Source organism: Bacillus sp. AFS029533 (assembly GCF_002585125.1).
GTDB lineage: Bacteria > Bacillota > Bacilli > Bacillales > Bacillaceae_G > Gottfriedia > Gottfriedia luciferensis_B.
Genome location: NZ_NUQC01000005.1, coordinates 1 through 46,353, shown reverse-complemented (window position 1 = coordinate 46,353; position 46,353 = coordinate 1). Strand labels below are relative to the sequence as shown.

The 46,353-nt window shown below is 32.9% G+C and carries 48 protein-coding genes and 1 pseudogene; 39 read left to right on the top strand and 10 right to left on the bottom strand.

The window, feature by feature from the left end; genetic code table 11:
* Positions 1–542: 542 nt before the first annotated feature.
* Together COE53_RS03050 and COE53_RS03045 are read left to right on the top strand one after the other, a co-directional pair.
* Positions 543–3,035, top strand: coding sequence for a hypothetical protein (locus tag COE53_RS03050; protein ID WP_483295419.1), 2,493 nt, complete (start codon positions 543–545; stop codon positions 3,033–3,035).
* Between the two features lie 191 nt (positions 3,036–3,226).
* Positions 3,227–3,706: a hypothetical protein gene (locus COE53_RS03045; protein WP_069034373.1), complete on the top strand. Its 480-nt coding sequence runs from the start codon at positions 3,227–3,229 to the stop codon at positions 3,704–3,706.
* Between the two features lie 48 nt (positions 3,707–3,754).
* On the opposite strand, the gene COE53_RS03040 is transcribed toward COE53_RS03045, so the two are convergent.
* Positions 3,755–3,994, bottom strand: coding sequence for a DUF6429 family protein (locus COE53_RS03040; protein WP_069034372.1), 240 nt, complete (start codon positions 3,992–3,994; stop codon positions 3,755–3,757).
* Positions 3,995–4,131: 137 nt separating this feature from the next.
* Positions 4,132–4,377, bottom strand: a complete 246-nt coding sequence (locus COE53_RS03035) for a hypothetical protein (RefSeq protein WP_098947436.1) — start codon at positions 4,375–4,377, stop codon at positions 4,132–4,134.
* A gap of 214 nt (positions 4,378–4,591) precedes the next feature.
* Between COE53_RS03035 and COE53_RS03030 the strand changes: the two genes are divergently transcribed.
* The 5 genes from COE53_RS03030 (at position 4,592) to COE53_RS03015 (ending at position 7,989) form a co-directional block, all read left to right on the top strand.
* Entirely contained in the window at positions 4,592–5,017 is a 426-nt protein-coding gene (locus tag COE53_RS03030) for a DUF7878 domain-containing protein (protein ID WP_098947434.1), read from the top strand.
* A 611-nt stretch (positions 5,018–5,628) separates the two neighbouring features.
* The gene (locus COE53_RS23815) at positions 5,629–5,778 is read left to right on the top strand and encodes a hypothetical protein (RefSeq protein ID WP_175403505.1); all 150 of its coding nucleotides are present in this window, start codon (positions 5,629–5,631) and stop codon (positions 5,776–5,778) included.
* Positions 5,779–5,907: 129 nt separating this feature from the next.
* Positions 5,908–6,969, top strand: coding sequence for a DmpA family aminopeptidase (locus COE53_RS03025; RefSeq protein ID WP_098947432.1), 1,062 nt, complete (start codon positions 5,908–5,910; stop codon positions 6,967–6,969).
* 114 nt (positions 6,970–7,083) lie between these two features.
* Positions 7,084–7,347 carry a hypothetical protein gene (locus COE53_RS03020; RefSeq protein WP_069034368.1) on the top strand — a complete coding sequence of 88 codons (264 nt, stop codon included), beginning with the start codon at positions 7,084–7,086 and terminating at the stop codon, positions 7,345–7,347.
* Positions 7,348–7,503: 156 nt separating this feature from the next.
* Positions 7,504–7,989 carry a cysteine hydrolase family protein gene (locus COE53_RS03015; RefSeq protein WP_069034367.1) on the top strand — a complete coding sequence of 162 codons (486 nt, stop codon included), beginning with the start codon at positions 7,504–7,506 and terminating at the stop codon, positions 7,987–7,989.
* Positions 7,990–8,152: 163 nt separating this feature from the next.
* Here COE53_RS03015 and COE53_RS23810 read toward each other — a convergent pair whose 3' ends face one another.
* A complete protein-coding gene (locus COE53_RS23810) occupies positions 8,153–8,296 on the bottom strand; it encodes a hypothetical protein (protein ID WP_175403504.1) in 144 nt (47 codons plus the stop codon).
* A 285-nt stretch (positions 8,297–8,581) separates the two neighbouring features.
* On the opposite strand from COE53_RS23810, the gene COE53_RS03010 reads away from it, so the two are divergent.
* Together COE53_RS03010 and COE53_RS03005 are read left to right on the top strand one after the other, a co-directional pair.
* Positions 8,582–9,538, top strand: coding sequence for a S8 family peptidase (locus COE53_RS03010; protein ID WP_098947430.1), 957 nt, complete (start codon positions 8,582–8,584; stop codon positions 9,536–9,538).
* Between the two features lie 80 nt (positions 9,539–9,618).
* Entirely contained in the window at positions 9,619–10,713 is a 1,095-nt protein-coding gene (locus COE53_RS03005) for an NAD(P)H-dependent flavin oxidoreductase (RefSeq protein ID WP_098947429.1), read from the top strand.
* Positions 10,714–10,932: 219 nt separating this feature from the next.
* Here the strand turns inward: COE53_RS03005 and COE53_RS03000 are convergent, their stop codons facing one another.
* The gene (locus COE53_RS03000) at positions 10,933–11,550 is read right to left on the bottom strand and encodes an RraA family protein (RefSeq protein WP_286162534.1); all 618 of its coding nucleotides are present in this window, start codon (positions 11,548–11,550) and stop codon (positions 10,933–10,935) included.
* 518 nt (positions 11,551–12,068) lie between these two features.
* Here COE53_RS03000 and COE53_RS02995 point away from each other — a divergent pair.
* The gene (locus COE53_RS02995) at positions 12,069–12,680 is read left to right on the top strand and encodes a hypothetical protein (RefSeq protein WP_069034363.1); all 612 of its coding nucleotides are present in this window, start codon (positions 12,069–12,071) and stop codon (positions 12,678–12,680) included.
* 107 nt (positions 12,681–12,787) lie between these two features.
* Here COE53_RS02995 and COE53_RS02990 read toward each other — a convergent pair whose 3' ends face one another.
* Complete coding sequence (locus tag COE53_RS02990; RefSeq protein WP_069034362.1) at positions 12,788–12,976, bottom strand: hypothetical protein; 189 nt, start codon at positions 12,974–12,976, stop codon at positions 12,788–12,790.
* Positions 12,960–13,091 carry a hypothetical protein gene (locus tag COE53_RS24245; RefSeq protein WP_286143704.1) on the bottom strand — a complete coding sequence of 44 codons (132 nt, stop codon included), beginning with the start codon at positions 13,089–13,091 and terminating at the stop codon, positions 12,960–12,962. Before COE53_RS24245 ends, COE53_RS02990 begins: the two co-directional genes overlap by 17 nt.
* Before the next feature lie 168 nt (positions 13,092–13,259).
* On the opposite strand from COE53_RS24245, the gene COE53_RS02985 reads away from it, so the two are divergent.
* The 15 genes from COE53_RS02985 (at position 13,260) to COE53_RS02915 (ending at position 29,686) form a co-directional block, all read left to right on the top strand.
* The gene (locus tag COE53_RS02985) at positions 13,260–14,438 is read left to right on the top strand and encodes a MalY/PatB family protein (protein ID WP_098947427.1); all 1,179 of its coding nucleotides are present in this window, start codon (positions 13,260–13,262) and stop codon (positions 14,436–14,438) included.
* Positions 14,439–14,452: 14 nt separating this feature from the next.
* Complete coding sequence (locus COE53_RS02980; RefSeq protein WP_069034360.1) at positions 14,453–14,902, top strand: VOC family protein; 450 nt, start codon at positions 14,453–14,455, stop codon at positions 14,900–14,902.
* A gap of 43 nt (positions 14,903–14,945) precedes the next feature.
* On the top strand, positions 14,946–15,824 hold the full coding sequence (locus COE53_RS02975) for an aminoglycoside phosphotransferase family protein (RefSeq protein ID WP_069034359.1): 879 nt from the start codon (positions 14,946–14,948) through the stop codon (positions 15,822–15,824).
* Between the two features lie 191 nt (positions 15,825–16,015).
* Complete coding sequence (locus COE53_RS02970) at positions 16,016–16,993, top strand: VanW family protein (protein WP_069034358.1); 978 nt, start codon at positions 16,016–16,018, stop codon at positions 16,991–16,993.
* Between the two features lie 178 nt (positions 16,994–17,171).
* The gene (locus COE53_RS02965; RefSeq protein ID WP_286162533.1) at positions 17,172–18,446 is read left to right on the top strand and encodes an ATP-binding protein; all 1,275 of its coding nucleotides are present in this window, start codon (positions 17,172–17,174) and stop codon (positions 18,444–18,446) included.
* A gap of 471 nt (positions 18,447–18,917) precedes the next feature.
* The gene (gene gerXB / locus COE53_RS02960; RefSeq protein ID WP_069034356.1) at positions 18,918–20,015 is read left to right on the top strand and encodes a spore germination protein GerXB; all 1,098 of its coding nucleotides are present in this window, start codon (positions 18,918–18,920) and stop codon (positions 20,013–20,015) included.
* Entirely contained in the window at positions 20,002–21,501 is a 1,500-nt protein-coding gene (gene gerXA, locus COE53_RS02955; RefSeq protein ID WP_069034355.1) for a spore germination protein GerXA, read from the top strand. Before gerXB ends, gerXA begins: the two co-directional genes overlap by 14 nt.
* Entirely contained in the window at positions 21,498–22,673 is a 1,176-nt protein-coding gene (gene gerXC / locus COE53_RS02950) for a spore germination protein GerXC (protein ID WP_069034354.1), read from the top strand. Before gerXA ends, gerXC begins: the two co-directional genes overlap by 4 nt.
* Positions 22,674–22,946: 273 nt before the next feature.
* Complete coding sequence (locus COE53_RS02945) at positions 22,947–23,459, top strand: DUF2199 domain-containing protein (protein ID WP_069034353.1); 513 nt, start codon at positions 22,947–22,949, stop codon at positions 23,457–23,459.
* Between the two features lie 434 nt (positions 23,460–23,893).
* Positions 23,894–25,072, top strand: coding sequence for a GTP-binding protein (locus tag COE53_RS02940; RefSeq protein ID WP_069034352.1), 1,179 nt, complete (start codon positions 23,894–23,896; stop codon positions 25,070–25,072).
* 138 nt (positions 25,073–25,210) lie between these two features.
* Complete coding sequence (locus COE53_RS02935) at positions 25,211–26,215, top strand: permease (protein WP_069034351.1); 1,005 nt, start codon at positions 25,211–25,213, stop codon at positions 26,213–26,215.
* A 9-nt stretch (positions 26,216–26,224) separates the two neighbouring features.
* Positions 26,225–26,974: a TIGR03943 family putative permease subunit gene (locus COE53_RS02930; RefSeq protein ID WP_069034350.1), complete on the top strand. Its 750-nt coding sequence runs from the start codon at positions 26,225–26,227 to the stop codon at positions 26,972–26,974.
* A gap of 212 nt (positions 26,975–27,186) precedes the next feature.
* On the top strand, positions 27,187–28,143 hold the full coding sequence (locus tag COE53_RS02925) for a metal ABC transporter substrate-binding protein (protein ID WP_069034349.1): 957 nt from the start codon (positions 27,187–27,189) through the stop codon (positions 28,141–28,143).
* A gap of 68 nt (positions 28,144–28,211) precedes the next feature.
* Positions 28,212–28,919 (top strand): metal ABC transporter ATP-binding protein, encoded by a 708-nt coding sequence (locus COE53_RS02920; protein WP_069034348.1) that lies wholly within the window; start codon positions 28,212–28,214, stop codon positions 28,917–28,919.
* Entirely contained in the window at positions 28,865–29,686 is an 822-nt protein-coding gene (locus tag COE53_RS02915; protein ID WP_069034347.1) for a metal ABC transporter permease, read from the top strand. Before COE53_RS02920 ends, COE53_RS02915 begins: the two co-directional genes overlap by 55 nt.
* Positions 29,687–30,109: 423 nt before the next feature.
* On the opposite strand, the gene COE53_RS02910 is transcribed toward COE53_RS02915, so the two are convergent.
* On the bottom strand, positions 30,110–30,310 hold the full coding sequence (locus tag COE53_RS02910; protein ID WP_069034346.1) for a cold-shock protein: 201 nt from the start codon (positions 30,308–30,310) through the stop codon (positions 30,110–30,112).
* 678 nt (positions 30,311–30,988) lie between these two features.
* Here COE53_RS02910 and COE53_RS02905 point away from each other — a divergent pair.
* From COE53_RS02905 to COE53_RS02875, 7 genes and pseudogenes are all read left to right on the top strand, one after another.
* Positions 30,989–31,564, top strand: a complete 576-nt coding sequence (locus COE53_RS02905; protein ID WP_069034345.1) for a VanZ family protein — start codon at positions 30,989–30,991, stop codon at positions 31,562–31,564.
* 266 nt (positions 31,565–31,830) lie between these two features.
* Positions 31,831–32,217, top strand: a complete 387-nt coding sequence (locus COE53_RS02900; protein WP_069034344.1) for a hypothetical protein — start codon at positions 31,831–31,833, stop codon at positions 32,215–32,217.
* Positions 32,218–32,607: 390 nt separating this feature from the next.
* Complete coding sequence (locus COE53_RS02895; RefSeq protein WP_091022255.1) at positions 32,608–33,498, top strand: Vgb family protein; 891 nt, start codon at positions 32,608–32,610, stop codon at positions 33,496–33,498.
* Positions 33,499–34,264: 766 nt separating this feature from the next.
* Positions 34,265–35,989, top strand: a complete 1,725-nt coding sequence (locus COE53_RS02890) for a GMC family oxidoreductase (RefSeq protein WP_098947425.1) — start codon at positions 34,265–34,267, stop codon at positions 35,987–35,989.
* A gap of 839 nt (positions 35,990–36,828) precedes the next feature.
* Positions 36,829–37,308: pseudogene (locus COE53_RS02885) on the top strand (group II intron reverse transcriptase/maturase); the annotation flags it as partial.
* Between the two features lie 425 nt (positions 37,309–37,733).
* Positions 37,734–37,928 carry a hypothetical protein gene (locus tag COE53_RS02880; protein WP_091022262.1) on the top strand — a complete coding sequence of 65 codons (195 nt, stop codon included), beginning with the start codon at positions 37,734–37,736 and terminating at the stop codon, positions 37,926–37,928.
* 62 nt (positions 37,929–37,990) lie between these two features.
* Positions 37,991–38,293 carry a hypothetical protein gene (locus COE53_RS02875; protein ID WP_091022264.1) on the top strand — a complete coding sequence of 101 codons (303 nt, stop codon included), beginning with the start codon at positions 37,991–37,993 and terminating at the stop codon, positions 38,291–38,293.
* Between the two features lie 168 nt (positions 38,294–38,461).
* On the opposite strand, the gene COE53_RS02870 is transcribed toward COE53_RS02875, so the two are convergent.
* Complete coding sequence (locus COE53_RS02870; protein ID WP_069034338.1) at positions 38,462–38,875, bottom strand: hypothetical protein; 414 nt, start codon at positions 38,873–38,875, stop codon at positions 38,462–38,464.
* 352 nt (positions 38,876–39,227) lie between these two features.
* On the opposite strand from COE53_RS02870, the gene COE53_RS02865 reads away from it, so the two are divergent.
* From COE53_RS02865 to COE53_RS02845, 5 genes are all read left to right on the top strand, one after another.
* On the top strand, positions 39,228–39,593 hold the full coding sequence (locus COE53_RS02865) for a DUF2750 domain-containing protein (protein WP_069034337.1): 366 nt from the start codon (positions 39,228–39,230) through the stop codon (positions 39,591–39,593).
* Positions 39,594–39,832: 239 nt separating this feature from the next.
* The gene (locus COE53_RS02860) at positions 39,833–40,171 is read left to right on the top strand and encodes a hypothetical protein (protein ID WP_069034336.1); all 339 of its coding nucleotides are present in this window, start codon (positions 39,833–39,835) and stop codon (positions 40,169–40,171) included.
* A gap of 172 nt (positions 40,172–40,343) precedes the next feature.
* A complete protein-coding gene (locus tag COE53_RS02855; RefSeq protein ID WP_091022266.1) occupies positions 40,344–41,501 on the top strand; it encodes a tetratricopeptide repeat protein in 1,158 nt (385 codons plus the stop codon).
* Between the two features lie 156 nt (positions 41,502–41,657).
* Positions 41,658–41,882, top strand: coding sequence for a hypothetical protein (locus COE53_RS02850; RefSeq protein WP_091022268.1), 225 nt, complete (start codon positions 41,658–41,660; stop codon positions 41,880–41,882).
* 272 nt (positions 41,883–42,154) lie between these two features.
* Complete coding sequence (locus COE53_RS02845) at positions 42,155–42,355, top strand: cold-shock protein (protein WP_069034332.1); 201 nt, start codon at positions 42,155–42,157, stop codon at positions 42,353–42,355.
* Positions 42,356–42,901: 546 nt separating this feature from the next.
* Here COE53_RS02845 and COE53_RS02840 read toward each other — a convergent pair.
* Positions 42,902–43,114, bottom strand: a complete 213-nt coding sequence (locus tag COE53_RS02840) for a hypothetical protein (RefSeq protein ID WP_069034331.1) — start codon at positions 43,112–43,114, stop codon at positions 42,902–42,904.
* 166 nt (positions 43,115–43,280) lie between these two features.
* Between COE53_RS02840 and COE53_RS02835 the strand changes: the two genes are divergently transcribed.
* Positions 43,281–44,690, top strand: a complete 1,410-nt coding sequence (locus COE53_RS02835; protein ID WP_069034330.1) for a SpoVR family protein — start codon at positions 43,281–43,283, stop codon at positions 44,688–44,690.
* 749 nt (positions 44,691–45,439) lie between these two features.
* On the top strand, positions 45,440–45,691 hold the full coding sequence (locus COE53_RS02825; protein ID WP_069034329.1) for a hypothetical protein: 252 nt from the start codon (positions 45,440–45,442) through the stop codon (positions 45,689–45,691).
* Positions 45,692–45,975: 284 nt separating this feature from the next.
* On the opposite strand, the gene COE53_RS23805 is transcribed toward COE53_RS02825, so the two are convergent.
* Positions 45,976–46,152 (bottom strand): hypothetical protein, encoded by a 177-nt coding sequence (locus COE53_RS23805; RefSeq protein WP_180242382.1) that lies wholly within the window; start codon positions 46,150–46,152, stop codon positions 45,976–45,978.
* Positions 46,153–46,353 lie beyond the last annotated feature (201 nt).

Sequence of the window (46,353 nt, the reverse complement as noted above, 5' to 3'; positions counted from 1 at the left end):
GAGATACAGGAGCAACCGGAGCAACCGGAGTAACAGGAGTAACTGGAATAACAGGAACGACAGGAGCAACCGGAGTAACAGGAGTAACTGGAATAACAGGAACGACAGGAGCAACCGGGTCAACAGGAATAACCGGAACAACCGGGTCAACGGGAATAACTGGGATAACAGGAGCAACCGGAGTAACAGGAGTAACTGGAATAACAGGAACGACGGGAGATACAGGAGCAACCGGAGCAACCGGAGTGACAGGAACGACAGGAGCAACGGGAACAACCGGAGTAACAGGGACAACTGGAGCAACCGGAGCAACAGGAATAACAGGAACGACGGGAGATACAGGAGCAACCGGAATAACAGGAACAACAGGATCAACAGGGTCAACCGGAATAACCGGAATAACAGGATCAACGGGAGATACAGGAGCAACAGGAATAACAGGAACGACGGGAGCAACCGGGGCAACCGGAATAACAGGAACAACAGGATCAACAGGGTCAACAGGAATAACCGGAATAACAGGATCAACGGGAATAACTGGGATAACAGGAGCAACAGGAATAACAGGAGTAACCGGAATAACAGGAACGACGGGAAATACAGGAGCAACAGGAATAACAGGAACGACGGGAGATACAGGAGCAACAGGAATAACAGGAACGACGGGAGCAACCGGGGCAACTGGAATAACAGGAACGACTGGAACGGCAGGAGCAACCGGGGCAACTGGAACAACTGGAATAACAGGAACGACTGGAACGACAGGAGCAACCGGGTCAACAGGAATAACAGGATCAACAGGGTCAACGGGAATAACTGGGATAACAGGAGCAACCGGAGCAACCGGAGCAACCGGAATAACAGGAGCAACAGGAATAACAGGAACGACGGGAGATACAGGAGCAACTGGATCAACCGGGGCAACAGGAACAACCGGAGTAACAGGAGCAACCGGAATAACAGGAACGACGGGAGTAACAGGATCAACAGGATCAACAGGAGCAACTGGGGCAACAGGAACAACCGGAGTAACAGGAGCAACCGGAATAACAGGAGTAACCGGAATAACAGGAACGACGGGAGTAACAGGATCAACAGGATCAACCGGTGCAACAGGAATAACAGGATCAACAGGGTCAACGGGAAATACTGGGATAACAGGAGCAACCGGAATAACAGGAGTAACCGGAATAACAGGAACGACGGGAGATACAGGAGCAACAGGAGCAACAGGAGCAACAGGAGCAACCGGAGCAACAGGAACAACTGGGGCAACAGGAATAACAGGATCAACAGGGTCAACGGGAAATACTGGGATAACAGGAGCAACCGGAGCAACCGGAATAACAGGAGTAACCGGAATAACCGGACCGACGGGAGATACAGGATCAACAGGAGCAACCGGAGCAACCGGAATAACCGGGACAACCGGAGCAACCGGAACAACAGGAGTAACCGGAACAACCGGAGCAACCGGAATAACAGGAGTAAGCGGAACAACTGGTGTAACAGGGACAACAGGAGTAACAGGGACAACAGGAGTAACCGGAACAACCGGAGCAACCGGAACGACTGGGGCAACAGGGACAACAGGAGCAACAGGCCCAACTGGAATAACAGGAGCAACCGGATTAACAGGGACAACCGGAATAACCGGACCGACGGGAGCGACAGGAGCAACTGGATCGACAGGATCAACAGGATCGACAGGAGTAACCGGACCGACAGGAGTAACAGGCCCAACCGGAACAACAGGCCCAACCGGAATAACCGGACCGACAGGAGTAACCGGAACAACAGGAGTAACCGGAACAACAGGCCCAACCGGAATAACAGGAATAACAGGGACAACAGGAGTAACAGGGACAACAGGAGTAACAGGGACAACCGGAGCAACCGGACCAACCGGACCAACCGGGGCAACCGGAGCAACCGGAACAACAGGCCCAACCGGGGCAACCGGACCGACAGGAGCGACAGGAACAACAGGCCCAACAGGAGTAACAGGGGCAACAGGAATAACAGGACCGACAGGAGTAACAGGCCCAACCGGAATAACAGGGACAGCAGGAGTAACAGGGACAACCGGACCGACGGGAGCGACAGGATTCACAGGAGCAACAGGAGCAACCGGACCGACGGGAGCGACAGGATCCACAGGAGCAACAGGGGCAACCGGAGTAACAGGAGTAACAGGAGTAACAGGAGCGACAGGAGCAACCGGAATAACAGGGACAACAGGAATAACAGGGACAACCGGAGCAACCGGACCGACGGGAGCGACAGGATCCACAGGAGCAACCGGAGCAACCGGACCGACGGGAGCGACAGGATCCACAGGAGCAACTGGAGCAACCGGACCGACGGGAGCGACAGGATCCACAGGAGCAACAGGGGCAACCGGACCGACAGGAGCAACAGGGACAACAGGAGCGACAGGGGCAACCGGACCGACGGGAGCGACAGGTACAACTGGAGTAACAGGAGCGACAGGAACAACAGGGGCAACAGGAGTAACAGGAGCGACAGGAGCAACCGGAATAACAGGGACAACAGGAGTAACAGGCCCAACCGGAGTAACAGGGACAACCGGAGCAACAGGAGTAACCGGAGTAACGGGTCCAACAGGACAAAGACCAACTCTAACATTTGCAGAAAACGCAGGATCGATTGCTGTATTCCCACCACTTAATACAGAAGTAACAATTGTAAGTATCACTCAGGCTGTACTCGCAAACCAGCAGCTTAAAATTGACTATGCAACAGCAATCGAGTTAGTGGTTACTGCAAACTGGTCAGTTACATTTGAGTTGAGACTTTATAGGGATGCAACTTTAATAGATACTAGAGTATTTAATAGTAGCCAGCCGACAGCTGGTACCCACCGATATCAATTTTCAAGTACTCAAGTAAATGTAGCACCTGCAAATGCAACTTCAACCTATAGTCTTAGAGTAATATTTACAGCAATTTCGAATGTTACCTCAGCATCGGCAATTAATAGAGATATGAATATAATCACATTTACACCTTAAGTTAGAGTTAGATTAATAGATTAATATCCCCTTTTAATAGACAGTTAAAAATATTAACTCTGTTTATTAGAAAGGGGTTTTTTAATTTGAGATAAGGGCAAATGGGTGAATAGAAAGCCTAGTCTTCAACCAAAAACATTTTATTTTTTTCCACATACTTTAATAAAACGAAAAAAAAGGATGTGGGGAATTTGAATCGTTTTAATGGCCGTAAAGTAGATCAGTTACAATTCGATCTTGAATATAGAACCCAATTTACTTTTATAGTAAATGATGAAACTTTAAGTTGTGTTTTAAAAGATATTGCTAATAATTCAGTAAATATCGTCGGAATTTTACTGACAAAAAGTGGTGAAAATAATAATTTCGTTAGACTTGTACCTGGTACAACTGAATCGCAAAATATACATGATCTAAAAGTAGTTAGAGAAGTACTTGAATCATTTAATGTGAAATTTAAAGAAGAAACGATTTTCGCTCTATTAAATATTCCCCCTGGTATTCCAGGAGTATTTAGTAAAATTTATGGCAGTTTATGGTGTAAGGTTGGTGTGAAATCATTCTTTATAGGAGAAAAAGATAGTCTTTTTTTAACCGTATCAAATATAAAGAATGCAACGGATATTTTAAAGAATGATTACTTGATACAATGTGATAATCATTGTGAATAGCTTAGATCTAGATTTCTGCAGTTTTATTAGGTGATTAAAGCTTAATCATCATTTTTGAATAGTATATTTCTGCAATAATTTGTTGGCTAATTCTATTCCATCTTCTGTTAAGTAAACTGATTTAGCACGATTACTAAAAAATATGAGATTATTATTCAATAATTTATTTAATGTATCGAAAGGATATCCTTTCCAACTTCTGAGTGTAGTTTCATCTAATACTGTGTTTTCTTCAAATGCTGTTAAAAATAATAATAATAAAGTTAGATCATCGATTAATTCTTGCATTTCAAATAGCTCCTTTCTAATTTACATTTAAGAATTAAAAAAATAAGAGAAAGCCCTTTTAGTATAAGGGTTTTCTTATTTCTAATTAATAAACTATAAATTAGAACACATAGTGGTAAAAAAAGTGATTTAGTAATTTAATCAATTAAAATAGACATTCGATCTCTATGACCACAAACGGGACAAGTAACTAAACGTTCATTTACTTTACCTGTTTTAAATGCAATCGCAAAATTTAATTTAGATAATTTAAAGCGACTGCTACAATGAGGACAAACAAAATGAGTAGTTCTAGTACGAATATCTGAATAATTATAGACAAACACGAAAGCTAAAATTAATATAAGAATCGATTGGAAAAGACCTGCAATAAATTGATTCATATGTTATCCCACTTTCTTTTTGATTGATGGCTATTTATAGAATGATACCTTTGTAGTTTTTGACTTCAAATAGTTACCAAAAAATTTGCAAACTAAAATAAAAAGCTAAAAAAAGTAAAATAAAAATGAGGGAAATACCAAAAATAGGAAACAATAGAAACTAAGTACTAAAATACATAAATGAAGATTGAACTAAATACGAAAGGAGAATTTTATGAATATAAAATTTTTGTTTATATTAAATGATTATATACCTACAGAACCGGCTTATGTTGCCAATACTGGAAAATATATAGATGGCGCATTAAATATCTATTTAAATGAATCTTTATTTTTTCATGATCCGAATTTAAATCTTACTGAGTTTGCGAGTCAATTAAGTGAATGGGTTCAAAAGGTACAAAATGGAGCAAGAGATAACATGAATTATGAATCGATTAATCGAAATGAAGATCTTATGAATTTCCTATATAAAGGAGATGACAAGTGGGGAATATATTCGGTGTGGCAAATGTTTGAACCCACAGAATATATGAATACAGAGGTATTAGTTGAGTCTGTAAACAGATTTCTTACTGCGTTAAATGACGGACTTATTGAAATCAATTATGATTATACGCTTGATAAATTTAATCAGTAATTTTGATTATAAACCAAAATTATTTTACTAAAGAGAGTTGCAAGAGTAACTCTTTTTTTAGTGCATTTGATAGGGAAAATTTACTGAACTAATCTATTTATTGAATTAGGTACAACTTCTTTAATAGTTTTTACAGATAAAATTGATGAATTTTAACGGAAAAGAAGGTTAATGTTAATGTTTGTGAAATTGTTGAAATGCCAAATTGAAGACTGTTTAACTTTGCTGATGATGAACATTTATTTCATGGTTTATGTAAAAAAAGTAAAAGATTTATGTAATAAAATAAAGCACAAGGTAAAATTTTTATCTTGTGTTTTTTTATAAATTTTAGTTAAAAAATCACTTTTACCATGAAGATAAAAGTGATGAGTACCTGTTTGCCAATGCCACCATGAAAACAAGGTTAATACAGGGTATGTTAGGAAATGGGAATAGTTCGTTTTTCCCATATGGTAATGATTTCCTTATTTGTTAATCTTAGGTTGTTTAGATTGAGGAAGATCTTGGGGAGTAATTGAGATTTTTATTTTTATCAAGTAAGTATCTAATTTTCTAAGTTATCTGTTAAAATAATTCCTAAGATTAATCATAATAGGAGAAATCAACTTATGATGAAAGTATTTTCCAAAAAAATCGTACTACTATTCGCATCATTGATGGTTTTACTAATGATAAGTGGAGCTTTAGTTTCTTTAACTTATATTCCTCTAAAGGTAAAAGAAAATCAAGAGGAAATGAAATTAACAGAAAGTCACTGATCTATCTTAAAAGTGGTCAAATTATTTTTAACTAAAAGCTCTGAATAAGGGCTTTTTGTACTTTCGAAATTAAATCACTTAATTAAATGAGACTACACTTATTGAATACAAAGCTGGAGGGAATTTTTAATGAGTCAAAAAAGAATCAGAGATTATGGTGTTAATATTGGGTACCTAGAAACAGGGAAACTAAATTCTATTACAGATGTTGAAGGGGTTACGGTAGGTCATGTAACAATCAGTGATCAAGACATCCAAACTGGTGTTACGGCAATATTTCCTCATCAAGGAAATCTATTTAGAGACAAGTTAATCGCGTCATCGCATGTTATTAATGGGTTTGGTAAGTCGATGGGAACGATTCAGATTAATGAGTTAGGTACAATCGAAACGCCAATTATTTTAACTAATACGCTAAGCATTGGGACAGCTGCAGACGCTTTAATTGAATATATGCTAGAACATAATCCAGAAATAGGTCGTACGACAGGTACTGTTAACCCAGTAATTTGCGAATGTAATGACATGCTTTTAAATGATGTACGGGCTAGATTTGTCACAAAAGACCATTTTTTTCAAGCATTAAATAACGCTTCTCCAGATGTAAAAGAAGGAACTGTCGGAGCAGGAACTGGAATGCTTTGCTATTCATTAAAAGGTGGCATTGGAACTGCTTCGCGAGTTATGAAGATGGAACATGGTACATATACAATGGGCGTTTTAGTTTTATCTAACTTTGGGATTTTAAGCGATTTAAAAGTAAATGGAAAGCCTGTTGGATCAGAATTGCGAGATCATATCTTAAAAGAACGAGACGAACAAGATAAAGGTTCAATCATTATGATTGTTGCAACGGACCTTCCCGTTTCAGAAAGGCAGCTAAATCGGATCATTAAAAGAACAGTTACAGGTTTATCAAGAACAGGCTCAATTATTACAACGGGAAGTGGTGAAGTCGTCATTGGCTTTTCAACTGCAACAAAAATACCTCATGAAAAAACAGCGCATTGCATAACGGTTCAGACGATACATGAAGAAGATATTGATCTAGCATTTAGAGCAGTAGGAGAAGCCACAGAAGAAGCAGTTTTAAACTCTTTAGTAACAGCAACACATATTGTTGGAAGAGATGGAAATGAAAGACCAGCTTTTAAAGATTTAATAGAAAAGTACAATGTTAACTTAATATAGATTATGGAATTCAAAAATCTAACTAGAAAGTAGAATAAAGTTCTAATAACGCAATAAATTTCATAAAATACTCTTAATCTGAAAGATGGACAAGCATTAAGTTAGGAGGTTGCTATGAAAAAAATTGTGTTTTTTGTTACTACATTTGTAATTTGTTTAGGTGTTAGTTTTATGGCTTTTAATGATAATAGTTTAAAAAGGACTAATTCGACACTAAATGAACAGGTTCGGGTTAAAACTCAAAATGAAGTAATAGCCGACAAAAATATAAATATATTGAAGCTACCTTTGCCAAATAGAGATCAAAGAAAATATAGTGTGAAAAAATTACCAATCAATCGTAGCCAAATAGAAATTCAAAAATTAAATAATAAATAACTTCGAGAATTCATCATAAAAAAATTGACGGACCTAATCGTATTTATAGGGTCTGCCATTTTTTTTGTTAGGAATTATATAAAAAAAGGTAGGACTATAACAAAACAAATAGAATAATTAGTTAAAAGGAATATAAAGTGTCATGGAGGTTAAAAAATGAAAATTGCTTTTCTTATCATTGATATGCAAAAAATATTTTTAGATGGTAAAAAAGAATCATTAAATGTCGAAGGTGCTTGTGAATATATAAATTATGTTGCTGAGAGTATTCGATCTAAAAATCATCTAGTTATACATGTGCAAGATATCGAAGGAGCAGATGAAATAGATTCAGAATTAATTTCTTTCATCCCGGAAATTATAGTGGAAGAACAAGATATTTGTGTTACAAAAGAACATTCAAATGCATTTTGGAATACGGAATTAGAGCAGATTTTGAAAGGAAATGATGTTGAGTTAGTTATAATAGCTGGATTTGCAGCAGAACATTGTGTTCTATTTACTTATAATGGGGCTAGCGAAAGGGGATTTAAACCAGTCTTATTGCAAAATGGAATACTAAGCACAAAAAGTGATGTAATAACTCAAACGTATCGTGATCGAAACATTATTTCATACAAAGTTGTCCCATACATTATTTAGTTTAAAAATAGATTGATAACATAAAAAGTGCTCTTTTAAGTCATCGTACTTTGAGCACTATTTTGAATTGAAGAGAAGACAAAGAAACCACAAGGTAAAATTAATGATCCTTGTGGTTCAAATCTAATCTATTGGGAATTTAGACAATATTCCTCTTATTCTTCTAATGGATGCGGATTAATTCATAAATATCAGAGTCAAATCGAACTCTTGTATGCTTGGATTCAATTCGTTCTATTTCTTCTATTTCTTCTCGTAACTCTCCAAACCACCAAAATTTGATTTCAGTTAAAAAATTAGTAAGCATTTTATTCCCCCTAGTTTGAATAATGCCTTAACACTTTTAGATTATAAATCTATTTTTTTAAGGCAAGATTAATTTCACGTAAAAGTTAGCAAAGTTTTTAAGGAGTGAAAGAGGGAATAAAATTGCTTAATTAAAAAAGTGAATCTATTAAATCCAACTAGATTAGAATTAATTTTAAATAAAGTTGAATTTATTTAAAGGAAAATTATGGATGGATGTAGAATACTAATCTATACCTCAAAGATTTATCCTTTATGAATAAATCCCAAAAAGGAGTTGGTAGGCATGTCTAAATTTAGATTAATTCCTTACAAGCTGGAAGAAGTTAAAGGTAGTACAAATGAAGTACCACCTGGAGTTCGTTTAATTGAAGCTAAATCTATTTGGGACAAAGGGTGTCAAGGGGAAGACGTGGTTGTAGCTGTTATTGATACTGGCTGTCAGACTGACCACCCTGAATTACAAGAGCGAATTATTGGTGGATATAATTTTACAGAAGACTACGGTGGGGATCCTAACGTATTCTTAGATAATAATGGACACGGTACACATGTATGTGGAACGATTGCAGCTTCTGAAAATGGAGAAGGTGTTGTAGGGGTTGCTCCAAAAGCAAAACTTCTCGTTTTAAAAGTACTCTATGGAGCAGGGGAAGGTAGCATTGAATCAATTGTACAAGCGATTGATTATGCGACAAATTGGAAAGGCTCTAATGGAGAAACTGTTCGAGTGATTTCAATGTCATTAGGTGGTCCAGAGGATGATTCTTCGTTACATGAAGCGATTCAAAGAGCGGTTGAACAAAATATAGCCGTTGTATGCGCAGCTGGTAACGAAGGTGATGGAGATGGCTCAACCAATGAATATAGCTATCCAGGTGCTTACGATGAAGTTATAGAAGTAGGTTCCGTAAGTCTGCAAAAACGATTATCCAATTTTAGTAATACAAATAACGAAATTGATTTAGTTGCGCCGGGAGAAAAGATTCTTTCGACTTATCCGACAAATCAATATGCTGTTCTTTCAGGTACATCAATGGCAACACCACATGTATCAGGGGCAATTGCATTATTAATTCAACAGTTTGAGTCAGAGAATAATGAGAAAATCACTGAACCAGATTTGTTCGAACTGCTAATAAGTCATACAGTACCAATCGGATACAGTTCGTTTGAGGAAGGCCATGGACTTTTAAATCTAGGCGTAAATATACCCTCAAAGTCTCCGAATGTAATAAAATAATAGATAAAGTCCCGATAGTGTTGGTAGACTATCCGGGACTTTTTTGATGAATCGAAAAAAAGTCTATAGAGGTGATATGAATGTTTAAAAATCAAATAACTGAACTTTTAAAAATAGAATGTCCAATTATTCAAGCTCCGATGGCCGGTGGAATCACAACCTCAGATTTTGTAGCTGAAGTTTCAAATTGTGGAGCTTTAGGGACAATTGGAGCAGGCTATATGACTCCATCACAAATACGTGAACAAATTAGAGAAATAAAAACATTAACTAATAAAAGCTTCGGAATTAATTTATTTGTCCCAAATGATTTTAGAGTAAACGAAAATGAAATTTCAAAATCCAATGATTTATTACAACCTTTTAATGAAGATTTAAATATAAAACAAAATGATCGCATACAGGTTCAAAATTTTAATTCTTTAAATGATACATTTCACGAACAAATTAAAGTGATCATTGAAGAAGGTGTTCCGATTTGTTCATTCACATTCGGTATACCTTCAAAGGAAATGATAAAAGAGTTAAAGCTTCATAATATTATTTTGATTGGAACAGCCACTACTGTAAATGAAGCAATTGAAATTGAGAAGTCAGGAATGGATTTAATTGTCGTACAAGGTAGTGAAGCAGGTGGACATCGAGGTAATTTCTTAAACGAGAATGAGGAAAGTTTAATTGGATTAATGTCACTAATACCTCAAGTAGTTGATCAGGTTAGTATTCCAGTAATTGCAGCTGGAGGAATTATGGATGGAAGAGGCTTAATGGCGTCTCTTTGTTTAGGGGCGAAGGCTGTTCAAATGGGTACCGCTTTTCTAACCTGTATTGAAAGTGGAGCTCATGAAGTACATAAGAATGCTATTCTAAATTCTACAGAGGACCAGTTAGTTTTGACCCGTTCATTTTCTGGAAAATGGGCAAGAGGAATCGAAAATAAATTTATTACGGAAATGAAAAAACACGAGGCTGATTTACCAGAGTTTCCTGTACAAAATACGATTACACAAACGATTAGAAAAGCGTCATCCGTACAATATAATAAAGAGTTTATGTCACTATGGTCGGGACAAAGTCCTAGATTATCTAAAAATGAATCGGTAGAAAACTTAATAAATGGAATAATGGGTGAAGCTAAAAAATTCTTCGAGATTTTTATTGGTAAATTGAGCTAAATGCTAAGTAAATTGATCTGTACTACTATTTTTGATTAGGAGACTTTATGAATTATTGTGAAGGTATGAGAGAAAAGATTGGAAATGCTCCTTAGATATTGATCCTTTTATAAAAAATCAGTTAAAAAAATTAAAATATTAGCCAAGTAAAAAAAGGTTCTAATAGGTTTTTTCGTTACCTATAGAGAACCTTTTTTTATAGAAGTAAATAATCTTTTGTTACTTTAAAAGCATACGATCAATATACGATTTAATAGCTTCAATATTACCAGATACTTGTTCTTCTCTTTGTTCATCTTTTTTTATTTTATCTAATGATTTTTCTAATATCGTTTTTGCTTCAGATTGAGGAATAACAACTACTCCATCTGCATCACCAACAATGATATCACCTGGGTTAACTGATGTACCTCCACAGGAAATTGGAATATTAATATTACCTACTCCAATTTTTCCACTCGCACCTACAGTAGTACCTTTACAAAATACTGGGAAATTTAATTTTTTAATACCGCTTATATCCCGGATTACCCCATCAACAACTATAGCACTAACACCCATTGTTTGTGCCATTCCAACAACAAAGTCTCCTGCAATTGCCCGGTATCGATCACCTTTTGCATCGATTACGATGACATCGCCTGGATTTGCTTCACGAATTGCCCTTAATACAGCTAAGTTATCACCAACAGGGATTTTAACTGTCAGTGCTCTTCCTACAAATCTATATTCTTCTTTTAAAGGCTTTATTGACGGATCCATATTATTTAGCCCATCCATTACATCTGAAATACAAGTTGTTGGTATATTTTTAAATTGATTAATAATAGAAATCACTCCCTAATAAATCATTTATTAATGAAATTATATAAATTATTTGGTCTCGTGAGAATTTCGAAAAAATTATGAAGCTTGATAAAAAATAATTATTGAATTTAGAAAGGTTGCAATAGATTAATATCGAATAAAATAAGTTGGATAATAAAAAATAGTGTAATGTTTTAATATCTTGAATTTATACATCATGTAATTAGGATCTGATTGAAGTGAAAATATAGATACTATGGTACACATTTTATAAAGAAAATAGTTTAATCTTTAAATATCTTGAATTTAAGCATATGTAAAATAAGGATCTGATTGAAGTGGAAATTTAGATACTATCGTACACATTTTATAAAGAAAATACATTCCATTAAGTTTCACTACATTATTAATATTTTACAAGGGACTATTTTTAGACCAGTCCTATTTCGGGAAAGTGAAAATATTTAAGAATGTAACATGATTGACTTCATTATTTAATATATAGATTTATCCTTGTATAGTAACATTTAATTAAGGAGTTGAGGTGCTTGAGAAATAAAACTAAATACGTCTATTTAACACACAAAGTTCAAATAGAATCGACGGAAAAACTAGAAAAGCTATCCCAACTTACAGGGAAAACTAGTGCAGAATTAATCGAAAAAATGATAGAAGAAATGTATGATCTACATATAAATTCAAAGGAAAATGAAGGGAATCTTAGTGAAGTTCTTAGCGATGAAATTTTATTTGAAGAAATTACTGATCAAGAAATAAGAGATGCAGAGCTAAGATGGAGAAACTCAAAACAAGGTATTAAAGATTTTAGTCAAAGAATGGAAGATTGGAAGAAAGAAGAAAAAAGAAAAAATGCTGAGAAAGCAAAAGAATATAAAAAGAAAATAGTTGATTGGGCTAGAGTTTGGGAAGAGTATTTAAGAAATTACTCTACTTCAATTAAGAAAAATAAAAAACATAATTTCAAGTATTTCAATCCGAATGATAATGCTGAAGTTTGGAAGAAACAGATGAGAGAATATACAAAGCTTTGGCACCCTGATTATGCACCAGACCATGGAAATCCTCAAAAGTTTGGTGAAATGAAAGCTGAATATGATATTTTAAAGGGTAAAATACCAACAGAAGAATATAGTTTATAAATTCAACGGTAATACATATAAAGATTCAAATGGGTGATTTCGATTTGTAAAAATAGTGAAAAGTAGTGGAACTAATAATGTTCCACTACTCATTTAACCTACTAGATTTAATCTTCTTTTGCACTATCCTCAGCAATTACTCTTAGTTCTTGATAAAAAATGTCATGATTACATTCTGGATTTTCAGCTTGTTTATACTTGTCTACAATTTCAAGTAATTCACCTGTATCACCTTTTGCATTGATAATTTCTAATAGTTGATTCATATCATCAGTGTATTCATCTTCTTTTTTCATTATAGAAACCTCCATTTACATTTAGATGTTCATTATTATTTACTAGCTTTATGAAAAAAATAGATTGATTTTGAAATATATAGTCATCTAATGAAAGATTGAATTTAAAATTCATTCAATCCCCACCATTTTAGTAAATTGATATTAAAATTTAAATTTTCAACCGGAATAGTATAATTTGGATATAAATTATGATAACGAAAATACTATGATTAACTAAATACTGGATTAGAAGTAGTCAAATTGTAATCATAAAAGATTGAAAAATGGTGGGGGAATAAATATGAACTTTAACTTTAATGAAGAACATAATAGAAAAAATACAAATAGTACAAAGTGGGACTCAGTTGATCGAGTATTTGGATGTACGGATGTACTACCTTTATGGGTTGCCGATATGGATTTTGCTTGTGCACCTGGAATTATTGAAGCTATAACGAAACGAGCTCAACATCCTATTTATGGTTATGGACATATACCTGAGGAATTTTTTGAATCAGCAATGAATTGGGCAAGTAAACGGTATAATACATCGATTCAAAGAGAATGGTTAACAAATATACCTGGAGTGGTTCCAGCATTAAATTTAGCCATTGATGCTTTCACAAAACCTGGTGATGAAATCATTATTCAGCCACCAGTTTACTTTCCATTTTTCAGTACAATTAAAAATAATGGAAGAACCATCGTTGAAAATTCTTTAATTGAAGAAGATGGCTATTATTATATGGATTTAGAAGATCTAGAAAATAAAATTACGTCTAAAACTAAAATGATTATTCTATGTAGCCCTGCAAATCCTGTTGGAAGAGTCTGGACGAAAGAAGAATTATCAGGTTTATTTGAAATTTGTAAAAAGAATAAAATTGTTGTAATAGCTGATGAAATTCATGCTGATTTAGTCTACGAGAAAGGTAGTCACATACCTTTTTATTCATTAAGTGAAGATGCAGCAAATATGAGTATTACATTTATGTCGCCAAGCAAAACATTCAATATTGCAGGCTTATTTTCGTCACTTGCTGTTATTCCAAATCAAGATTTATTTACAGAGTTTTCTCATGCGATTGCTCGTTCAAGTTTAGAAAACTTAAATATTTTTGGAATTGAAGCAGTAATAGCAGCTTATAATGAAGGGGAAAAATGGCTTGATGAATTATTGATTTATTTAAAAGGAAATGCGGAGTTTATACATAATTATTTAAGAACTAATATTCCAGAAATAAAAATGAGAGTTACAGAAGCGACGTACTTAGGATGGCTTGATTTTAGAGGTTTAGGCTTAAGAGGTGACCAATTAAACGAATTTATGATTAATGATGCTAAATTAGGTTTAAATGAAGGTCGCGGTTTTGGGATAAATGGAGATGGTTTTATGAGATTGAATTACGCTTGTACACGTAAAACATTAGAAGAAGCCATGAAACGATTAGAGAAAGCTGTAAAAGCTAGAAAGAAATAGAAGGAGATGGGATGATGACGTTAAAAATAACACCATGTATTGTTATGAGCGGGAATGCTAAAGAAGCGGTACATTTTTATGAAAAAGAACTTGAAGCAGAGGTTCTAAATATACAAACATACGGTGATATGCCAATACCTTGTTCAGAAGCATTAAAAAATAGTGTTGCAAATGCAATTTTAAAAATCGGAGAAAGTGACCTTATGTTATTTGATGCTCCGATTCAATCGAATCCGATTATGAACAAAGACTTTCAACAAAATACACCTAATTATGAACAGAAAAAAGTAGAAGTTACGATAAATCTTTCGATCGATAATGTAGAAAAAACAAAGCGCATTTTTAATTCATTACAACAAGATGGACATGTTATTGCCCCGTTAGAAGCAGTACCATTTAGTCCCGCATTCGGAACAGTTACTGACAAGTTCGGCGTTACATTCATATTAATAACTCAAAAGTAAAATACACATAATTTTTGTTTGATAGCAAAAATGGGGAGATTAGATGGTTAACATAAATGTTGAATTAGTAAAACAATTAATTAATGAACAATTTCCAATTTGGTCTCAGTTAGAAATAAAACCAGTAGAATTAAGTGGCAACGATAACAGAACGTTTCATTTAGGGGATAAAATGAGCGTAAGATTACCAAGTGCAGAATGCTACGTTCCTCAGGTTGAAAAAGAGCATAAGTGGTTACCCATTTTAACAAATAAACTAAGTTTACCAGTATCTAAACCGTTAGCTAAAGGAAGTCCAAGTAAATCCTATCCTTGGCCCTGGACAATCAATGAATGGATCGATGGAGAATCTTTGAACAAAGAAAATATAAGTGATTTAAGTCAATTTGCTAAAGAGTTAGGGCAATTTTTAAAGGAGTTCCAGTCAATTGATGCTCATGGAGGGCCGATTGCAGGAAAGCATAATTTCTTTAGAGGTGGTAACTTAGCTGTTTACGACCAAGAAACTAAAGATTCAATAGACCAAACGAAAGCGATTTTTAACAAAGATTTACTAACAGAAATTTGGGAAACAGCTCTAAGTTCCAAATGGGAGTATGAACCAGTATGGGTGCATGGTGATATTGCTCCTGGAAACTTACTTGTTAAAAATGGAAAGCTATGTGCAGTCATTGATTTTGGAATCCTAGGAGTTGGTGATCCATCATGTGATGCAGTAATGGCATGGACATTTTTCGATACTGATAGTAGAAACGTCTTTAAAAACGTTTTAAACTTTGATGAAAATACATGGAATAGAGCGAGAGGCTGGGCTCTATGGAAGGCTTTAATTACATTTAATGCGAATAAAGAGAATACTTCATCAATAAGGGAAGAATCATTTAATACGATAAATGTGATCATGAACGATTTTAAATCTTAAATTAAATTTTACGAGTTGCTTTAATAGCGACTCGTTTTTTTGTTTCTTGGTACTTCAATGAGGGTGCAAAAAAAGCTAAAACTTAGATGAAATTTTGTAATTTTCAAATAAGCTAACAATCATGAATTTATAAGGAAAAAACATGAAATTCTTGAATCTTGTTCATACTATTGTTGGGAGGTATTCCAACTATGTTACAAAAATTACTAGCTAGTTTATTATTAATGACGCAATCAGTTGAACTTCCTGACAGCTTAACTGTTATTCAGCAGGGCCATCCGATTGCCGTAGTTAATCGTGAAGATTTTACAATGTCACTTCCAGGTACACCTATAATAAACGATAAAAAGTTTAATCAATTTATTGAAAAACTTGATCAACAAATTTACCGTAACCCTATAAATGCGACAATCAATGAACAAGGTAGAATTGTACCAGGACAGGTAGGATACAGACTTTATAAAAAAGAGTTTAAGGATAAATTTACTACATATTTTTATAGTAAAGGCCCTTCTAAAATTGAAGTACCAGAGTTAGATATTTATCCTAAAGTTGATAGTGAATTATTAGCCCATATTAGGATTCAACAAATTGGACAATATGTAACCTACTTTAATTTTAATAATAAAAGTCGAGTACATAATATTTCACTTGCAGCAAAAGCAATTGATAATTACGTAGTTTTCCCAAATGAAGTTTTTTCTTTTAATAAGGTAGTAGGAGAGAGAAGTGGGGCAAAGGGATATAAACGTGCACCGATCATTGTAAGGGGAGAATTGTCTGAAGGAGTAGGAGGAGGAATATGTCAAGTTTCCTCTACTCTATTTAATGCAGTAGATCGCGCTGGTCTAAAAATTATTGAAAGATATACCCATAGTAGACGAGTACCATATGTACCAGCAGGACGTGATGCAACTGTAAGTTGGTATGGACCAGACTTCCGTTTTCAAAATAAATATAATCAGCCAATTCTAATTCGAGCAAAACAATATGGAGGAAGTATGATTGTTACGCTTCATTCTTCCGATGTCATCAATTATGAAGTAAGAAATGTCCCTATCGCTCCAACTCGTTTACCTGAAGAAATAAATACAGAAGAAGACAAGCATTCTTCAAATCCTTCTAGGAAAGGAAAAATAGTACCACCGCATAAGTCGGTAGGGGATTAAAGATAATACAAGTAACCCCCACAAGGTAATTAAAGATCCTTGTGGGGGTTATTTTGTTTTTCATGAATAAGGATCATTTTGAATAAAAATTAATGAAAGTCTAATCCTTTCAACACTAGACTTATAGAAACTAAGGATTTAGAATTATAAGAAAGATTTGAAAACAAAGGAGAATTGCATGACAAAAATAAATGTATTATTTGATTCGAAGGATATGGAACGAAATACATTACCTTATTACTACGATTATGGAAAGATCATTTCAACTATTCAAAGTCAGCTAATTGATACATTTGGTGTAGATTTCCAAATGTATTCAGATGAGGATACAACCAATGAAATTTGGGAAATTCTAGAAGAGGATCTTAAAGAAGAATCGAGTGAAGTTCAATTAATCAGCCATATTTATAATGAGCTTGAAACAAAAACTATTTCTTCGAATCACACTGATAAAAAATTGGAACTCATCATTAAGCCAAGGGTTGAAAATGGATTATACTATTATCCGAATTACGGAGTAGCTTTATCGAAAGCGATGATATTTGAAGCGGATAATCAATATAATAGAGACCTGATTTTTGCTAAAAATGATTCATGTCTTTCATCCTTTTTTCAATACGTACTAAAAAGAAAACGAGATTATATTAAAAATTATGTAACGGTTTATACAGATACAGATGACGGTGTCGAAACATCAATTGAAAATATTACTAAAATGGTTAATAGAGAAGATGTATTTTTAGAAGAATCATTAAAAAGAGAAATTTATCGATCAATAGACCATTTCTTTAATGAAGGTCGAGATTTCTTTAAAACATATGATATCCCATATAAACGAGGATTTTTATTATATGGAAATCCAGGAAATGGAAAAACAACATTAGTGAAATCAATTGCAAGTAGTATTAATGCACCTGTTGCATATTGGCAAATTACTGAATACACATCAAGTTACACAATTAAAGAGGTTTTTAGTTCAGTGTTAAAATTAACGCCAATGGTACTAGTTATCGAGGATATTGATAGTATGCCTCCTTCGGTTCGTTCAGTATTCCTAAACACGATCGATGGTGCAACTTCTAAAGAAGGTTTATTTTTAATTGGAACGACTAATTATCCCGAAAAAATCGATCCAGCTTTAATGAATCGCTCTGGTAGATTTGATCGAGCATATGAAATTAAACAACCAACAAAAGAAATGCGTTCTGAGTATTTACAAAAGAAAAAATTAAATCGAATTTTAAACAATGAAGAATTACAGCTCCTAATTGATTCAACGAATGACTTCTCTTATGCTCAATTAAATGAGTTATATATTTCAATCATTATTGAGTGGGACTGTGACCAAGAAGTAGATATCATTCGACTATGCGACGAAATGAGATCCATTTTACGTAAACAAAAAAAGCAAAATTGGGAAAAGAATCAAACTGTGGGATTTTCTTTTGAATAATTGATTTTACTTTTACATGTACTAGTTATAAGTATCAGATCCATCATGATAACTTTGAAAAGATAGAAGCAAGGGCTTCTATCTTTTTTTTGTTTGGCTCCAAACTACCATGAAAATTAGTTTCTTCATAAATAGATAAATGAAAATACTAAAGAAAACTCTGCTCAAATCTTAAAAATGAGTAAAGTTAACAAAAAGTCTAGTACTTATAGTTGACTGGAAAAAAGTCAGTATTTGTATAGACACTTACCATCCATTTTCATTCGCTTTGCTGTAGCGCTTGCGCTGCATGACTGGCTAAATGGTAGGATAGTTTCTGTAGGTATATTATTGATAAATTGAAGAACTACAAACTATATACGTAGGTTCTGATATAGATAATTAAGTAGGAGGGTGACTTCAAAAATAATAAAAATATTCCTAAAGGATATACTATCTTGGAAACGAATTTGCTTTTTTGGAGGAATGTACATGAAAAACCAAACTATCAACTTGCTTCAAATGTCATTTATCCTAATTGGTAGTACTGGACTTATTAACCATGTGATTATCATTCCTATGGTTTTGGACGTTTCGGGCCGTGATTCTTGGATCACCATCTTGCTCTCAAGCGTTTCTTTACTATTCTTGATACCAATTCTCTACTTTATCCAAAAACGTATGAACGGAGTACAGTTGTTTCTTTGGCTTAAGGGAAATTTCGGGAGATTTATTACATACCCATTAATGGCAATGATCGTTCTATACCTATTTTCCTCGGGTGTCGTCCTTTTAAAGGAAACGTTAACCTTTTTATCGTTTTATCTCCCAATGACACCTAGAGTATTATTAGGGGCTACTTTTTCTATAGTCTGTTTTTATAATGCAAAGCACGGAATTCAATCCATCGGGTTAACCGCGGGTATCCTTCTCCCAATTGTCATTGTTTTAGGTTTTTTTGTCATGACTGCGAATTTTCCGCATAAAGACTATACTCTTTTAAAACCATATATAGAATACGGTACTTCTCCTGTTATAAAAGGCATGATCTATCCAATATCAGGATTTGTAGAAGTTGCTTTTATCCTATTTTTTCATCATCACTTAAATGAAAAATTAAAGTTTAGTACTTTGATTTGGATTGGAATCACTTTTGTAATTCTTACTCTTGGACCAACGATCGGGGCCATTACAGAGTTTGGACCATTCGTGGCTGCTAAGCAACGATACCCAGCCTTTGAAGAATGGAGACTGGTATCAATTGGTCGCTATATCGAACATCTCGACTTTTTATCAGTTTATCAATGGTTTGTTGGCGCTTTTATCCGCTTGTCTCTTCTTACTTTTTTAGTCTCAGATATTCTTAATGTTACAAATAAGAAGGTAAATAGTGGAGTAAAACTTTTTTTCCTAGCGTGGGTCACTTTGATATCCATTTTGTCCATTAATGATACTTCTTTTTATTTGTTTTTATCCCGTCAATTTTTACCGGGTACTCTTGTATTTATTCTCTTGATTTTTGTACTTTTAGCCATCCTCTCTATGTTTGTGAAAAAAGAGAAAGGAGGTAACACCAATGAAGCGCAATAATCAACCTGATCAAGATCAGTTGAAGGTCAAGTGGGATGAAGATATTTTAAGAGGTTGGTTTGAAGGATCGCAAGATGTCATCTTCCAAAAACACCAAATCGACAGTGGCAAACGTTATTTTTCTATTTTATCTTTATATTGTCAAAGTCTCATTGACATAAAAGAATTGAGAAAAACAATCATGCCTCATCTTCATGAAGTGTTGGAAAATGGATTTACAGGTGATGCAAAGGATTTGGAGTCAAAACTTGATGTCCCTATCACTTTCGTTAAATCAGACTTTTCACAGGAAGACCTCGCCAAAAAAATATTTGAAGGAGAAGTTCTCTTTTTCCTTACTGCATCTAGGCTGGTTTTTTCCATCAAACTAGCGATGCTACCAGCAAGATCTGTAGAAGCACCTAGTACGGAAGTGACACTAAGAGGGGGAAGGGACGGATTTGTAGAAGAAATTCAAACCAATATTGGTTTAATACGAAAAAGATTGAAAACATGTTCCCTTAGTTATGAAGAATTTGTTATTGGAACTAGAAGTAAAACCAGGGTTGTTGTTCTTTATTTGAAAGATGTTATTTCACAAGATGTTTTAGAAGAAGTACGATCTAAATTAAATAATATTAAAGTCGATGGCATTGTTTCATCTGATCAAATTGAAGAACTTATTACAGAACGGCCATTCAGTCTCTTTCCTTTATTAGAATATACGGGACGACCTGATTATGCTGTAAATTGCCTACTTTATGGACGCTTTGTTTTATTAGTGGAAGGCTCACCGACTGCATCAATCGGACCTGTTACTCTAGTATTTTTTGTGAATAATGCTGAGGACCAGCATTCGTCAGCCCCTTCCGCAAGCTTGGGAAGAGTACTGAGGATTTTCAGCTTAATTGTAGCTGTTTTTCTACCGGGATTTTGGATTGCTTTAGTCGCTTATCATCCGGATCAAATACCATACACATTGTTGGCAACACTGGCTTTGTCAAGAGAGGGAGTTCCATTTCCCACTACATTAGAGGGATTCTTGATGATTTTTTTATTTGAGTTACTCAGAGAGGCAGGTCTTCGAATTCCTACTACTGTTGGTCAAACATTATCCGTAGTAGGTGGGTTAATTATTGGGCAAGCTGCCATCAGCGCAGGTTTGGCTTCTCCTGGTATTGTCGTAATGATGGCTATTTCAGTGGTTTCGACATTTACTTTAATTAACCAGTCGCTTTCGGGAACATTAAGTATTCTCCGATATTTTGTTTATCTACTATCAAGCTTACTCGGAATAACTGGGCTAATATTTTCAGTTTTTATTATTTGTGTTCATCTTGTGAATTTACGCTCTTTTGGGGTTCCATTTATGGCCCCTTACTCGCCATTGGTACCAACTAGTTTGATTCCGGCAACAATTCGAATTCGTTTTAAAAATATGATAAAGAGACCAAAAGAGATTCATACGAACGATAGCACGAAAAAAAAGGGTGAAGAAAAAAGATGAGGAAAAATTTTTTTCAAAAAAAACTACTTATACTATTTCCATCTATTTTTCTGTTAACCGGCTGTTGGGACACAAGAGAAGTAGAGCATGTTTGGTACATGAATTCCTTAGGAGTTGACTTTAAAAATAATCAATACGTGCTCTATCCTCAATTTATCAATTTTTCCACTTTTGCAAAACAAGAAACGACTATGCGAACACCACAGCCAATTTTTATTGGAAAAGGAAAAGGGGAGATTTTAGACCATTCAGCGTTCGATTTTTATAAAACGACTCAACAAAGGGTATCTTGGGAGCACATAAATACAGTCGTATTCTCTGAGAATGTATTAAAAAATGGAGATATTCGACAAATTGATGAATTCTTTGCTCGTTTCTTTCAGTTTAGGAATACGATGTGGGTATTTGGAACGAAGGAACCAATTGAGGATGTTTTGGCAACTGGAACAATCTTAAATCTTTCACCCCTTTATACACTAAGGGATATCCCAAATGAAATGACAAAAAACTATTCTCTTTTTAGTCCTTTGATCTTTTACAAATTTCGGGCTTATTTTTATGAGCCTGCGATGACCACACAAATCCCATTCTTATCGATTTCAAAAAAAAAATGGAAATCAAACAAAAATGATTTCCCTTTATTAAAATATAGTGGGTCGGCTTTTGTAGCTTCAAAGAGCTACAAAGGGTATTTGTCTGAGAAAGACTTATCAGGTTTAAAATGGATGGGCAAGACTTTCACCCGAGCACCGATACTATTAAAACAAGATGGGGAGCCCGTTACCGAAATGGTAATGAAAAAACCAAATATCCAAACAGTAGCGTATATAAAGAACCACAAACCGCATTTTCGAATGAAGATTGGCATAGAAGGAGATATTTTTCAGATTGTAAAATATTTGCCTATGAAAACCGTAAAACAAATAGCTGAAAAAACCTTGAAAAAGGAAATTGAAGAAACCTACAAAAACGGGATTAATAAAGGAATTGATGTTTATCAGCTTTCACAAATACTTTATCGAAATGATGTAAAAGACTGGAAAAAATTTGAAAAGAACGGAGTAATCCCACTTTCGCCGTCATCCTTAGATGTTGAGGTGAAGGTGCAAATTATGACAAGCGGTCAATGGAAGTCCACCAATTTACAGAAGCCATTCTCAAAAGAACCGTAATTAAGCTAATTAATTTGATGACATTTTTCCATTTAATGAAAACCCAATAAGAAAACTAGCATGAAAGAACGATTGTAACTTTCATTCACTGTTGTGAATCATAGATTCATGGTTAGCTAACGCATGCTTTAGTTAAACAACAAGATCGACATAAAAGTCGATTTTTTTTATTGAGCTAAATGGCATGTTAGTTGCAAAAGTGATTCTCTACTTCATCAATGATAAAAGTTAGTTTACTATTAAATTAGTCAAAAAGTATTTGGGGGCAATCGAATGAACAATGGTTTTATATGTAAGAGTTGTGGTAAATATCATGACGAGTTACCGATGAGTTACGGAAGTGCAGTTCCTGACTATTTTTTTGATATTCCAGTTGATGAACAAGAAAGTCGTGTCGAGATGAACGATGATTTATGTATTATTGATGATAAGTATTTTTTTATTCGTGGTAATATTGAAATTCCTGTTATCGATACAAATCAAAAATTTATTTGGGATGTATGGGTATCATTAAGCGAAGAGAACTTCGATAAAACAAATGATTTTTGGGAAGATCCTGAAAGAGAAAAAAAATTAGATCCTATGTTTGGTTGGTTATCGACCGATATTCCCTGTTATCCAGACACAATAAATTTAAAAACTATGGTACACACAAGGACAGTTGGGTTGTGTCCTGTTATTGAATTAGAGCCAACTAAACACCCATTAGCAGTAGAACAAAAAGAAGGAATATCAATAGTACGGATTAAGCAAATCGCAGAAGAATTATGTGATTCAGAAGAATAGGATGAATAATTCCTTATTCAACTAACGAATTCTTGAGTTGAATATCAGCTACTAATTCAGTTAGCTTTTTTTATTCAACAAAATAGCAGTTTAGTTGCATTAGAATGTTTTAATTTTTGATGAATTATACATGTTGGGAGTGCTATTTTGATTAAAAATATTATTGATACAGGTGCATATATACAGTTTTTATTTGGAGGTTTTTTTCGCAATATTAGGCATTCTGTTTAATAAAACTAAACATGAAGCAATTAAAAATATCACCACACCAACTTAGACACAGTTAATATTCTTTTCCAATCGAGAAGATCATGATTCACAGAAGTAGTCTTTTTTTTGCTTGCAAAACGAAATAAATACGGTTTATAATGATTGTTGGTTAATGCAATTCGTAATAATTACGATTTATTTTACATAATTTAGGAGGAATTTTAATGAAGGTGCCAATTACTGTTTTAAGCGGATTTTTAGGATCAGGAAAGACTACATTATTAAATCATATTTTGACCAATCGAGAAGGGTTAAAAGTTGCTGTGATTGTAAATGACATGAGTGAAATAAATGTAGATGCCAAACTTGTAAAAAATGGTGGATTTTCACGTACAGAAGAAAAGTTAGTGGAAATGCAAAATGGATGCATTTGTTGTACCTTAAGGGATGACTTGATGAAAGAAGTTGAAAGATTAGTAGATATTGGAGGAATTGATTACATAGTAATTGAGTCTTCGGGTATCAGTGAACCAATACCAGTTGCACAAACGTTCACTTATGTGGATGACGAGCTAGGGATTGATTTAACTAAAAAAACTCGTTTAGATACAATGGTGACAGTTGTAGATGCAAATCGTTTTTGGGAGGACTATTCTTCAGGGGAAACATTATTGGATCGTAAACAAGGAACTGATGAAACAGATATTCGTGAAATTGCAGATTTACTTCTTGAACAAGTTGAATTTGCAGATGTTATTATTTTAAATAAAATTGACCTATTAGAAGAACATGATGTAAAAGAATTAACTGCCTTTCTTAAGAAAATTAATGCACAGGCAAAAATTATTCCTGCTACATTTTCGAATGTCGATTTGAAATCTGTATTAAATACACATCTATTTGACTTTGATAAAGCTAGCCAAGCAGCAGGCTGGATTAAAGAATTAAATGAAGAACACAAACCAGAATCAGAGGAATTTGGAATAAGTTCATTTGTTTACCGTCGAAAAAAACCTTTTCATCCAGAACGTTTATTTTCTTGGCTAGAGAATTGGTCAGTTGACGTTGTTCGTGCGAAGGGCTTCTTTTGGGTAGCAACAAGAAATGATATGGTAGGAATGCTTTCACAAGCTGGTTCTACGATAACAATTCAAGGAGCTGGTGAATGGATTGCAACATTACCAAAAGCAGAACAAGACGAAATGCGTAGAGAAGATCCATTATTAGACAATAAATGGGATGATAATTTTGGTGATCGAATGACTGAACTAGTTCTAATTGGAATTGATATGAATCAATTAGAGATTGAGAAGTCACTTGATATATGTCTGTTAACAGAATTAGAAATGAAAACAAATTGGAATGAATTTAATGATCCAATTCCTGCATTTGTCCAAGCTTAAACATCATATGAACCTACAATTTGATTTATAAAAATAAGTTTTCTTTAGATAAAACTTATTGATTTTTAATGGTTGGACGAGCATATGTCGGTTTCGTATAGAATATAGTTCACTATAAAAAATTATTTGAGGTGATGTATGGTACGGAAAGTTGGACAAGAAGTATTAATTTTATTTGTTCTATTTAGTTATTTATTTTGTTATGTATTTATTGATTTTACCAATTTATCGTCTTTATTTCATAAAGTACCTAAAGAACTATTAAATATGAACACAATATTTATAAGTTTGTTTTTAGAAGCTCTTCCATTTGTATTAATTGGAATCATTGTTTCTTCAATTATTCATGTATTTGTAAAACCAGAGACGATTAGTAAAATTCTTCCTAAAAATGCATTTTTGGCATTTATTCCAGTTGCTTTCATTGGAATGATCATGCCAGTATGTGAATGTGGTATTGTACCAATTGTCAGATCTTTGATAAAAAAAGGAATGCCAGCGTACATTGGGATTGTTTTTCTTAGTAGTGTACCAATCATAAATCCAATTGTATTTACTTCAACCTACTATGCATTTCAATCGAATTCTCAAATGGCATTTTTAAGGCTAGGCTTAGCATTTATAGTCGTTCTACTCATCGGTTTTTTCACTTTATTATTTTATCGAAATAAAAATGTACTATTAGAAACTTTAGAAAAGAAAGAGAACCATAATCATGTTCACCATATTCATTCAAAAACAAGTCGAATAAGTGAAGTAATTTCTCACATTAGTAGTGAATTTTTCTCAACTTGCAAATTTTTAATCATTGGAGGATTAGTCACAAGTGTATTTCAAACATTTCTTGATCGTAGTTTGTTAATACATCTTGCAGATCATTCGAATCTCTCAAGCTTTGTAATGATGGGATTAGGATATTTCTTATCTTTATGTTCAGGGTCGGATGCATTTATTGCTGCATCTTTTTCAAGCACATTTCATGTGAAATCTATTTTAGCTTTCTTAATATTTGGAGCTATGATTGATTTGAAAAATACATTTATGATGTTTGCATATTTCAAGAAGAGATTTGTATTTTTTTATATTTTCTTAACTGCAAGTGTCGTATTTATAGTGACGTCGATTTGGAATTTATACTGGTGAGGTGAATAAATGTCTTCTTTTCAAAATCGATTACGCTCAGTATTTTTCTTCGGAATTGTTTTAATGCTTTTGAAGCTTTTAGTTTCAGGAGATATTCAATATTTCATTGCACCAAAGATGGTGAAATTCACGATCATTACACTAATTGCTTGTATAATTATTGGATTAATTCACTTCTTTGAATTGCTAAAAGAACATCATACGTCATGTAATTGTTGTTCGAATCAAAAAAATAGGACTTTAAGTTTAGTAATTTTAATAAGTATTCCAGTTATAACAAGTAGTTTATTTTCAACAAACGTACTTGGAGCAAGTATTGCTTCAAAAAGAAGTATTTCTAATAGCGAAAATATAGTAAAAAAACAAGCTAAAAAAATAATTTTAAAAAATGATGATTCAAAATTTATAAAAGTTGATGATTCGATGTATGGACATATTATTTCAGATGTACAGGATAGTGTAGAAAAATATGTAGGTAAAAAAATATCTTTTAATGGTTTTGTATATCGTGATAAGGAAACAAGAAATAATCAGATTTATGTATCGCGTTTCGTTATTACCTGTTGCGTAGCTGATGCTCAAGTGTTTGGGTTGATGGTTGAGGGAAAAGAGGTTTCAGGATTTAAAAATGATCAGTGGGTAAACGTAACTGGTACAATTCACAAAGTGAAGGTCGGAAAATATTATCAACCTGTTATTCAGTTGGATAAAATAGCAGAAATAAAACCACTAAAAGATCCATATGTTTATTTTGATTAGGAAAGTTTAACTTATTTTTAATCAGAAAAACATTGAAAACGTAATTGTTTCGTTTTAATATTAAGCGTACTATACTTGCTTAGTTTTAGGTGAGTATCTATTTTTACTTAGTAAATCGTAATTATTACGTTTAATAACATGAAATAAGTTAAAAAATTAGCTAGAAGGGCGGTGCACAAATAGTAAAATATAGATTTTTACTGTTTAGTGATATGAAAAATATAAACTTAAAACCATTATTAACAATTAGTATATCTCTCTTTTTATTAGCGGGCTGTTCATCTAAATCCATTTCTACCTCTAATAAATCTGAAAATAAATCTAAAAAAATAAAAATAGTAACTACTTTTTATCCTGTTTATGAATTTACCAAAAATGTTGCAAAAGATAATGCTGATATTAAACTATTAATTCCATCATCAATTGAACCACACGAATGGGAACCAACACCAAAAGATGTTGGAGAAATTCAGAATGCTGATTTATTTATCTATAATAGTCCATATATGGAAACTTGGGTTCCAAACATTGAAAAAAGTTTAAGCAACAAAAGGTCTTCATTTATTGAAGCAAGTAGTGGAATATCTCTGATAGAAGGACAAGAAAATGAAGATGAGCAAAGTACAAACAATAATACAGAACAAATGGATCCACATGTATGGTTAAGTCCGGTATTAGCTCAGAAGGAAGTTCAAAATATAACAAAAGCTCTTATTAACATTGATCCAGCACATACAGAGGAATATAAGAAAAATAGCGATGACTATGTTAAGAAGTTACAAGTACTTGATCATCAATATCGAACAACATTAATGAATATGAAAAATAAAGAAATTATTACGCAACATGCAGCTTTTGGATACTTAACAAAGCAATATGGCTTAGTTCAAGTTCCAATTGCTGGTTTATCTCCATCGAATGAACCAAGTCCATCAAGAATGGCTGAACTTAAACAATTTGCAAAAAATCATGATATTAATACAATATTCTTCGAGGAAGTTGCTTCTCCAAAAGTAGCGAAAACTCTAGCAAATGAAATTGGAGCAAAAACGGCAGTCTTAAATACACTTGAAGGTTTAAGCGAAGAAGAACAGAAACAAGGAATTGATTATATAAGCGTTATGGAAAATAATCTAAAAATACTAAAAAAGGTATTAGAAAATAAATAGTAATTCAAGTAAAAGCGTGTTCTTTCTATGTGTCACGCTTTTATTTAATTAAGAAAGGAAACAAAAAGATGAGTTTAGTTCAATTTAATAATGTTAAATTTGGTTACCATCATACATCCGTAATAGATAATGTAAGTTTTGAAATAAACCAAGGTGAATTTGTTGGGATTACAGGTCAAAATGGTGCTTCTAAATCGACACTTTTAAAATTAATGCTCGGTTTATTAAAACCTTGGAGTGGTGAAATTCAAATTAATAATAAAGATGCAAATAATGAAAAGATAAACATTGGGTATGTGCCACAACAAATCGCGTCATTTAATATTGGGTTTCCAAGTACTGTAATTGAACTGGTGAAATCAGGTAGATTTAATCAAAAAAAATGGTTCGAAAAAATAGATAAAACAGATATTGAAATAATCGAAAATGCATTAGAAATGGTCGGTATGTGGCATTTTCGTTATCATAAGATAGGATCATTATCAGGAGGACAAAAGCAAAAAATCTGTATTGCACGTGCATTAGCTTCTGAACCAAATTTATTAGTACTAGATGAACCTTCGACTGGTATGGACAAAGAAAGTAGAGTAAGCTTTTATCAATTTTTAAATCATTTAGTTAAAAGACACAATCGAACAGTCGTAATGGTGACTCATGAAAAAGAGGAAGTTGAACAATATCTTGATAAAATAATACATCTAGAGAAAGGAGAACATGGCGTATGGAGATGCTTAACCTTGAATTCATGCAACGGGCATTTTGGGTTGGTGGATTAATCGCGGTAATTGCACCAATATTAGGTGTATTTTTAGTATTAAGAAGACAAGCTTTAATGGCAGATACACTATCTCATATTTCACTTGCTGGTGTAGCAATTGGTTTTTTTATTCATGCTGATTTAACTTTATCTAGTATATTAGTAGTGATCATAGGAGCAATTGCAATAGAATATATGAGAAGAGCTTATCTTTCTTACTCAGAGGTATCGATTGCAATACTTATGGCAGCAGGGTTGTCTCTTGCTCTCTTTTTAATGAGTATAAGTGCAGGAGGGATAACAACGAATGTAGAACAATACTTATTTGGATCAATTGTCACGGTTACTCAGCAACAAGTCTATTTGATGATTGGCGTGACAATAGGAGTATTATTCTATTTCTTTTTGCTAAAAAGACCATTATTTTTAATGACTTTTGATGAAGATACGGCTTATACAAGTGGTGTGAATACAAAATTATTATCTTTATCATTTAGTGTATTAACAGGTGTTGTCATTTCAGCAATTATACCTACAATTGGAGTATTACTAGTTTCCGCATTACTAGTTCTTCCTGCTGCATTCGCGATTAGAATTGCGAAAGGATTTAAATGGGTTCTATTATTGGCGGTATTAACCGCAATTTGTAGTATGTTTGTAGGTTTAGCTTCTTCTTACACCTTGGGAACTCCACCTGGTGCTACAATCACTTTGGTATTAGTAATCATACTAATTGTAGGTTTTATTATTCAAAATATGGTTGTTCAAATTAGAAGAGCAAGATAGTTATTTATAAATATTAATTGAAACAGAGAATCTTTAAAGGATGCTCTGTTTATTGTTTTATAGAAAATAAAAAAGAAAATATACTCTCTTATTCAACTATGGCATGCGTTAGTTGAATATCATGATCACAAAAGTGACTCGTTTTTTTATTAAACAAACTGACAGGTTAGTGGAATAACCAAATGGTAAAATAGGATAGAAATAGCAGATATCATCTTTCTGCTTTTCTATCCTTCTTTTTTCACATTATAAATTTGTACATTCATTTTATATGAGCTTTAATAGCTTAAACCATTTTCTTTACTTGATAAACCTGTTGTGAACACCCTTATTCGATATGAATAAGGTTTTTTTATATGCATTTCTTTAATTAGGGCATAAAAAAGACAGACCTTTTAAAAGAGCTGTCTTTCTTTATATTTATTATGCTTTTTGAACGTTAGTCGCTTGAGGTCCACGTTGACCTGGCTCTATATTAAATGTAACTGCTTGGCCTTCATCTAATGATTTGAAACCATCAGTTTGAATAGCTGAGAAATGGACGAATACATCATCTCCATTTTCACGCTCGATGAATCCAAAACCTTTATCTGCATTAAACCACTTTACTTTACCATGTTCCATGTTTGTTGCCTCCTTGTGTGGGTTACCCACTTTGTAATTATATCATAATAACAATATATTTATAGATAATTAAATGTTCAAACAACTTAAACTCGTATAAGATGAAGAACTTTGAGCTGCAAATTTCAGTTTTTTTAATGTTTCTAACAGAAATTGGAAGAGAAAAGGATCTAGTAACTTAGATCCTATTTTTGATACCGCTAATTGTTTTTATGTTAACTAGCGATGCAAACTTTATTCATAAAAATGCTGAGGATCTTATTCAACTACCATGAAAATTAGTTTCTTCAAAAATAGAAAAATGACATTACTAAAGAAAACTCTACTCAATCGTAAAAAAAAGAGAAGAATTAACTAAAAAACCTAGTGATTACAGTTGACTGGATCAAAGTCAGTATCAGTATTGACACTTTCCATACATTTTCATTTGCTGTGGTGCAGCGCTAGCGCTGCATGGGTGACTAAATGGTAGTTTAGTTTAAGTGAATAACTATCGTTTAAAAATAGCGTTTTTTTCGATTAGTTGTCAGGATAATTTAAATAAAGAGGATAAAAAGAATGGGTATTTTTGGAATAGTGGTGTTGACAAATAGGTGTACTATATATATAGTACACTTATAGTGTATGTACTGCATAGTACATACACAAGTAAAATAACTTAAAAAGGCAGGGAAAAAAATGAAAAATTCAATAATGTTCACAATTAATTCTTGGTATATCCTTATACCACTATTTCTATTAACTGTTCTATATATAATTGTAGCTCCAAATATTAAACGTAAAAAATATGGGATTTCACAATACTTTTTATTATTTACTTTTGTTTTCTACATTTTTTGTGTTATTCATTTAGTATTTTTCCCAATTGATGTTAATATTGGTATTTATGCCAATCAAACTAAATGGTACAACACAATCAATTTTATACCAGTTTTGACAATAGACTTTTTTACATTTGTATTAAATATAATTATGTTCGTTCCATTAGGTGTGTATTTATTTTTTATAGGACGTAAAAATTTTACTGTAAAACAAACAGCAAAAACGGGATTCATTTTAAGTTTAGTGATTGAAATAATTCAAATGATAATTCGTATAATGTTGGGAAGTGGTAGAAGTTCAGATATAAATGATTTACTTGCAAATACAATTGGTGCTATTGTTGGATATTTAATTATAAAGAATATATATAAAATCAAAAAAGTAAAAAATGTTTTTACAAGATTTCAATTAAATCATGAACAAAAAATGTAAGGAAATTCAACCAACTAAAAGAAATTCTTTATTAGTGAATCATCTAAACGAAAATGTGTTGGATAAAGAACATAGATTATTATTATTATGTAAAAGCATGAAGGTTAATAAAGGTAGTACTTCAACTAAAGAGAGCGTAAGTTAAAGATCAAGAGCTGCTAATAAGCAGCTTTTTTCATTGAAGCCAATATGGAAAGGATTATATGTTGGGAAAATTGAATTAAATAGTAGTATAGTGTTTAGAGGTAAATGAGGAGGAGCATCTTTTGAGAAGATTATTCTTGTGCATTTGTTTATTAGTTATTGTAGCAAGTTTAATGTCCTGTCAAAAAAAAGAAGACGGAATATCTTTCAAGGAAATCTATACAGATAAAGATATAACTAAAATCGTATACGGTAAAAATGGAAACTTTAAAGAATTAACTGACCTTAAGAGTATAAATAATTGGGTTAATAATGTAAGGAAGATTAAGTTTATTCGTGACGAAAATCAAGAAGACCGTGCCGTTCTTTTACTCTTTGACGACGGATGCTCAGTAAAGGCTTATCATAAAAATAAAGAAATTGGAGACTTTAAACTATTAAAATTAAAAGGCGAATTCTACAAGAGTAATACTGAGTTTGATGAACAAGTAAAAACTTTATGTAAATAGAATTTTAAATTTTCTTATTCAACTAACGAGAGCGTTAGTTCAACAAGAATATGAACGATAAATTAGTTGGTCGTATTTATATTTTTTCCGGTTAATTAAGTGTGATTTTTCATAATTAACCGGAATGAAATCTATAATAAAAAATGAACATANNTATGTTCATTTTTTATTATAAACAACTAAGTTTGCGAAAGATTACACTTAAACTAAATGGTAGGAATGTTGAATAGGAAAAGGTATAACTTATAGATTGTTGAATATAAATATTTGGATTTATTTTCAACAATGAAGAGTTTTTTTTGAGCGGGAAAATGGAATTATTAATATATGGAATTTTTAAAATGTTATTGTATGTGTTAGTTAAAGGTAATATTTAATGGAGGGGTTAAAATGCAATTTGTACTTCAAGAAATAAATATTCCAAATTCTGATTCAGGTCCATATGGGATAGCAGTTTCAAATGATGGAAAAATATGGTTTACCCAGCATAAAGCAAACAAGATTAGCTGTGTTGATCAAGAAGGACAAATTCAAGAATATACTGTTCCCACTCCTGATGCTAAAGTGATGTGTTTAACAGTATCTTCAAAAGGAGATGTTTGGTTTACGGAACATGGAGCCAACAAAATAGGAATGCTCTCTACAAGTGGTGTATTTACAGAATATCCTTTGCCAAATCCAAATTCAGCCCCATTTGGAATTACAGAAGGTCCGAATGGGGATATCTGGTTTACCGAGATGAATGGAAATCGGATAGGTAAATTGACGGGAGATGGGAAGATTCATGAATACGAACTGCCTAACAAAGGTTCATACCCTTCTTTTATTACATTGGGCTCTGATAATTCTCTTTGGTTCACGGAAAACCAGAACAATGCTATTGGTAAAATAACCGAATCTGGAGAATTAATGGAATTCCCAATTCCTACACCATCGGCAGGACCTGTAGGCATTACAAGAGGGAAAGATGATGCACTTTGGTTTGTGGAAATAATGGGAAATAAGATAGGAAGAATCTCTTATTCTGGCGAGATAATAGAATATGACATCCCTACACCTAATGCACGTCCACATGCTATTGCGGTTGGAGAAGAATGTGATTTATGGTTTACTGAATGGGGTGCAAATAAAATAGGAAGGTTAAGAAGTGACCATTCCATTGTGGAATATACAATAAAAACTCCTAATGCTGAACCCCACGGAATTGTATGCGACAGGGATGGAGCCGTTTGGTTCGTGTTAGAATGTAACAAAATAGGAAAATTAACTTTAATAAAATAAAAGGAAAGTAGTTAGCTTATTTAATATGTACTATAGCTATATCAAATATTTGTTTAACGATATTCTTATGTATTTAACATTCTCTTGTTGAACTAACGCGAGCTTTAGTTGTACAACATGATCGGCTGTTAAGTCGATTTTTTTTATTGTAGTAAATGTTAGTTTTGTTGATAAAGGATTTGATTTACTTCATAGAATAGTTCAAGGATGTTAAAGACTGGTGGTGAATAAAAGTGAAGTCCCAGGAAGTAATGAATTCGTTAGATGAATTAATAAGGCTGATTGAAGCTGATACAAATTAATTTTCCTTTCTTATTCAAATAAAGCACCCGTTACTTGTGTCAAAAAGAGTGAAAGTCACATTTTTAAATGTAGTTGAAGATAAAGAAGCATCTACCGCTGATACTACCTTACAACACTAATATGTCAAATAAATAGGAGCTGATCATTCAGCCCCTAAGTGTTGTTCAACTATCGCATGCGATAGTTAAACAACACTTAACACTGGCGATTATGATCAATCAACTTCTATTTCAGATCGAGGGAAGATAGTGAAGTGTCAAGAATATTGGATTTTCAACCTAAAGGAATTTAATATATTAAAAATCCCAGTTTCTTAATTTTTTAATAAGAAGTTGGGATTTTTCTATTACTTTATTTATTAGCACGAGTATAGAAGATATTACATACATCTATATCCAATAAGAAGGTAATTGCTTCAGTAAATGCCATTTATTTTCATAAGTTTAGATAATAAATCATAAAAATGAATAGTCCACATTCATGCAAACCCAGTAACGGAAGGAATGATACAGTGTTGAACGATAATACTTACGACTTTATTGTAATAGGTGCAGGTACAGCAGGTGGTGTAATTGCAAAAAAATTATCAGATGACAAAATAACTTCTGTATTGGTCTTGGAACCAGGCACAAATATGGTTCCAGAGCTAAGCAGTCCTTCAGGTGCAGTATCCGGTGTTTTGTCTGCTGATAATAGGCATTCCTTTAATATATTTACAAATGTACAGCCCGCAATTGGGAACCAACAACTTAGAGTATCAGGCGGTAGAGCAATAGGTGGAAGCTCTGAACATAATGCCATGTATGCTGTACGGGGAAGCAAGGAACTTTATGATGAATGGGCACGCCTAGTTGGACCTCAATGGAGTTATAACAGTTTAAAGTCACTATTCAAAAAAAATGAAACCTATACTGGAAAGACTCAACAACCAGAAGAACGAGGTAAAAAGGGCCCTATTTTTATCAGACAACAAATTATTCCTAAGGATGGGATTACCGTTACATTAGCAAAAGCAACATCAGAAATATTAGATATTCCCATAGTCGAGGATTACAATACTGGTATTAGGGATTGTACTTTCTTTAAATCACAGTTTTTAAATAAGGAAGTAAATGGAAAATTTGTTCGCTCATCTACTGCAACTGGATATTTAAATAGTAAAATAGTGACACAAGGAAATGAGTTCCATCCAGATGAAATTGGAGTTGGCGGCAGAGAGTTAGTTATTTTGGTAAAAACAACAGTAAATAAAATTCTATTTAAGCAAGATGGAAAAATTCAAGTTGCAGTTGGAGTTGACTTTGTCAGAAATGGCAAATCAAATAAAGCATTCGCAAAAAAGGGAATAATTCTTTGTGCAGGCAATTTATCTTCTGTTATATTACAACGTTCGGGAATTGGGGACCCGGATGATCTGAAAAGAGCAGGTATAGAAACTTTAATTTACAGTCCAAATGTAGGACATAACTTTCAAACCCAATTTACAACCGGATTGGGAGTTGAAGTTAAAACCGATCGGATTTTAGAACTCATGGCTGCAGACCCAGACAATCCAATTACACTAGGTGCATTTAATGCAGATCGTGGTAAAGGAGGGCGTCGCCTTCAAATAATAGGATCACCAGCACCATCGTTTCTTCCTGCCTCAGAGGTATTGGAAAATAATTGGGATTTCGATCCTAAAAAGAAAAGCAATATCATAAGTTTTGGACTTTTTGACGATAACCCAAAAAGCAGAGGTACTATTATGGTCTCACACAGCGATCCTGAGGCATATCCTTCCATAGACCTTAATCCTCTTGGAGATGCAGATGACCTGAATTTCATGGTTGATCAGTTTATTGAGACCCACAACATTATGAAGAAAGCACGTGAAATCGATCCTGAAGGAATATTCAAAGTCGTATTCCCGCCTGAAATTATCTTTGAGATAAAAAATATCGAAGAAAAGCGTAAAAAATTAGAAAGTTACGTAAGAGCCTCATATCGTAATGTTTTCCACTTTGGAGGTCAATGCAAAATGGCAAGGAGTGTTCGAGAAGGTGTCGTAGATGGCGAATTGAATGTTTTTGGAACAAAGAACCTAAAGGTGGCTGATCTATCGGTCGCACCTATTTTACCTGATGGGAATACTTCACTCCCTTCTCAAATTATCGGTTTAAATGCTGTACGATTCATTCAAGATTAAACTCCAATTTATCAATTATTTGGTGCTGGTTTTTAGCACCCTTTTTTATTCAACTTAGACTACGGTATCCTTTTTCATTAGCGTATAAGATAAACATTTTTTTACATAGATGAACTATAACCGTTATGAGACCATCAAAGGTTATACTGATTCTCAATATGAAGAAGCATCATTCATCGTGCATAAATAGAATTGTGAAGCTAAATAGTAGTTTATTTACAAAATTTCCCAAATTAAAAGGCGTATAACTAAAACAATTGATAATAATTTTTATATTATAATATTACATTTCTTGTTTTAATTTTTTACCAATATCACCTATTTTTAGAGAAACTTATTCTGTGAGTTTCTCTCTTTTTTTAGCCAACTAACGCATGCGTGTGCGGCCGAGCCTAGGTCGTGTCATATAACGGGTGGGATTCCCGTCGAGTAAGAACTAGCCATTCGCTCGTAGCGAGTCTTGGAGGGCTAAAGGTAACTTTAGTCTTTAAGCGTAGACAGTGAGGTAGCGGGCCGAAAGCCAAATGGTTGAAGGGATTGAGCTTCATAATGTTAGTAAATCGAGAGGGCTGGTGCTTTATGCATAGCAGAAAGCTACACTCTACCTTTCGGTAAGGCGAGAAAGGTAAAGCCTCTCTGGATTCATAGACCTTGGCACGTTATACATTGATATGATACGGCAACTCGGGAGACCCTACCGGTCTTTTCTTTTTTTTAGAAGAGTATGGTGTACAAGCGATAAAAAGTAAGGAAACCAAATGCCGATGGAGGAAAGGCTACTACCAGTTTATCACCCTTAATAGGGACACATTTACTACACACAGAGGTAGGTATAACAAATGGAAACAAAACTACTAAGGATAGCAGAATTAGCAAAATCTGATCCTAAAATGCAATTTACATCTCTAGCACATTTACTAGATAAGCAATCACTAATTCAATGTCATATTGAATTACCAAATAAGAAAGCAACTGGGATAAATGGCACAACTAAAGAGCAATACGGTGGTAATCTCGAAGAAAATATAGAGGATTTAGTAAGCAGCCTTAAAAACAAAAGCTTTCGCCCTGTTCCAGTTAGGAGAATGTATATTCCGAAGCTCAATTCGAAAAAGAAAAGACCATTAGGAATACCAGAACATGAAGATAAGATTGTCCAAAAAGGTGTTACGAAAATATTAAACTCTATCTATGAAATTGACTTCTTGGACTGTTCGTTCGGATTTCGCCCAAATCGTAGTTGCCACGATGCTTTGAAAATACTGAACTTCTATATTGAAAAGAGGTCAGTAAACTATGTTGTAGATGTAGACATAAAAAATGAACAAGCATACCTAGTAAGGTATGCGGATGACTTCGTGTGCTGTTTAAGGAAATCTTTCAAATGGGAGAAATACAGACTTTTCCTGAGCAAATTTCCACTACCCTCACCAAGGGTTAAGGTGAATAACTATGATTTAAGAAAAGAAATTAGCTACATTCTGTAAATGATTACTGGAGGAGCCGTGTGCATTAATAGTGCAAGCACGGTTCTGAGAGGGGGTGGAGTGCAATTTACCGCAAGGTAAAAAGACTCCATTCTACTCGACTAGTTGCATAACATGAAAAATTTATCGGTCTTTATTTTGATAACAGGCCAGTTTTAGTTTAATAAAGAATTTGCCTGCGAAAAAATATTAATTACAAATTTTACCAATTTAATTTATACTAATTTTATAAATTAAGTTTTAAAGGAGATTATTATATGTCTGAAGAGCTAAATAAAGAAATTCTAAAAGAACTAAAAGCGATAAATGATAAACTTGAAAGTTTAAACAATGAACGAAAAAAAGGTTTATCGACTGTTGGTAAGTTTGTTGCACTTTTTCTTGGCTTTGGGTTAGTTGGTCCATTAGTTTCTTATATCGTAATCCCTTTTATAATCAAAATGTTTTATTGACACTTAGACGGTAATTCAACTTGAGGATGGGTTGAAAATTTAATATGTAAGGGGAGGGGACAATGACTTCGTTGAAAAAAGGGTTGTGGTCAACGACTTTGAGTATTGTCGGAATTATATTGTTTATAGTGAGTTATTCTATTTCCGAGATCCCAACATATTGGGAAAAAGTCGTCATAGGAATATTTTTCTTCTCAGGAATTGCTTCTATGATAACAAGTATAATATTTGGTATCTTGGGTGTAAGGTCTAATGAAAAAGGCTTCTTAAAATATTTTGGAATGATAATTGTATTTCTCTTCGTTATAGGAGTGACCATTATCCCTGTGTTATTAATGGCTATATTTGGTTCTAGGGAACCATAAAGCAACAATTTTTACGAAAACAGACTTAAAAAATACTCTAGTTAACAACTATTCTTATACAACTAAATATTTTAATTTAACAGAGCCTACTAAAATAGAAAAAAGATGGTGAATAACCATCTTTTAAGTTTGTAGACAAAGTCCTATTTATGGAGTATAACTATCATTTTATTGTAACTTATTTAATTCTCTAAAAGTAGGAATTGCTTGTTTTAGCGCATGTAAAACAGCAGCACCAGTAAATGTTATAAAAGAAATAAATTCAGCTAATCCATATTCAACTTTCGATACTGGTACAATTAATGGCATTATGCCTAGGCATAGAAAAGCAGCACCAAATGCAAGCCATTTAAATTTTACAAGATCTGGATTTTGCTTATCATTTGATTCTTGTAAGGAAATAAAGAAATCTACAAAAAAATAAAAAAAGGAACTAATTGCGGCTGCAATCACAATATTATCCTGTGGATTAAAACACCAGATCATAAAGTAAGCAATAATAAAAATAGCAAATAAAAAATGCGGAGTTAAGAATACCGCCCATAATGCCTCGTTTTTTAAAACTTTTTGTGAATTCTCCAACAAAATCCCTCCTTATTTTTTTTATAATATCAAAACAAATAAATAAAAAGTGGCTTTTGCTGAATACTTAATAATTTAAATAAAATAATAATCTGTGTGTCTTCTAGTATATAGAAATTTACATAAAAGTAATAGAATGCGAATGTTTTATAAAACAGTTACACTATTTTTACATAACTACCTTTTTAAAAGCGAATTGTCATGACTGTTCAATTAGAATAGAACGGTTAATTATTAACAGTTGAAAATCACGAGTTGCTAGCAGTTTGTTTTTTATTCAAAAAAATAGCAGTATAGTTCAATTAGAATAATTAATTATATTATTGAATTAGGCATTAAAAAGGAGAAGAAAATGTCATTTGATTTAAAAATAAATTCAAAAAGAAGATATGAAAAGTTTATTGAAAGAGTTTCAAAGAGTAAATTAGTTTGGGGGTTGGCGAATGAAGATGGCTGGTGTGTATGTGATTCGAATGAATATGAAGATACAACTGTTATGCCATTTTGGTCAGATGAAGCTTATGCACGTCAATGTGCAATAGAGGGATGGTCGAATTATCAACCAACATCTTTACCTTTAGAAGCATTTATGAATAGCTGGCTTTACGGAATGAATGAAGATGGTTTATTAGTAGGTGTTAATTGGAATGCACAGTTAATTGGTTTGGAAATAGAACCAGCAGATTTATTTAGTCAATTACAACAAAAGAAAGCTTAGAAATAATAGGCTTGTTCAACTACCATGGGAGTACGATTTAAACTGCCATTCACTGTTGTGAATCTTTGATTCATGGATGGCTAACGCATGCGATTCTTCAATAGAGGATCGCTTTTTCTTATTCAACAAAATGGCAGATTAGTTGTATAAGGTATTTAACAATATATCAAAAATGTAATTTGTAATTACATCAGTTTAGTCTATTATTGAAGTAGAAATTTAACATTGGAGATAAGACGTTGGGACAAAAACTAAGAGATTTCATTGATTTTTTATTATTCAAGGTTGGAGCTAAAAACAATATTGGAACGACAACATTTGCGCAATTAAAAATTGAACCTGAATATACAAATATTGATTTAGAGAACAAACAAGTCACTGGTGTAGTTAGATATAAAGAGAAAATATATTTAACAGTTATTGTTGATGTTCAAAATAATATAACAAAAGTTCAAGGGAATTTACGTGGGATTTCTAAAATAGTAAAACCATTTAAGAAGAGAAACTATATTGAAATGATTGAATCTGAAGCTGAATTTTTAATTGAAAACAAAATTATAAATCCTAATGAACTTTAAATCTTTATGATTTTACCTTATTCAACTAACGCAATGCTTTAGTTGAACAATATGATCGGCTCTTTAGCCGATTTTTTTTGTGGAACTAAATGGCAGATTAGTTGAACAAAGGACTCTAACAATATTAAATAGAATTAGTTAAGTAGGAGTCTAATATCGAAGGGGCAAACTAATGAAATTAATGAAAATTTTAGGGTGTATTTTTCTACTTTTAATAATAATTGGAGCAGGTAGTTGGTTTTGGATAAAAAAACATCCTGAAAAGATCTTCAACGGTTATTTTCATTCAACAGAAGTAAAAAAAGGGGACTTTTATACGTTTCATTATGATTCAAAAGATAACCAAACAGTTGCCATGTTAAATCAGATGATTCCAAGTATTCTTGAACAAGGGAATGTATGGTATCAACATTTAGATTTGACTAAGAAGAAATTACATATTTATTTATCTCCAAAAAAGATTGATAAAAGTAAAGCAAGCGATGAAAGAGGACGTTATTTGGAAAATGTAAATGTTCTCTATATTAGAAGCGATTTAGATCAAGTAGAACTTAAAAATACGTTTGCACATGAAATGGCTCATTATTTGTTCTCAAATTATGTTTATGAAAATGGTCTGAAATTAGAACAATTTCCATATTGGATTCATGAAGGAATGGCTAGTTCGTTTGCGCAGAAACTTGCTCCTGTCCCACTTGATAATCTATCAGAAGATTATAAGACTCAACCATTAATGAACATAAAACCTGTAAAAACAAGCGATGGAAAAGGTGGATATAAACCTAGTACCTATTTATTGATGATGTTTGCTGTTGAATATCTCATTCATCATCATGATGAACAAATTGTTGGAAAACTCGTCACTCAAACGAGAAAAACAGGGGATTTTTCAAAAGCCTTTAAGGAATTGACCTCTCTTGATTTAAAGACATACCATACAAAATTTAATGATAATAGTGAAAAAATAAGAGGTTTTGAAACACTTATCGCAAAAGATAAAGTGCTAGCAGAGAAACAAATGCAACTTTATCTAAACGAGCAAGGCGATTATTTTATTAATGCGTCATTATTTTACAACTACCTCGGAAATCTATATATTTCTCAAGGTAGATATAGTGAAGCCTTAAACATCATGGAAAAACAGCTGCAATTTCAAGACATCCCTAGTATCTACCAAGGGGTAGCAGAAGTAGCAGTTAAAGTTGATCATAAAAAGGCAGTCGAGTATGCTGAGGAGTCAGTTAAGTCAGCAAAAAGAAATAATTGGAATGTAGAAATTTTTCAGGATTATTTAAAGAAAGTAATTGATAGTTCTTATTCAACTAACTAATGCGTTAGTTGAACAACTGGGAGTTACTTTGGTAGTTCCCTTTTTATTGTACAAATTGGGAGTTTAATTGATGAAGATTTGAAACACAAATTTGGAGTAATATGGTAGGAATTTAATTAGAAAATCATTTAAATTATTAATTAAGGAGGTAGTTGTTTGTTAAAAAAATTAAAGAATGTTTTTGCGCTACTTACATTTGTTTTAGCAGTATATGCTTTAATAACAGATAGTTTTGTTGTAATGCCTTATACGTTATTCTTCTTAGGAGTAACGTTATTGATAATGGGTATGCAAGAAAAACGTAAGCCTCTTAATTATGCATTTTTCCTTGTATCTGGGCTTAATATATTCGTTTCTATTAAGTCATTCATATACAACTAACGCATGCTTTAGTTGAACAAGAACAACCAAAGACACTTTATTGTGTTTATAAATTTTGCACAAAATTAAATTGAGTGTTTACTTTAATGAGAAGCTGAAAATTCGACTTATATATAGTAACCTTGCAAACAAATTCAAAAAATGCTATTCTAAAGGTGAATTATTTTTGTTCGGTGTAAAGGATAATATTAGTAAAACTTTTCGTCTTGATGATCACTGAGAGCAAGGATAGTAATACATTGTGTGTACTAACACACTAGGAGTGAACAAACATGGAAAAAGGTAAAGTAAAATGGTTTAATGGCGAAAAAGGCTTCGGTTTCATCGAACGTGAAGGTGGAGAAGACGTATTCGTTCATTTCTCAGCTATCCAAGGCGAAGGGTTCAAAACATTAGATGAAGGTCAAGAAGTGACTTTTGACCTTGAGCAAGGTCAACGTGGAGCACAAGCAGCTAACGTTCGCAAGGCTTAATTATAATAACTAACATGGACAGGCTCTTAATTTGAGTCTGTTTTTTATTTTTCTAAAAAAACAAAAACCCCACTCACTAATGAGTAGGGAACAGAATACAGAAAACAGAAAACAGTAAATCAAATGGTAAACAAAGTGTAACACATAATTTGTAGGATTCCTAATTTCAATCAACCTACCATGTAAGAACGTAATTTTCTTACATTGCCTGTGGTGAAGCTCTGTTTTTTGGTTGGTTAACGTGTGCGCTTCTTTAAGAAGAAACAATCTTTTTAATACTAATTTAACTAGAAATGATCTTCAGTAAACGGGCGCTTTAGTTGAACAACGTAGACTACTTCAGTGGTCTTTTTTTATTAAAGTAAATGGCAGATTAGTGGAATAAGGAAAAATCTCCAAGCAAATTGTATAATTATATAAAAGGGGTGATTTCAATTTGGAAAGCGTTCCGAAAGTGCAAGAAATATTACTCGAAGAAAGTCTATTTTTTTAATCGATCGGATCTATTTAAAATTCAATTTGTTCAACGATTAAAAAGCATCCAATTTAATTGGATGCAAACTTAAGTATTCCACTTAAAAAGATTGAATCTTCTAAATGCGTGCACTCTTTTAGCTTGATTTTTCCATCTAGTTCTAGTTCTTTAGCCAGTTTTTCAATCATATTTTTATCATTTCCCAAGGGATTTTTAATGTTGATTAGAAAGTAATTTCCTCTTGTTGCAAGTCGAAGGTTCTTTAATAGACTCTCTTTACTCATTTTCACATCTCCCTTCTAAATTATATTAATTCGACACAAAAGAGGTTTTGTCCTGTAATCTCATTTAAACTACAAATTTTATGTAGAATTTATTTATTTGAACTCCATAGTATATAACGTCAAAAATTATCATACATTGTCAATACACATAGTAGGGGGAATAATAATGGACTCAAATAATTTACGTGAATTAGAGTATGCAATAGATGAAATTACTGAAATTGCAAAAGGATTTGGGCTTGAATATTTTCCAATGAGGTATGAAATATGCCCATCCGATATTATTTACACGTTTGGTGCGTACGGAATGCCAACAAGATATTCACATTGGAGCTTTGGAAAAAAATTCTATAAGATGAAGTTGCAGTATGATCTAGGATTAAGTAAGATTTATGAATTAGTGATTAATTCTAACCCATGTTATGCATTTTTACTTGATACCAATAGCCTGATTCAAAACAAATTGATCGTTGCCCATGTACTCGCTCATAGTGATTTCTTTAAAAATAATGTGCGTTTTAGCAATACAAATCGAGATATGGTAGAAAGCATGGCAGCAACTGCTGAAAGAATTAAACAATATGAACAAAAATATGGAAAAAAGTTAGTAGATGAATTTTTGAATGCAGTTATAGCTATCCAAGAACATATTGACCCTTCTATTGTAAGAAATAGATTAACGTGGCAATTAGAAGATGATGTGATTATCCCCCTTCCTCGAGTAGGACCATATGATGATTTATGGAATTTGGATAATAAAAAAGAAAATATTGCTCCTGTAAATCCTCGAAAAAAGAAATTCCCACCACAACCTGAAAAGGATCTTTTACTATTTATTCAACATTTTAGTCGTGAATTAGAAGAGTGGCAACGAGACATTTTAACAATGTTACGAGAGGAAATGGTATATTTTTGGCCACAGCTCGAAACAAAAATTATGAATGAGGGATGGGCTAGTCTTTGGCATCAACGTATTATGCGAGAGTTAGATTTAACTTCAGGTGAATCAATTGAATATGCAAAATTGAATGCAAGTGTAGTACAGCCCTCGAAAACAAGTATAAACCCTTACTATTTCGGACTAAAAATGTTTGAGGATATTGAAGATAGATATAACAATCCATCTGAAGAAATGAAAAAAAATGGGGTGAAAGTTGGTTCTGGAACTGAAAAAATTTTTGAAGTACGTGAGCTTGAATCAGATACTAGTTTTATTAGAAACTATTTATCAAAAGAATTTGTGATGAACAAAGACTTGTACTTGTTTAAAAAACATGGAAAAGAATATAAGATTAATGATAAAAGTTGGGTGAATGTACGTGATCAATTAGTAAATATGCGTACGAATGGAGGATATCCTTATATTACCGTAGATGATGGGGACTATCAAAAAAAAGGTGAATTGTATTTAAAGCATTCATTTGAAGAGATTGAATTAGATGTTAAATATCTAGAGAAAGTTTTACCATATTTATACCAATTATGGGGAAGAACGACTCATATTGAAACAAGGATGGATGGAAAAACTGTATTATTTAGTTATGACGGAATTAATGTAAATCGTAAAAATTTGTAAACACCTGTTTTGGCGTTTATTTTATTTTAGCTATTTCTTAAACGTTGTTTACAGCATAGTACATTAACTAACTCATGTTAGCAATGTGATAGGGCGTTCCAATTATGAATAAGCTTTAATAATATGAAACACGCTTTAGTTGAATTACATGATCGGCTGAATAGTCGATTTTTTTTATGGAACTTTATGGCAGAATAGTTGAATAAGAAATTGCAATTTTCATGAGTCTTTTGATTGATTAATACTTTTTGGTTTAATGATAAAATTAAAATCATTGTACAAATATAAACGGTACCAATATGATTTGGAGAAATTTCAAAAATAGAATACGGAGAAACAATATGAAAAAACTTTAAACATATTTGTTATTTTAGGTCCTATGTTCTTTACTTTTTCATTAAACTTTGGGTTTTATTGGGTGAAATTTTCAACTTTTATTTATGCTTTAATCCTTATAATGCACGCAATAGTTAATGTTCCTAATAAATTAGATAGTTTTATTCTATCTACAATAGGCGTAGTTTTACTGATTGGACTATATTTTAATAATATCTATTTATGGATTGTATTAGGATTATTATCAATTATTATTGGTGTAACAAGAATAGTTATTATTTTAGTAAGCATGAGAAAAAAAGGTATCTTCTAATTTGAATTGGTAGATTATTGGAATAAAAAGGTAACCGGTATTTTCTGTCGAATAATAATTGTTGATAAAAATGATTAATTGAAATGAAGAGGTGCTATTTTTGATTGCTCAATTTGCGAACTTATTAAGTAAAAACACATTTATTGAAAGAGAGAATTTGTTTAAAAATGCAGATGTTGTTTTATATCATCCGGGTCATTTTCCAGAGCTAAACAAACAAATTCTAAATTTGTATAAAAAAGAGTCCTTTAAAAAAATTATGAAACCGAGCGTTTATAACAATCATCTAAAAGAAGAAGAATACAAATTTCATAAAGAAAAATTAGTTGAGTTCGGGATTCCTGACAACTAACGCAGTGCGTTAGTTGTATAAGAGTTTCTAAAGGTTGTCTAATTAGACAACCTTTTTTAGTTCAAAAATCATCAATTAAATTTAAAGAGCCTTGCGTATTGATGGTAAATTCCACTTGATTTTTTGTATTCCATTTATTCAATTGAATGTTGTCGGTCCATGAAATATGTGAATTTTTCATCCATCGCTTGCAATTTATTTTCCATTGACTGCATTCTTTGGTCTAATGATTTGATTGCGTCCGGGTAGTTACGAGTAGAGGGCGATAAGATAAAAAAGCATCCTTACTGGATGCTCTTGATTTCTGTCACAATTTCGTTGTGTTCGGTGATTAATCTTTTCAACTGTTCTTCGAGATGAGGGTCGTTTTTCTTCGCTAAGATGATCTTGACGATATCGATCGCTTCGCGCGTCTTCATTAATTCTTTTTGCAATTTTTCGACTGCATTCAATTTTCCCATGTTTTACCCTCTTCTTCATTCAGTTTAGTGGATCCGGTCCAAAACTATCCGTTAAGCATACCAAATAAAGCGGATAAATGCACACTTTAATAGCCATGAGTTATTAATTCGAAAAGAAAAAGTATCGAACGATGGTTAGAATAACTGGAATGAAGATGATCCAGCAAATGGATACGTTTATACCAGCTCTTGCAATGGATT

What these genes read in the sequence shown, in the direction of transcription:
- COE53_RS02925 (WP_069034349.1), top strand. Translation starts at nt 27,187, where the DNA reads ATGAAAAATATAAACTTAAAACCATTATTAACAATTAGTATATCTCTC.
- COE53_RS03035 (WP_098947436.1), bottom strand. Translation starts at nt 4,377, where the DNA reads ATGAATCAATTTATTGCAGGTCTTTTCCAATCGATTCTTATATTAATT.
- COE53_RS03010 (WP_098947430.1), top strand. Translation starts at nt 8,582, where the DNA reads ATGTCTAAATTTAGATTAATTCCTTACAAGCTGGAAGAAGTTAAAGGT.
- COE53_RS02945 (WP_069034353.1), top strand. Translation starts at nt 22,947, where the DNA reads ATGAACAATGGTTTTATATGTAAGAGTTGTGGTAAATATCATGACGAG.
- gerXA (WP_069034355.1), top strand. Translation starts at nt 20,002, where the DNA reads ATGAAGCGCAATAATCAACCTGATCAAGATCAGTTGAAGGTCAAGTGG.
- COE53_RS03005 (WP_098947429.1), top strand. Translation starts at nt 9,619, where the DNA reads ATGTTTAAAAATCAAATAACTGAACTTTTAAAAATAGAATGTCCAATT.
- COE53_RS02975 (WP_069034359.1), top strand. Translation starts at nt 14,946, where the DNA reads ATGGTTAACATAAATGTTGAATTAGTAAAACAATTAATTAATGAACAA.
- COE53_RS03020 (WP_069034368.1), top strand. Translation starts at nt 7,084, where the DNA reads ATGAAAAAAATTGTGTTTTTTGTTACTACATTTGTAATTTGTTTAGGT.
- gerXB (WP_069034356.1), top strand. Translation starts at nt 18,918, where the DNA reads ATGAAAAACCAAACTATCAACTTGCTTCAAATGTCATTTATCCTAATT.
- COE53_RS02965 (WP_286162533.1), top strand. Translation starts at nt 17,172, where the DNA reads ATGACAAAAATAAATGTATTATTTGATTCGAAGGATATGGAACGAAAT.
- COE53_RS03040 (WP_069034372.1), bottom strand. Translation starts at nt 3,994, where the DNA reads ATGCAAGAATTAATCGATGATCTAACTTTATTATTATTATTTTTAACA.
- COE53_RS03015 (WP_069034367.1), top strand. Translation starts at nt 7,504, where the DNA reads ATGAAAATTGCTTTTCTTATCATTGATATGCAAAAAATATTTTTAGAT.
- COE53_RS24245 (WP_286143704.1), bottom strand. Translation starts at nt 13,091, where the DNA reads ATGAATTTTAAATTCAATCTTTCATTAGATGACTATATATTTCAAAAT.
- gerXC (WP_069034354.1), top strand. Translation starts at nt 21,498, where the DNA reads ATGAGGAAAAATTTTTTTCAAAAAAAACTACTTATACTATTTCCATCT.
- COE53_RS02915 (WP_069034347.1), top strand. Translation starts at nt 28,865, where the DNA reads ATGGAGATGCTTAACCTTGAATTCATGCAACGGGCATTTTGGGTTGGT.
- COE53_RS02910 (WP_069034346.1), bottom strand. Translation starts at nt 30,310, where the DNA reads ATGGAACATGGTAAAGTAAAGTGGTTTAATGCAGATAAAGGTTTTGGA.
- COE53_RS02895 (WP_091022255.1), top strand. Translation starts at nt 32,608, where the DNA reads ATGCAATTTGTACTTCAAGAAATAAATATTCCAAATTCTGATTCAGGT.
- COE53_RS02840 (WP_069034331.1), bottom strand. Translation starts at nt 43,114, where the DNA reads ATGAGTAAAGAGAGTCTATTAAAGAACCTTCGACTTGCAACAAGAGGA.
- COE53_RS23810 (WP_175403504.1), bottom strand. Translation starts at nt 8,296, where the DNA reads ATGCTTACTAATTTTTTAACTGAAATCAAATTTTGGTGGTTTGGAGAG.
- COE53_RS02865 (WP_069034337.1), top strand. Translation starts at nt 39,228, where the DNA reads ATGTCATTTGATTTAAAAATAAATTCAAAAAGAAGATATGAAAAGTTT.
- COE53_RS23805 (WP_180242382.1), bottom strand. Translation starts at nt 46,152, where the DNA reads ATGGGAAAATTGAATGCAGTCGAAAAATTGCAAAAAGAATTAATGAAG.
- COE53_RS02920 (WP_069034348.1), top strand. Translation starts at nt 28,212, where the DNA reads ATGAGTTTAGTTCAATTTAATAATGTTAAATTTGGTTACCATCATACA.
- COE53_RS02880 (WP_091022262.1), top strand. Translation starts at nt 37,734, where the DNA reads ATGTCTGAAGAGCTAAATAAAGAAATTCTAAAAGAACTAAAAGCGATA.
- COE53_RS02980 (WP_069034360.1), top strand. Translation starts at nt 14,453, where the DNA reads ATGACGTTAAAAATAACACCATGTATTGTTATGAGCGGGAATGCTAAA.
- COE53_RS02890 (WP_098947425.1), top strand. Translation starts at nt 34,265, where the DNA reads ATGAATAGTCCACATTCATGCAAACCCAGTAACGGAAGGAATGATACA.
- COE53_RS02985 (WP_098947427.1), top strand. Translation starts at nt 13,260, where the DNA reads ATGAACTTTAACTTTAATGAAGAACATAATAGAAAAAATACAAATAGT.
- COE53_RS02835 (WP_069034330.1), top strand. Translation starts at nt 43,281, where the DNA reads ATGGACTCAAATAATTTACGTGAATTAGAGTATGCAATAGATGAAATT.
- COE53_RS02970 (WP_069034358.1), top strand. Translation starts at nt 16,016, where the DNA reads ATGTTACAAAAATTACTAGCTAGTTTATTATTAATGACGCAATCAGTT.
- COE53_RS02845 (WP_069034332.1), top strand. Translation starts at nt 42,155, where the DNA reads ATGGAAAAAGGTAAAGTAAAATGGTTTAATGGCGAAAAAGGCTTCGGT.
- COE53_RS02990 (WP_069034362.1), bottom strand. Translation starts at nt 12,976, where the DNA reads ATGAAAAAAGAAGATGAATACACTGATGATATGAATCAACTATTAGAA.
- COE53_RS03025 (WP_098947432.1), top strand. Translation starts at nt 5,908, where the DNA reads ATGAGTCAAAAAAGAATCAGAGATTATGGTGTTAATATTGGGTACCTA.
- COE53_RS02875 (WP_091022264.1), top strand. Translation starts at nt 37,991, where the DNA reads ATGACTTCGTTGAAAAAAGGGTTGTGGTCAACGACTTTGAGTATTGTC.
- COE53_RS02905 (WP_069034345.1), top strand. Translation starts at nt 30,989, where the DNA reads ATGAAAAATTCAATAATGTTCACAATTAATTCTTGGTATATCCTTATA.
- COE53_RS02940 (WP_069034352.1), top strand. Translation starts at nt 23,894, where the DNA reads ATGAAGGTGCCAATTACTGTTTTAAGCGGATTTTTAGGATCAGGAAAG.
- COE53_RS02935 (WP_069034351.1), top strand. Translation starts at nt 25,211, where the DNA reads ATGGTACGGAAAGTTGGACAAGAAGTATTAATTTTATTTGTTCTATTT.
- COE53_RS02855 (WP_091022266.1), top strand. Translation starts at nt 40,344, where the DNA reads ATGAAATTAATGAAAATTTTAGGGTGTATTTTTCTACTTTTAATAATA.
- COE53_RS23815 (WP_175403505.1), top strand. Translation starts at nt 5,629, where the DNA reads ATGATGAAAGTATTTTCCAAAAAAATCGTACTACTATTCGCATCATTG.
- COE53_RS02930 (WP_069034350.1), top strand. Translation starts at nt 26,225, where the DNA reads ATGTCTTCTTTTCAAAATCGATTACGCTCAGTATTTTTCTTCGGAATT.
- COE53_RS03030 (WP_098947434.1), top strand. Translation starts at nt 4,592, where the DNA reads ATGAATATAAAATTTTTGTTTATATTAAATGATTATATACCTACAGAA.